This window comes from Halogranum roseipondis, assembly GCF_059695585.1.
Genome location: NZ_JBUEED010000008.1, coordinates 398,284 through 455,301 on the forward strand (window position 1 = coordinate 398,284; position 57,018 = coordinate 455,301).

General features: G+C 56.4%; 52 protein-coding genes and 4 pseudogenes (2 of these 56 cut by a window edge). 35 read left to right on the plus strand and 21 right to left on the minus strand.

Annotated features, from left to right (window positions below):
* On the plus strand, positions 1-236 hold the end of the coding sequence (locus EOHIBHHM_RS25775; protein WP_497259803.1) for a DUF262 domain-containing protein. The gene continues 1,534 nt to the left of window position 1, outside the view; 236 of the gene's 1,770 nt are visible here — the last part of the coding sequence; the start codon falls outside the window, past its left edge; the stop codon is at positions 234-236.
* 77 nt (positions 237-313) lie between these two features.
* On the opposite strand, the gene EOHIBHHM_RS25780 is transcribed toward EOHIBHHM_RS25775, so the two are convergent.
* On the minus strand, positions 314-1,474 hold the full coding sequence (locus tag EOHIBHHM_RS25780; RefSeq protein ID WP_497259046.1) for a type I restriction enzyme HsdR N-terminal domain-containing protein: 1,161 nt from the start codon (positions 1,472-1,474) through the stop codon (positions 314-316).
* Between the two features lie 463 nt (positions 1,475-1,937).
* Between EOHIBHHM_RS25780 and EOHIBHHM_RS25785 the strand changes: the two genes are divergently transcribed.
* The 4 genes from EOHIBHHM_RS25785 (at position 1,938) to EOHIBHHM_RS25800 (ending at position 3,947) form a co-directional block, all read left to right on the plus strand.
* Positions 1,938-2,252, plus strand: coding sequence for a hypothetical protein (locus tag EOHIBHHM_RS25785; RefSeq protein WP_497259048.1), 315 nt, complete (start codon positions 1,938-1,940; stop codon positions 2,250-2,252).
* A gap of 344 nt (positions 2,253-2,596) precedes the next feature.
* Entirely contained in the window at positions 2,597-2,881 is a 285-nt protein-coding gene (locus EOHIBHHM_RS25790; RefSeq protein ID WP_497259805.1) for a PadR family transcriptional regulator, read from the plus strand.
* A gap of 29 nt (positions 2,882-2,910) precedes the next feature.
* Positions 2,911-3,057, plus strand: a complete 147-nt coding sequence (locus tag EOHIBHHM_RS25795; protein WP_497259050.1) for a hypothetical protein — start codon at positions 2,911-2,913, stop codon at positions 3,055-3,057.
* Between the two features lie 437 nt (positions 3,058-3,494).
* Positions 3,495-3,947 carry a hypothetical protein gene (locus EOHIBHHM_RS25800; protein WP_497258583.1) on the plus strand — a complete coding sequence of 151 codons (453 nt, stop codon included), beginning with the start codon at positions 3,495-3,497 and terminating at the stop codon, positions 3,945-3,947.
* A gap of 62 nt (positions 3,948-4,009) precedes the next feature.
* On the opposite strand, the gene EOHIBHHM_RS25805 is transcribed toward EOHIBHHM_RS25800, so the two are convergent.
* Positions 4,010-4,303, minus strand: a complete 294-nt coding sequence (locus EOHIBHHM_RS25805) for a PadR family transcriptional regulator (protein WP_497259807.1) — start codon at positions 4,301-4,303, stop codon at positions 4,010-4,012.
* Positions 4,304-4,698: 395 nt separating this feature from the next.
* Between EOHIBHHM_RS25805 and EOHIBHHM_RS25810 the strand changes: the two genes are divergently transcribed.
* The 7 genes and pseudogenes from EOHIBHHM_RS25810 (at position 4,699) to EOHIBHHM_RS25840 (ending at position 10,964) form a co-directional block, all read left to right on the plus strand.
* Complete coding sequence (locus EOHIBHHM_RS25810) at positions 4,699-5,028, plus strand: hypothetical protein (RefSeq protein ID WP_497259052.1); 330 nt, start codon at positions 4,699-4,701, stop codon at positions 5,026-5,028.
* A 283-nt stretch (positions 5,029-5,311) separates the two neighbouring features.
* Positions 5,312-5,851 (plus strand): hypothetical protein, encoded by a 540-nt coding sequence (locus EOHIBHHM_RS25815; protein ID WP_497259054.1) that lies wholly within the window; start codon positions 5,312-5,314, stop codon positions 5,849-5,851.
* A gap of 559 nt (positions 5,852-6,410) precedes the next feature.
* Positions 6,411-6,932: pseudogene (locus EOHIBHHM_RS25820) on the plus strand (Cdc6/Cdc18 family protein); the annotation flags it as partial.
* A gap of 49 nt (positions 6,933-6,981) precedes the next feature.
* A complete protein-coding gene (locus EOHIBHHM_RS25825) occupies positions 6,982-7,980 on the plus strand; it encodes a transposase (RefSeq protein WP_497258279.1) in 999 nt (332 codons plus the stop codon).
* Between the two features lie 14 nt (positions 7,981-7,994).
* Positions 7,995-8,684 (plus strand): annotated as a pseudogene (locus EOHIBHHM_RS25830) (Cdc6/Cdc18 family protein); the annotation flags it as partial.
* Between the two features lie 282 nt (positions 8,685-8,966).
* Positions 8,967-9,659, plus strand: coding sequence for a class I SAM-dependent methyltransferase (locus EOHIBHHM_RS25835; RefSeq protein ID WP_497259056.1), 693 nt, complete (start codon positions 8,967-8,969; stop codon positions 9,657-9,659).
* A gap of 249 nt (positions 9,660-9,908) precedes the next feature.
* Positions 9,909-10,964 carry a hypothetical protein gene (locus EOHIBHHM_RS25840; RefSeq protein ID WP_497259058.1) on the plus strand — a complete coding sequence of 352 codons (1,056 nt, stop codon included), beginning with the start codon at positions 9,909-9,911 and terminating at the stop codon, positions 10,962-10,964.
* Positions 10,965-11,255: 291 nt separating this feature from the next.
* On the opposite strand, the gene EOHIBHHM_RS25845 is transcribed toward EOHIBHHM_RS25840, so the two are convergent.
* The 4 genes from EOHIBHHM_RS25845 to EOHIBHHM_RS25860 all read right to left on the minus strand — a co-directional run bounded on the left by EOHIBHHM_RS25845 (position 11,256) and on the right by EOHIBHHM_RS25860 (position 13,224).
* Positions 11,256-11,624, minus strand: a complete 369-nt coding sequence (locus tag EOHIBHHM_RS25845; RefSeq protein WP_497259060.1) for a DUF4326 domain-containing protein — start codon at positions 11,622-11,624, stop codon at positions 11,256-11,258.
* Positions 11,625-11,742: 118 nt separating this feature from the next.
* Positions 11,743-12,135: a DoxX family protein gene (locus EOHIBHHM_RS25850; RefSeq protein WP_497259062.1), complete on the minus strand. Its 393-nt coding sequence runs from the start codon at positions 12,133-12,135 to the stop codon at positions 11,743-11,745.
* A gap of 386 nt (positions 12,136-12,521) precedes the next feature.
* On the minus strand, positions 12,522-12,866 hold the full coding sequence (locus EOHIBHHM_RS25855; RefSeq protein ID WP_497259064.1) for a helix-turn-helix transcriptional regulator: 345 nt from the start codon (positions 12,864-12,866) through the stop codon (positions 12,522-12,524).
* A gap of 127 nt (positions 12,867-12,993) precedes the next feature.
* Positions 12,994-13,224: a hypothetical protein gene (locus EOHIBHHM_RS25860; RefSeq protein WP_497259066.1), complete on the minus strand. Its 231-nt coding sequence runs from the start codon at positions 13,222-13,224 to the stop codon at positions 12,994-12,996.
* Positions 13,225-13,238: 14 nt separating this feature from the next.
* On the opposite strand from EOHIBHHM_RS25860, the gene EOHIBHHM_RS25865 reads away from it, so the two are divergent.
* Entirely contained in the window at positions 13,239-14,906 is a 1,668-nt protein-coding gene (locus EOHIBHHM_RS25865) for a hydroxysqualene dehydroxylase (protein WP_497259068.1), read from the plus strand.
* Between the two features lie 17 nt (positions 14,907-14,923).
* Here EOHIBHHM_RS25865 and EOHIBHHM_RS25870 read toward each other — a convergent pair whose 3' ends face one another.
* Entirely contained in the window at positions 14,924-15,583 is a 660-nt protein-coding gene (locus EOHIBHHM_RS25870; RefSeq protein WP_497259070.1) for a hypothetical protein, read from the minus strand.
* A gap of 88 nt (positions 15,584-15,671) precedes the next feature.
* On the minus strand, positions 15,672-16,808 hold the full coding sequence (locus EOHIBHHM_RS25875) for a helix-turn-helix transcriptional regulator (RefSeq protein WP_497259072.1): 1,137 nt from the start codon (positions 16,806-16,808) through the stop codon (positions 15,672-15,674).
* 817 nt (positions 16,809-17,625) lie between these two features.
* Between EOHIBHHM_RS25875 and EOHIBHHM_RS25880 the strand changes: the two genes are divergently transcribed.
* The 6 genes and pseudogenes from EOHIBHHM_RS25880 to EOHIBHHM_RS25905 form a co-directional block, all read left to right on the plus strand.
* Positions 17,626-19,371 carry a TrbL/VirB6 family protein gene (locus tag EOHIBHHM_RS25880; protein WP_497259074.1) on the plus strand — a complete coding sequence of 582 codons (1,746 nt, stop codon included), beginning with the start codon at positions 17,626-17,628 and terminating at the stop codon, positions 19,369-19,371.
* The gene (locus EOHIBHHM_RS25885) at positions 19,368-20,417 is read left to right on the plus strand and encodes a TraC-like domain-containing protein (protein ID WP_497259076.1); all 1,050 of its coding nucleotides are present in this window, start codon (positions 19,368-19,370) and stop codon (positions 20,415-20,417) included. The genes EOHIBHHM_RS25880 and EOHIBHHM_RS25885 overlap by 4 nt, the downstream gene beginning before the upstream one ends.
* A 2-nt stretch (positions 20,418-20,419) precedes the next feature.
* Positions 20,420-22,324, plus strand: coding sequence for a VirB4 family type IV secretion system protein (locus tag EOHIBHHM_RS25890; protein ID WP_497259078.1), 1,905 nt, complete (start codon positions 20,420-20,422; stop codon positions 22,322-22,324).
* Positions 22,325-22,326: 2 nt separating this feature from the next.
* Positions 22,327-23,379 carry a hypothetical protein gene (locus tag EOHIBHHM_RS25895; RefSeq protein WP_497259080.1) on the plus strand — a complete coding sequence of 351 codons (1,053 nt, stop codon included), beginning with the start codon at positions 22,327-22,329 and terminating at the stop codon, positions 23,377-23,379.
* Between the two features lie 57 nt (positions 23,380-23,436).
* Positions 23,437-27,438: an ATP-binding protein gene (locus EOHIBHHM_RS25900; protein ID WP_497259082.1), complete on the plus strand. Its 4,002-nt coding sequence runs from the start codon at positions 23,437-23,439 to the stop codon at positions 27,436-27,438.
* 340 nt (positions 27,439-27,778) lie between these two features.
* A pseudogene (locus EOHIBHHM_RS25905) lies at positions 27,779-28,405 on the plus strand (phage NrS-1 polymerase family protein); the annotation flags it as partial.
* A gap of 19 nt (positions 28,406-28,424) precedes the next feature.
* Here the strand turns inward: EOHIBHHM_RS25905 and EOHIBHHM_RS25910 are convergent.
* The gene (locus EOHIBHHM_RS25910) at positions 28,425-29,249 is read right to left on the minus strand and encodes an IS5 family transposase (RefSeq protein WP_497256876.1); all 825 of its coding nucleotides are present in this window, start codon (positions 29,247-29,249) and stop codon (positions 28,425-28,427) included.
* Positions 29,250-29,324: 75 nt separating this feature from the next.
* Between EOHIBHHM_RS25910 and EOHIBHHM_RS25915 the strand changes: the two are divergent.
* The 6 genes and pseudogenes from EOHIBHHM_RS25915 to EOHIBHHM_RS25940 form a co-directional block, all read left to right on the plus strand.
* Positions 29,325-29,963, plus strand: a pseudogene (locus tag EOHIBHHM_RS25915) (phage NrS-1 polymerase family protein); the annotation flags it as partial.
* 218 nt (positions 29,964-30,181) lie between these two features.
* Positions 30,182-30,784 (plus strand): hypothetical protein, encoded by a 603-nt coding sequence (locus EOHIBHHM_RS25920; RefSeq protein ID WP_497259084.1) that lies wholly within the window; start codon positions 30,182-30,184, stop codon positions 30,782-30,784.
* Positions 30,762-30,992 carry a DUF8150 family protein gene (locus EOHIBHHM_RS25925; RefSeq protein WP_497259086.1) on the plus strand — a complete coding sequence of 77 codons (231 nt, stop codon included), beginning with the start codon at positions 30,762-30,764 and terminating at the stop codon, positions 30,990-30,992. The genes EOHIBHHM_RS25920 and EOHIBHHM_RS25925 overlap by 23 nt, the downstream gene beginning before the upstream one ends.
* 139 nt (positions 30,993-31,131) lie before the next feature.
* A complete protein-coding gene (locus EOHIBHHM_RS25930) occupies positions 31,132-31,656 on the plus strand; it encodes a DUF7342 family protein (protein WP_497259088.1) in 525 nt (174 codons plus the stop codon).
* Positions 31,653-32,135, plus strand: coding sequence for a type VII toxin-antitoxin system MntA family adenylyltransferase antitoxin (gene mntA, locus EOHIBHHM_RS25935; protein WP_497259090.1), 483 nt, complete (start codon positions 31,653-31,655; stop codon positions 32,133-32,135). Before EOHIBHHM_RS25930 ends, mntA begins: the two co-directional genes overlap by 4 nt.
* Before the next feature lie 61 nt (positions 32,136-32,196).
* Positions 32,197-32,670: a hypothetical protein gene (locus tag EOHIBHHM_RS25940; protein ID WP_497259092.1), complete on the plus strand. Its 474-nt coding sequence runs from the start codon at positions 32,197-32,199 to the stop codon at positions 32,668-32,670.
* A 32-nt stretch (positions 32,671-32,702) separates the two neighbouring features.
* On the opposite strand, the gene EOHIBHHM_RS25945 is transcribed toward EOHIBHHM_RS25940, so the two are convergent.
* The gene (locus EOHIBHHM_RS25945; RefSeq protein ID WP_497259094.1) at positions 32,703-33,680 is read right to left on the minus strand and encodes a DUF7983 family protein; all 978 of its coding nucleotides are present in this window, start codon (positions 33,678-33,680) and stop codon (positions 32,703-32,705) included.
* 260 nt (positions 33,681-33,940) lie between these two features.
* The gene (locus EOHIBHHM_RS25950) at positions 33,941-34,159 is read right to left on the minus strand and encodes a hypothetical protein (RefSeq protein ID WP_058571186.1); all 219 of its coding nucleotides are present in this window, start codon (positions 34,157-34,159) and stop codon (positions 33,941-33,943) included.
* A gap of 187 nt (positions 34,160-34,346) precedes the next feature.
* On the opposite strand from EOHIBHHM_RS25950, the gene EOHIBHHM_RS25955 reads away from it, so the two are divergent.
* The 3 genes from EOHIBHHM_RS25955 (at position 34,347) to EOHIBHHM_RS25965 (ending at position 38,395) form a co-directional block, all read left to right on the plus strand.
* Positions 34,347-35,522: an outer membrane protein assembly factor BamB family protein gene (locus tag EOHIBHHM_RS25955; protein WP_497259096.1), complete on the plus strand. Its 1,176-nt coding sequence runs from the start codon at positions 34,347-34,349 to the stop codon at positions 35,520-35,522.
* Positions 35,515-36,804, plus strand: coding sequence for an outer membrane protein assembly factor BamB family protein (locus EOHIBHHM_RS25960; protein WP_497259098.1), 1,290 nt, complete (start codon positions 35,515-35,517; stop codon positions 36,802-36,804). Before EOHIBHHM_RS25955 ends, EOHIBHHM_RS25960 begins: the two co-directional genes overlap by 8 nt.
* Before the next feature lie 694 nt (positions 36,805-37,498).
* Positions 37,499-38,395, plus strand: coding sequence for an SOSS complex subunit B family protein (locus EOHIBHHM_RS25965; protein WP_497259100.1), 897 nt, complete (start codon positions 37,499-37,501; stop codon positions 38,393-38,395).
* A gap of 970 nt (positions 38,396-39,365) precedes the next feature.
* Here the strand turns inward: EOHIBHHM_RS25965 and EOHIBHHM_RS25970 are convergent.
* Both EOHIBHHM_RS25970 and EOHIBHHM_RS25975 read right to left on the minus strand, forming a co-directional pair.
* On the minus strand, positions 39,366-40,181 hold the full coding sequence (locus EOHIBHHM_RS25970; RefSeq protein WP_497259102.1) for an IclR family transcriptional regulator: 816 nt from the start codon (positions 40,179-40,181) through the stop codon (positions 39,366-39,368).
* A 95-nt stretch (positions 40,182-40,276) separates the two neighbouring features.
* On the minus strand, positions 40,277-41,158 hold the full coding sequence (locus tag EOHIBHHM_RS25975) for an alpha/beta fold hydrolase (RefSeq protein WP_497259104.1): 882 nt from the start codon (positions 41,156-41,158) through the stop codon (positions 40,277-40,279).
* Between the two features lie 248 nt (positions 41,159-41,406).
* Between EOHIBHHM_RS25975 and EOHIBHHM_RS25980 the strand changes: the two genes are divergently transcribed.
* Positions 41,407-42,498 carry a substrate-binding domain-containing protein gene (locus EOHIBHHM_RS25980; RefSeq protein ID WP_497259106.1) on the plus strand — a complete coding sequence of 364 codons (1,092 nt, stop codon included), beginning with the start codon at positions 41,407-41,409 and terminating at the stop codon, positions 42,496-42,498.
* A 103-nt stretch (positions 42,499-42,601) separates the two neighbouring features.
* Here the strand turns inward: EOHIBHHM_RS25980 and EOHIBHHM_RS25985 are convergent, their stop codons facing one another.
* From EOHIBHHM_RS25985 to EOHIBHHM_RS26000, 4 genes are all read right to left on the minus strand, one after another.
* A complete protein-coding gene (locus EOHIBHHM_RS25985) occupies positions 42,602-43,636 on the minus strand; it encodes a zinc-dependent alcohol dehydrogenase (protein ID WP_497259108.1) in 1,035 nt (344 codons plus the stop codon).
* 104 nt (positions 43,637-43,740) lie between these two features.
* Positions 43,741-44,496, minus strand: coding sequence for an ATP-binding cassette domain-containing protein (locus tag EOHIBHHM_RS25990; protein ID WP_497259110.1), 756 nt, complete (start codon positions 44,494-44,496; stop codon positions 43,741-43,743).
* Positions 44,493-45,470 carry an ABC transporter permease gene (locus EOHIBHHM_RS25995; RefSeq protein ID WP_497259112.1) on the minus strand — a complete coding sequence of 326 codons (978 nt, stop codon included), beginning with the start codon at positions 45,468-45,470 and terminating at the stop codon, positions 44,493-44,495. Before EOHIBHHM_RS25995 ends, EOHIBHHM_RS25990 begins: the two co-directional genes overlap by 4 nt.
* Before the next feature lie 23 nt (positions 45,471-45,493).
* Positions 45,494-46,657: a substrate-binding domain-containing protein gene (locus EOHIBHHM_RS26000; protein ID WP_497259114.1), complete on the minus strand. Its 1,164-nt coding sequence runs from the start codon at positions 46,655-46,657 to the stop codon at positions 45,494-45,496.
* A gap of 387 nt (positions 46,658-47,044) precedes the next feature.
* On the opposite strand from EOHIBHHM_RS26000, the gene EOHIBHHM_RS26005 reads away from it, so the two are divergent.
* Both EOHIBHHM_RS26005 and EOHIBHHM_RS26010 read left to right on the plus strand, forming a co-directional pair.
* A complete protein-coding gene (locus EOHIBHHM_RS26005) occupies positions 47,045-47,869 on the plus strand; it encodes a sugar phosphate isomerase/epimerase family protein (RefSeq protein WP_497259116.1) in 825 nt (274 codons plus the stop codon).
* Positions 47,866-48,996, plus strand: coding sequence for an ABC transporter ATP-binding protein (locus tag EOHIBHHM_RS26010; protein ID WP_497259118.1), 1,131 nt, complete (start codon positions 47,866-47,868; stop codon positions 48,994-48,996). The genes EOHIBHHM_RS26005 and EOHIBHHM_RS26010 overlap by 4 nt, the downstream gene beginning before the upstream one ends.
* A gap of 56 nt (positions 48,997-49,052) precedes the next feature.
* Here EOHIBHHM_RS26010 and EOHIBHHM_RS26015 read toward each other — a convergent pair whose 3' ends face one another.
* From EOHIBHHM_RS26015 to EOHIBHHM_RS26025, 3 genes are all read right to left on the minus strand, one after another.
* Positions 49,053-49,826 (minus strand): carbohydrate ABC transporter permease, encoded by a 774-nt coding sequence (locus EOHIBHHM_RS26015; RefSeq protein ID WP_497259120.1) that lies wholly within the window; start codon positions 49,824-49,826, stop codon positions 49,053-49,055.
* Between the two features lie 82 nt (positions 49,827-49,908).
* A complete protein-coding gene (locus tag EOHIBHHM_RS26020) occupies positions 49,909-50,844 on the minus strand; it encodes a carbohydrate ABC transporter permease (protein WP_497259122.1) in 936 nt (311 codons plus the stop codon).
* Positions 50,844-52,313: an ABC transporter substrate-binding protein gene (locus EOHIBHHM_RS26025; protein WP_497259124.1), complete on the minus strand. Its 1,470-nt coding sequence runs from the start codon at positions 52,311-52,313 to the stop codon at positions 50,844-50,846. The genes EOHIBHHM_RS26020 and EOHIBHHM_RS26025 overlap by 1 nt, the downstream gene beginning before the upstream one ends.
* 905 nt (positions 52,314-53,218) lie before the next feature.
* Between EOHIBHHM_RS26025 and EOHIBHHM_RS26030 the strand changes: the two genes are divergently transcribed.
* The 3 genes from EOHIBHHM_RS26030 (at position 53,219) to EOHIBHHM_RS26040 (ending at position 55,649) form a co-directional block, all read left to right on the plus strand.
* Positions 53,219-54,175: a transcription initiation factor IIB gene (locus EOHIBHHM_RS26030; protein WP_497259126.1), complete on the plus strand. Its 957-nt coding sequence runs from the start codon at positions 53,219-53,221 to the stop codon at positions 54,173-54,175.
* Between the two features lie 128 nt (positions 54,176-54,303).
* The gene (locus EOHIBHHM_RS26035; RefSeq protein WP_497259128.1) at positions 54,304-55,176 is read left to right on the plus strand and encodes a biosurfactant protein 1; all 873 of its coding nucleotides are present in this window, start codon (positions 54,304-54,306) and stop codon (positions 55,174-55,176) included.
* A gap of 68 nt (positions 55,177-55,244) precedes the next feature.
* Complete coding sequence (locus tag EOHIBHHM_RS26040) at positions 55,245-55,649, plus strand: SWIM zinc finger family protein (protein WP_497259130.1); 405 nt, start codon at positions 55,245-55,247, stop codon at positions 55,647-55,649.
* A 150-nt stretch (positions 55,650-55,799) separates the two neighbouring features.
* On the opposite strand, the gene EOHIBHHM_RS26045 is transcribed toward EOHIBHHM_RS26040, so the two are convergent.
* Complete coding sequence (locus tag EOHIBHHM_RS26045) at positions 55,800-56,558, minus strand: potassium channel family protein (RefSeq protein WP_497257639.1); 759 nt, start codon at positions 56,556-56,558, stop codon at positions 55,800-55,802.
* 265 nt (positions 56,559-56,823) lie between these two features.
* On the opposite strand from EOHIBHHM_RS26045, the gene EOHIBHHM_RS26050 reads away from it, so the two are divergent.
* Positions 56,824-57,018, plus strand: the start of a protein-coding gene (locus EOHIBHHM_RS26050; protein WP_497259132.1) for a DUF7995 family protein. It continues 297 nt past the right edge of the window; 195 of the gene's 492 nt are visible here — the first part of the coding sequence; the start codon lies at positions 56,824-56,826; its stop codon lies off the right edge, out of view.

Consider the following 57,018-nt stretch of genomic DNA (forward strand, 5'->3'; position numbering starts at 1 on the left):
ATCGCTGGCGTGATACGTGGACCGACCGAATGGGGAATCTTGTCCCACTTGATGGACGGAAAAATTACAAAGTGAGCAACAAGCCGTTCCACGCAAAGTACGAGGAGTACTTCCAGAAGAAGAGTGACTTCCCGCTCGTCAATGAACTCGATGAGTACGATGAGTGGACACCAGAACATCTGCAGGAACGTCATGAACGGCTGAAAGAGGAAGCAAAGGAAATCTGGCTCTCCTGACTCCAACGGTGTTCTTATGATTTCTACTCTTGTACCGTACTTCGGCAGATTACTGTCGTAAAACCCCAGACACCCACCTATTCTTCCCACGCCCCACGGAACGCACAGTCCAACCCAACGTGCGCCGGCAGCTCTGAGACATACCGTCTCTTATCCTTCGCACTCAACGACGTCAACAGATAGCAGCCATTCGAGATCGACTCATACCCGCGCATCTCGTCGCCGTTCGTATGGACGGGCTCGTCGTTGAGCAAGGCGCTGCTCCCTCGTCCAGTCCCCGGTACGTACGGCACTTCGATCACGTCCAACAAGCCTTCTTCCGTAATGAGATAGTCAACGAGTGCTGCCATCGACGCCGACTGATTGCTGCCGGACACCTGGGTAACGGTCGAGCCGTTCTGCGTCACCTCAATCACGTACTCGCCGTCAGGGATCGACGAGTCAGATGGGCTACTTGTGGACGCATTCGACACGGGTTCCGATGGCTGCGTCTGGCCCTCCAACGACGCAATCAACGCATCCACAAACCGCTTGGCTTCGTCCTCGACCTGTTGGGAGACAGCCTCCCCAGCGACGTCCGTCACCACCTGAGTCACGTCCGCAGCAACATCCTCTTTCTCAGTTCGCAGTGTATTGATGGCGGCCTGCACCGACTCGATGCGTGCCGCAATCTGTTGGGACTCACCACTCTGAATCGAGTCTCGCGTAAGCGCTGTGAGCGGCCGCGTCTGATCGCTGATCTCGTCCAACGAGAACGCGGCAAGCGCAATCTCGTTCGGGCGGCGCGTGGAGTCGTCGCGGCGGAACAACTCGAACGTCCGGCCGTTCGACAGCAGCCCCCACTCGACACCCACTTGTCGCATGTAGCTCCGCAGTTGATCCTCGTGGCTGTCAGTGAGCGACGTGTCACAGCCCTTCGCTTCGACGAAGACAACCGGTGTTTCTTCGAGTTGCAATGCATAGTCGACCTTCTTCGTCCCAGACCCCATCGGCACCGAGTACTCGAGTTCGACGTCCGACGAGAGCATCTCCCACCCGAGCACCTCGAGAAGTGGTTCGATGAGTTTCCGCTTCGTGTTCTGTTCGTCCATCTGCGGTGACTCGTCGATAAGCCGTTGCGAGCGGTCGACGTAGGCAGATAATTCAGACGAAAGCGACATGGATGATGAGGGGTCCACCCGGCTTTGTGAAAAAGGTTCAAACACTGCTCTCAAGGGATAATTCGCTCCCGGACACATTCACAATGCCATTGAACCCTCTACAGCTCTCTAGAAACAATCTAACCCCCTCTCAACGCCCTGATGGCCATTCACAATGCCCCGAAATCCCCGAAAGGAGACCCCGAAAACACCATTGTGAAATGCGAACGTTGTCCTGAACCCCACCTCCCTCACTATCAGCACACCCGACAGTCCCAAGAGCAACACTTAGCAGGGATAGGACGAGACCATGCAGACATGTCGAGCAGTGATACACTCCGCGGTCGGCTCACACAACTGCTGTCGACAGACACCGTCATCCACGAATGCCGACAGTGTGGGACGGCGTGCACGGCCACGGACGCGACGTGTCCAGCCTGTGGGGCGCCCGAGATCGTTACCTTCCGCTTCTAATCGCTCGCCGACGCCGACGCACGCCTTGCACCCACCATCCATCACAACACGTATCACTCCCACCGCACGACTCACCAGCAACCCACTGATGGCGTCGTCGCTCACCACCCGACTCGAGGCGCTTGAAGCACGCTCCCCGCAACACTACAGCACCCTCCGACGGCACCTCCCACTGCTCCAGACAGCGCTCGACGACGCCACGCGCCCCTACCCAACGGGGCGCCAACTGTACGCCCATCTCGAGGACCCACCCATTCCGGCACGGACCTTCGGCCGCCTGCTCGCCTTGCTGGTCGATCTCGAGATTATCGACATCTATGCCGAGCGTTCGAGCGCCAATCGCTACGACATCCGTGGATACGACGCGGCTGACCTCGAGGAACTCGAAGCGTTGCTCGTGTAAGCACTCCCACTGAGTAGTCATACGCCATCACTGTCGGCGCTATAGCGACGGTGTTCAGTCGGGTGTCAGGCAGGTCGCCCTAACCGGGATCTCTTCAGTTGGACACACAGGAACGACGTCGTCGCCGCCTTCGAAGACCGAGGCCTGTCTGTCACAGATACCTCTCACAGTCGTCGCGAAGACGGGACAACACGACTGTCCGAAGAGAGTATGTGTCTGTATAGTCTGGAGATTGATTTACACGCAGTTACCGGAACTATGCACAATCTGTTTTGTAATGCAGTGTAGAAATGCACAAGTGTGCAGAAACTAATCTAGGTGGAGAGGTGATGGGAATGAACGAAATGTTCGGGTTGACGGGGTTCCAGCGAGACCTCCTTGTGGTGGCGAGTGGCTTAGAGAAGCCATCGGGACAGGAGATCAAAGACCAGATTCAAGAGACAATCGGGACCGAAGTGAAACACGGGCGGCTGTACCCAAATCTCGATACTCTCGTTGAGCGGGGCCTCCTCGAGAAAGGCCAGCATGACCGCCGCACAAACTACTACCAAATCACCGAAAAGGGATCGTTGACCATCCAAGAGCAACTGGAGTGGATGCAATCGCAATCCAAGGCACTGCCAGCCTAATACTCGATTGGAGATGCGGTGGGAAGCAGATGCTCGACCCAGGCTCGCTTCTGCACACCCAGCTACTCTTCTGGCGGACAGAGCATATGCGGCGTGCGGCGATGGACGGGCTCTGCAAGAAAGGCACGAATGCGCTTGCGGTCGTCGTCTGTGATACCTTCGACAGCAGCTGTTGAATCATCGTGTGTAGCCATTGGTTGCTTCCTGCTATGTCCTATCTACAAACAAGACAATAAATAATCGCGAATTTTCTGAGATATATGATGCTCCTAAATCGTAGTCCGACTTCGCGAGTAGTCTCAGCTACTGCTGGCCAGCACGGTACAGTGCCCGCATCGTCGCACAGGATCGACCACTGAACGTTCCAAGAGGCACCTGTGCAGGATGAGGATGGGAAGGGGGAGAGGGTGCCTCTGAACGTGCGACGTCTCACATCCGAGCAGCGGATGGGGTCGCACGCACTGCTTTCGAGTCGCCCTATAACACAACGTCGATATTTTTGTTCAGCAGAAATTCTTAATTAGACCAGTGTCCAGACCGCTGGTAGCAACCTGTCCCCACACGGAATACCCGTCGGAGGGTTTATTCCTGCAACACAAACACGTCCGAAACGATGACGTTGGGGAACATCATTTACCTCGAGGAACATGGCCCAGTCCCGGTCGCTGAACTGCCTCACGAGATCACCACATCCCAACGTGCCGAAGGACTCAGTTGCTTAACCCTGTATGCCGGTCGTGGACCAGCCGAGCGAGTCGGTGGCCGCCTCTCGCCTATCGCGTATCTCGACGCCGAACACGAGCCTGTGGCAGTCGTCCGCGCACTGATCGAAGCGAATCCGAAGCTCACAGAACACAAGTCTCGCCGTGGGCTCCGACGGGTGCTCGGAAACCAAGGCCAGCAGTGGGGCGAGGCTGCTACCAGTGTCCTTGATGAGTACTATGAATCAACCGCTCATCACCCCGACCACCAGGAGGCCGCCGAAACACGTGATTGTCCGTTCTGTGGAGAAACGGTGACGAAGGGTGGGCTGCCCGATCATCTCACTGGCTGTCCAGGTACGTAGGCGGTATTTTACAGAAGGTCGCACGACACAGCGTCTCACATTCGAACGGGGGCGAGACACATCTAAGAGGATGTGTTTACAGACTCACCGAGGAGTGTCGTTTCCCACTGTCGTCGGTCGACCAACTGTTGGTGACCGAGCGCCGTCAGCTGATAGAAGTTCGTTCGCCGGTCACGTTGCCCCTTTTCGACGTACCCACTGTCAACGAGAACATCCAGGTTCGGGTACAGTCGTCCAGCATTGATTTCCGCACTGAAATCTCGCTCGAATCGTTGTTTAATCGCTTGTCCTGATGGCTTCCCTAATCCACTGATGACATACAGGAGGTCGCGTTGGAACCCAGTGAGCTCGATCAACATGTCAAACCAATATATCCTCATCCCTGATAAGAGTTATTGGGATATTTATGTTTAAAGAAATGTTACACTAATAGAATACATTATTTGCAATTATATACAGGAGTGATGTGAACTAGTGAGTTGGTTCATTCCGTACAAAATCGGCAAGTGCACCGAGGTAGCCAGTTGGAGTCGCCCCGCTCCCACCGTGATCCGAAACGGTTCGAGTTGGGAGACAAGTCCAACACGAACGGAGAGTGAGAGTGAATACAGCAGCTCCCGTATGGACGATTCACGGAGTTCCTCGCTCCCCCGTCAGTACTCGTTCGAGACACTGAGCACCCGCAGAAGGCCACTACGTCTATTTAGAGGGGGAGTGTTCAGTCGACCAGTGACACAGAGGGACAGAACCCATGCCACGAAACGAACTCCAGTCTCACGTTGAGGCGCTTCGAGACTGTGCGCCCCGCCGGATTCGGCTCCTCGAGGAATATTACCCCGAATTCAAAACAGCGCTCGACAGGACGACGCGGTCCTATCCGACGAGCAGTCAACTCTACGCAGAACTCGAAGACCCAGCCATCTCCGCACACACGTTCGGACGGGTGCTTCCCCTGCTGGTCGAGTGTGCCATTATCGACACCTACACTGAACGAAGTAATTCCACCCGCTACGATCTCCGTGAGTACGACCCACAGCAACTCGAAGCATTGGGAGACGTCCTTACGAAAACCCACGAGTAGCTCTGCGTCTCTCTCATCGACGATCCTGAAACCTCATTGATTATTCCCTAGATTTATGCACGAATAGAATAAAGCAATGAGTGGCGTCGCAAGACGCGCACTGTCATCCAACCATCGGAGAAGTCGTCTGACAGGTATCCATGAACCCCACGACCGACGCTTTTCTCGTCGGTCGTTGGTCTCTCGAAGAGCCTTGGCTCGATGTCTCACAAGCGCTCGCTGTAACCCACAACGACTGTTCTCCGGGGGTATCTACTTATGCATGTGATGACATACCACACATATGTCTGTGCGGCAAGATAATCTCGACCGTGTTCACGCCGGGAACCCAACATCACTCAGCCAGCATGTATCCGACGTCGTCGAGCGGATTCCAGACGATCATTACCGCGAACTCACAGACGTTCACCCGCTCCAGGCAAACCACAACCTCGGCACCGTGCTTGCCGAGTGCGCTCCATTTGCCGACTGGACCGGGCGCACCGATGCCGTCTACGTCCTCGAGGGTACGAACAGCTCCGGGGCAGACCACGCTGCCCGAGCCCAGCTCGGGCTCCAGCACTCGGTTACGTGGCCGCGAGAAGCGAGCACCGCAGAGCGGCGCCTCTACGTCGGTGTCTCAAATCGGGTTGCCATCAGCATCTGGCAGCACGTCGCCGGCGTCGGCGCAGACTTCTGTGCGATCTTCCCACCCGCTCGGATTCTGGATCTCTCCTTCTACGATTGTCCCTCTGAAGCTCGGCGTGCAGCAGAACTGACCGCCGAGATGGTACGCGAGCGGTTCTCTGAAGACTACGTGGCTCACCCTGAACGACGGGACTGAAACGCGACCACGGGAAGTGGGACTAACTCCACAACGGACCGCTACGGGGCCGGGAATCCGCTGTCTGGAGCAGCAGTGGCCAGCCAGTCTTTCTCGCTCGACGGTGCGGTTGCAGTACGCCGTCGTCGACAACACGAATCGATCGAAAGAGCGGGCGACATTACGGAGCCAGTGACCGCAGGATTCCGACGTCGAGTTATTCGGACGTTCGAGCAGCGGAGAGCGTCGTCCCCGATCCGGTAGCGCTGGTCACAGACAGTACATCTCGTATGTCCACAGCAGTCGAATGGAGCCAAGTCCATGGAGAGTGAGACAGTACATTTCGTATGTTCAACCCCGACTGCCGCTTCTCTCACAGAGAAAGAGAGTACATTTCGTATGTCCACAGCGAGCGAATAGAGCCAAGTCTGCGCACACAGAGAGAGTACATTTCGTATGTCTACTCACAATAGATACGCCGAGAACCCCAAAGACAGCATGTTAGCAAAGTTAAGTCGAACATACGAATCTAACGAACCGTGGTTTTAAGTATTACCCAAGAAGTGTGTGTACCAATTGCATGTCAACGGACCCGTTCGAGGATATGGAGGACAATATTCTTCTCAACCAGCACGTTCTCACCGAGGATTATCAACCCGAGGTGATTCTTGAGCGGGACGAAGAAATCGACGACTACCGCTTTTCGCTTCGTCATGTGTTGAACGGCCGGCAACCCGAGAACATTATGCTCTACGGGAAAGCCGGCCTTGGGAAAACGGCGGTCACGAAGTACATGATGGACGCGCTCCAGGCGAAGGTCGCAGAAAACGACGACATCGACGACCTCCACGTCCATCAAAAGAACTGCAATGGACAGTCGCTGTTCATGGTTGTTCGGAGTCTCGTCAACGATCTCCTCCCTGACCATGCAAGTGCGTTCCCGAAACGTGGATTGGGTACGGGCGATGCATTCGAGGAACTCTACACGCAACTCGACCGCATTGGCGGCACTCACTACCTCATCTTCGACGAAATAGACCATCTCGATAAGGTCAACACGCTGCTCTATGAGCTGCCTCGTGCCCGATCGAATAACCGAATTGAGCGTGTCATAGAAAGCGTCACGTACGAGGTGGCAGGGCGAGGGAAATGTGTCCAACAAAACCCAAGCCCTGCAAAACGTAGCTTCGGTCGACGACTTCTTGAATGCCGCGGCGACCAAGACCGTCCCGCTGTTTGAACATCTTGAGTTCGAATTTCTGCGTGAGTACGACGTGTTCGCCCCCTGCAAGCGGGGGCGAACACGAGTACACAAGCCACCAGAACTCTTCCGAGGCTTTCTGCACTGTTACTACGAGAACGTCTACGGTACTCGTCCAATCACGCGCGAACTGCAGAATCCACTCGTCTGGCGCTGTTGTGGCTTCGATCGACCGCCGTCGCGAGACGCGGTCGATCGCTTCCTCACTGACCTCGAACACGTCGTTGACGAAGTCTTCGACCACCTCGTCGAGCAGGCCGCCCTCCGGGGCCTGCTCGACTCTACGTATCGAATCGATTCAACTCACGTCGAGGCGATTCAGTGGAATGATGAAGCATCATGGAACTACGATTCGACGGCTGAAGAGCACTACTACGGCTTCGGCTGTACGATCGTCTCGACAGGAGCGAAGATTCCTATCGCAGCGGAGTTCACACAGGCGAAACAAGCCTCAGAAGAGACGGCGATGCGCGTCACGCGTGACGCGCTCGCCGTCGACACTCCGATCTGGATGATTGGCGACAGTGCCTACGACACACTCCAGTGGCACGACTTCCTGCTGGACGCAGGAGTCGTGCCCGTTGCGCCGTACAATCCGCGAAACACCGATGAGCCGCTCGATATCGAGTACAGGGTTGAAGATCAAATAGAGGAACACAGCGAGGATCTTCAGCTGAAGCAATCGGTGTTAGAGGAGACGTACAACCGCCGGACACAGGTTGAGCGAACGAACGATGCGGTCAAGGACTGCGGCCTCGGGCACGTCCGCGCCCGAGGCCGCGTTCACGCACGAGCGCAAGTGTTTCTGGCGCTGTGCCTGCGACTCGTCGTCGCAATCACCAACGACGAACGAGGAGACAATCCGGGACGGGAGATGCTCAGGGTATGAGAAGAATTCTATGACACGCTCGAATTACCAACTGCCGCATCGGAATCATCGGCATCTCGAACAAGTACACGTTCAGAAAATCGCTGTCGGCGAAGGTCAAGGACACGTTGATGGAGACTGAGATATCCTTCTCACCGTACGACGCCCACGAACTCCGGACCATTCTTCGGGACCGGGCTGACCGAGCGTTCGTCGAGGGCGGGTGCGACGATTCGGCAATCAAAATGGCCGCTGCTGTATCGGCCTCGGATATGGGGAACGCCCGCCAAGCGATCGACCTTTTGCGGATGGGGGCGGAGGTCGCCGAACGTAATGGAGACCCGTGCATCACTGATGACCATATTGACGAAGCGCGTGAACTTGTCCAACGCGGCCGGCTCAAGAATCGCATTCGCGACCAAACTCAACACGCACAACTCATCCTCGAAGCGATCGCCCGACTCCAAACCCATGGCAAAGCCCCCGTTCGCTCGAAAGTCATCAAGCGACAGTACGAGTCGGTCGCCAACTCGTGGAACCATGACCCGTTGACGACACTGAAGAGTATTCAAGACCACTTGTCTGAGCTTCACATGCTCGGGTTTCTCTCCCGTCGCGACAACAATCAGGGCGTGAGCGGTGGCCAGTACTACGAGTACGAACTCGACATGGATCCTGAGATAATCATCAACACGCGCACGGAAGTCGAGGCGAACGGAAAGTAGCCGGAGAGTGGCTCTCTCGTCGCTTGAACATACGAAATGTACTCTCTCACTGCTGGCACCTACGAGCCTCAATCTCGGAGTTGAACATACGAAATGTACTCACTATCTTGACGACGTCGACAACAAACGCAGCGTTACTCACACAGCGATGGTCCACCGTCACCACCCACTCTGTCAACTCCTGCACCGGCCTCATGATCACTATTGCTTTGCGGAACATCATAGTCGTTGGTCTCACCCTCGAAATACCCAATTTCGTAGGCTGGAACTGGTGATCTCTCAATGACGAATTCAGAACAGCACCCCTCACATCCAGTATTTGCAGCAGTGTACGACAGAGTCAACAAAGGAGCGGAAGAAAATTTCGTCAAAGAACATCGTGAGTATCTCGCTGCGGACTTACAGGGGATGGTGCTCGATCTCGGCGCCGGAACCGGCGCCATGTTTCCGTATTTCAAGTCGGCAATTGAATCCGATCCATCGCTCGACCTTCACGCAATTGAGCCAGACCCGCACATGCGGCGCCGCGCTATACAGAAGGCGCACGATTTCGACCTCGACATCGAAATTCAACCGAATGGGGCACAGACACTCCCCTATGCCGATGCATCGTTTGACGTCGTCATCGCCTCACTCGTGTTCTGTACGATTCCAGATCTGCAGGCGGCACTCGACGAAGTAGCCCGTGTCCTCAAATCAGGCGGCGAGTTCCGCTTCCTTGAACACGTCCACGCCGATGGTGTGGTCGGACGAGTGCAGGACCTCGTGAATCCGATTTGGCGTCGCACAATCGCTGGCTGTAATCTCAACCGCGATACCGTAGCGACGCTCAGTTCGGATGACCGCTTCATGCTGGTAGAACTTGATGAGCTTGCGTTCGGTATCCCACCAGTGAAGCCCTTCATGCGCGGCACGCTCATTCGAAAGGGAGACGCAATTGACTCTGACGCTGACACATGTCGTCAGCAGCGATGAACGGGTTCATTCTATGTGATATTTTATATAAAATATGAATATGTCAAGAAACACATATTTGATAGACACTGCCTGTCGAAGTTGAGACAAGCGGTTCCAAACCATGTTGGCGGTAAGCTAGTTGCGAGTCGATGACCCAACCATCGTTCATTCTTCACATCATTTGGAGTCCTTGAGCGGAGCGTTCCATAAATTGTCCTCACACAGTAGTGGAGAAAACTTATCTCACTCCTCCGATGAGTCCTCTCTATGCCTCGCTCACGACGCGCCCTCCTCAAAGCGGCTGGGCTGACACTTACTGGTGGAACACTCACCGCGAGTGCCGGCTGTCTCAGCAACGCATCGACCAGTAGTGATACGACGCAAACTGAGACGCCCACTCCTGAAGAGCCGACGCAGACTCCCCAATCAACTGGAACTGCCGCGATTGATTTTAGACAGTGGTTACCCGACCCGGCGACGACCGCCCTGCGAGATGGCTACGGGTTCCAGTATTTCGATGTGGCAACCATTCGTGCCAACCGAGATGCGTTCCACGACAGTGCCTACAGGCGACTCGAAGCGGAGATGCTGAGTTCTGTCCCCGATCGATTCGTCGATGTCGCTGATGTGGACGCCACGTTGCGCATCGATTTTACCATGAATCTGGCCCTCGGATCGTTCGACCCCGACGCGGTTAGTGAAAAGATTACCAGTGAGCGTCGGTCCCAGCAAACGGCATCGACAGCAACGACACCCACGCCGGAGCCGACGCCCGAACCGGAGTTGACCCACTATCGCGGGTTCGATCTCTACGGCACGCGACGCATTTTTGCCGTGTCCGAGAACGCCGTGATGGTCGTCACACCGATGGGCAGAGACAGAGACCCGCTCGCACTCACGAAAGCGTTCCTCGACTCCCAAGCCGGGGAAACGGGACAGTACGTGGCGAGCAACGAGTATGCGAAGGCGATGCTCGGACTCATCGACGATCCCCACGCGGTGTGGTGCTACCCAGAAGCGATGGATGGGTCGACGTCACGCGGCTTCCGAAAGGACAGCATCACTGGTGGGCTCAAAGCGTGGCGATTCGACTCTAAGACGACACACCTCACGTTTGCAAACACCTACCCTGACGCACAGGCTGCGGAGACCGCTACGTTGGCGGACTATATCGACGCCGAGTCTTCCCGATTCGGGTCCTACGACGGCCTCGATGTCAAGACAGAGGGCCGGGTAGTCTGGACCGACGGTACGATCCCGACAAACGAGTTCGATCATCTGTCAGCCGGTGGGCCGGGTGACAGTGTTAATACACCAAACTAGTCATACAAGGGGAAGATCGATTCATCGACGAGAAAGAATTGAGCCATCGCTCATCTGTCGGAGATTGTTGCTAGCAATCTCTCCAGCCGAGTCGGAACAGAGATTGACCGGTTGATCTCCCAACGACCCGGTTCTCGTTTCATCGACTGCACTACAGAATCACAAGACGGCTCTCTATCAACAATGTGCTACACAAGAGCGTTGAGCCATACCACTGGTTGACTCGAACTGTCATCTTGGATGGAGTGCCCCATCTTCATCCAGTCGAGATAGTCTGAGCTGTTCTCTTGGTTAGTCGAGAACGTCTGCTTTGTAGTGTAAATACGCGAGAATCACATCACCGTGGCACTCCTGCGGATAGCACCAGCAGGCCAGCGTCTTACCCTGTAGTGACTCCACAGCCTCGCGAAATGCGTCCTCTTGTAATCTGCTCCGAAACGCCTCACGATATTTTTCGACTGCCTCTTCCCGTGTGTGGTTCGCCATGGTAAACGGATTTCCAAGCCAGCCATCATCTCCAACCGGAGTGTTCAACAGATGCGAGTTTCCACCATTGGCCCGTCCGATATCGACATCGTATTCATCGGCATGCCGCTGATTGACAAGGGTCGTCTGAGGCTTACCTAACAGCGTTGTCTGTACAGTGTGTTCGTGGGCCATGCTGAGACAAAGTCACGCAAACCATTTTAATTCAGTAGTTCCCGGTATGGCTATTTATATTCAAATAGACACAGTGTCAAAAATCGCCCACCTGGAAAGGACGTACGACTGGGAGTCGCTATTCTTGGGTTGCGCGCTTGAAGAATGCGATAGCAGCACCAAGGAGCGTCATGTTCTGGAGGAACGACATCAGCTCCTCGTCACGGGATTCCTCGTCAACTGCCCAGAAGTCGTGCATGACTGGCGTAACCCCAGCAAAGAACGTCGCAACGCTTGCTGCTGCGAGCTTCGGAAGCTTCCAGACGCCAATGCCAAGACTCCCACCGAGAAGAAGGCCACTTGCAGCAGGCACTAGCTTCTCGGCGAGTGGAACACCCTTGGCATCGGCATAGGCGATACGTCCCTCGAGGTTCCTGAGATTCAGGAATGCGAGGACTGCGAGTCCGCCGCCAAAGAGAAGGCGGCCAAGACGTGACGGTGGTTCGGTATCCGTCGAATTCGATGAAGACATCAGATAAAATTGGCTGAGGAGATGGATAAGGCCGTTCTTCACCAACCGGCTTGCCGCTACTCAGTCGCCAGACAAAATCCCAAAGTTGTGAAATACTCCTTAGTTACTTGAGCTCTAGATCGTGACGCCCAACGACCGACGCTTTTCTCGTCGGTCGTTAGTCTGTCCAACGGCCCTCTCGTGATCTCTTATAGAGAACGCCCGCTGGTCCAACGCGGCCGGCTCATCAACACGCGCACGGAAGCCGAGGCGAGAGAAAAGTAGCCGGAGAGCGGTTCTCTCGTCGCTTGAACAGACGAAATGTACTCTCTCTCCTGACGACGTCGACAACAAACGCAGCGGTGCTCACACAGCGATGACCTCCCGTCGCAACTCAATCCGCCGACTCAAGGAACCACCATCTCTTCGACGAACCGCGCGTACTCATCGACAACCCACTCACCACGTCCGGTGAGCGTGTATTCCTTGTATCGCTTGTCCGTAGCTTTCGTTTGCTTGCTGACCAATCCCGCATCGACCAACCGATCAAGACTTGGATAGAGTCGGCCGTGGTTGATTGGTTCGGGGTAGAGCGCCTCAAGCGCCGATTGCAAAACCGCCCCATCTGTAACATCGAAGCGATAGATCAGACACAAGAGATACGCTTGAAAAGCCGTCAGATCAGTCGGAAGATTGTAAGCCTCGAAGTCGATCTCGTGGCTACCGTCTTTCCGTGCGTCCGAATCAGCCATATTTCAGTCTTCCAGCGTCGGCGCGTATAATCACATAGGTTCAGGAGACACCCATATTGAGTCGAGAGACCGTCGAGCGTGCTCTGCCAGCGGAGGCGTGTCGAGCGCGCTGTCCACTCTCCCGTCGCTATCGGTTCGCGTGCTTCTCAAGAAACGTCTCAACAAGGTCGCCGTCCGGAGCATACTCGATCTCCGACTCAAGGTTCAACAGCACTTTCGCAGCGAGAATGTAGGCCTCCTCCGTCGAAATCCCGTACATCTTCCCCAGCTCTTTCATGCTCCCGTGAACCCCCTCAGGAATATCTGCATTGGGTCTCTCAAGAAAAGAGTCCCTCTTACGAGTGACAGACTCTGCCATCCAACGGTTCAAGTATGTACAAACCAAGGGAAGTTGTGACACAAACTGTTGCAATCCTTGGAGGAGGGATTGGTGGCCTAAGCGCCGCTCACGAACTTATTGAGCGAGGGTTCGAGGTGACCGTCTACGAAGCAAAGAGTCGCTTCGGTGGGAAAGCACGAAGTATTCCCATATCGGACGAGACTCAGGTTCTCGGTGAACACGGCTTTCGATTCTTCCCGGGCTTTTACAGGCACGTCACGGACACGATGAGCCGTATCCCGTACGGAGACCACCACACAGTTGCCGACAATCTTGTGCCAACCTCCCAGTCGCTCATGGCACGAATGACTGGAGAGGAAGCAGTCGCCTCTACGAAAACACCAGAGACGCTCGACGAATGGGCAGAGACGCTTCGGCCTGGCAACTCTTCGAATTCGCTCTCGGGAACTGAAGCACGGTTCTTCGCAGAACGGATGTTGACGCTTCTCACGAGTTGTGACAAACGACGTGAGAGCGAACTTGAGAACATCTCATGGTGGGACTACATCGAGGCAGAGCGGATGTCCGAACCGTACCAGCAACTTGCAGCGGTAACGCAGTTGCTTGTCGCGCTTCGTCCCCAAGATGGGAGTGCTCGAACCTTCGGGCAGATTTACCTTCAGCTCATCCGAGGACAACTAGACCCCTCAATGGAGGCCGAGAAAATACTCAACGGTCCGACGAGCAAAGCATGGATTGAACCGTGGGTCACGTACCTCCAAGACAGGGGTGTCGAATTCGTCCACGATGCTCAAGTCACTGCCATCAACTGTACACGAGAGCGTGTCACTAGTGTCACCGTCGACAAAGTGGGCTCCACGGAAGAAGTGCAGACTGATTACTACGTGGCTGCGCTGCCAGTCGAAGTGATGGTTGAGTTGTTAACTGAAAAGCTCCGTCGTGGAGCGCCATCGCTCGCGCGTCTCGATCGAATCGACACCGGTTGGATGAGCGGGATTCAGTTCTACCTCTCTGAAGACACCCCACTTGTCCACGGCCACCAACTCTACTTGGACTCTCCATGGGCACTCACATCGATTTCACAGCAACAGTTCTGGGAGGAGTACACCCTCTCCGGGGAGAGCGATGGAACCATTGAGGGCGTCCTCTCAGTCATCATCTCTGACTGGGACAAGCCTGGAATGCTCTACGATAAGCCAGCGCGTGACTGCACTCCTGACGAAATCAAAGCCGAAACGTGGGCACAACTGAAAGCCCATCTCAATCGGAACGGGACTGAGCGCCTCTCGGACGACGTCCTTGTCGAGTCGTTCCTCAACCCAGCTATCGAAGAGACGGATACAGGTGTCGTCAATCGCGAGCCGCTTCTCGTGAACACCGCTGGGTCGCTTCGCTACCGACCGAGTGCAGCCACCAAGTTAGAGAACTTCGTCTTGGCGTCTGATTACGTTCGAACCAATACCGATCTCGCGAGCATGGAAAGTGCAAACGAGGCCGCCCGTCGTGCGGTCAATGCAATTCTGAAGCGCAGCGGTGCACAAGCACCGTACTGCAAAATCTGGGAGTTAGAAGAGCCACGAATCTTCAAGCCGCTCAAAGCACAGGACGCAATCCGCTACCAACTTGGTCTTCCTCATCCCGGTGAGACGTTCAAGGGGATCTCGACACCGAGTCGAATGTTGAGCCTCCGTAGTCGGTGACTCTTCGGGTTGTAACACTACGAAATCTCTTCTAACTCGAGTTGATCAATGAGCTCTTCTGGCGACCCGCTTGCTCCTGTGATGTGGTGCTTTCGCCAAGTGAGCGTTCCTCGTTCAATCTGATAGGGTCGCGGTGACGTCACTGCTTCTTGATCCCACTCTGTTGATCCAGGCTTCGGGTAGTTCGTGAGTCGATACCACATAATCTGGTCGTCGGGATTCCATCCAACGCGTGACCACGTCGCTGGTTCGAGTGGGAGACCCGGATCTGTTATCGCTGGCGGGAATGCATGGGGGTCGTCCGAGATTGTCTCTCGCTGGGCTGGACTCCCAAGAGCTTCTAGCTCGTCACGAATCGTCGACCCAATTCGCTGTGGAAGTGTAAGCGAGTCCCGAGGCATATCGAATATCGTTGGCGTACTCTTCTCGAACCGACCGAAGACCAATGTCGGTTCGGAGACTTCCATCGTCATGTACGGCGTGTGGGTCGACCGTGAGCGGTCTTCCGGGAATTTGAGAGTCCCCCATTTACCAGCGACCGACCCGTCTTCGGTTCGCCATCTGATTCGCGGTTCACCTATGTTGTTCCTGCAATGAGCTTCGAGTTCGAAGACGTGGGTGTGCCCCGTTGGATCCTCGAACTGGAATTGATAGTCGTACGAAGATTCAGTATCCATGAGTGGGTGGCGTTAGATTAGTCGCGGATTTGGCGTCGAATCGGAAATGGTTTGCTTAACTCTCGGCGGCGAAATTGCAATCAAGTCGTCACTGTGGCATTTGCATTGGCATGACTTTCTCCAAAAGGGTGCTACTCGCCGATCGAAACGAGTGAACCAATTGCTCCAAGGGTTTCTTCGAGTCCCTCATGTAGGCTTCGTGGAGATCAATCGCCCACTCGACGATTTCGGGGTCTGAGCAGTAGACGGTGCCAGAAACCTCGGTGGCATCACTAACACTCTTGGGACCAGCAACAACCCAATCCTCGTCGACAATTAGCAACCCAACCGGCAGCTCTCCCGGGTAGAGTTGCCAATGAACGTTCTCTGCACCAAGCCCTTGTTTGACGTGTTCTGCTCCTTCTGCGACGGTCGGCATCTCATCGAGCGCAGTTGCAGGGCTGATCACATCCATTCGAGTCTCGGAGCGCATGAGCGGGTTGAATGCTTTCGAGATTTCGAGATCGAAGTACGAGGAGAACGTCCGTATATGATCAACCTCTGTCTCATCGAGTGAGTCGAGGAACGTGACCAACTTATTGCGCTGTGTGAACGGGTTCTTTGGGTTCCCAGTGACCATCTCTTCACCATCGAGAGCACTCACAGGAAGCTCAGCGCACTCCACACCAAGGTTCTGCAAGCAGGAAGTCTTGTCCAGTATCTGTTCGAAGGCGTGGAGTAGGCCGTCGTACGTTTCGAGGACTGTCTCCCCATGTGAGGTCACGGTATAGTCCCCACATGTGGTTCGGGTAACGAGTCCGTATGTCTCCGCGGTACCAATCGTCCGACCAACGGTCGACCGAGAGGGGAGGTTCTGGCGAGACGCAAGCTCTCCTTTTCGGGCGGGGTGTTCACGTAGAGAACGCAGTATCGTCACTCGATTCTGTGACGTCACAAGGAACTGAAGTCTCTCTTCTCCAATCGTACCTGCTGCGTTGGTGTACTGCTGCAGTGCGATTGCACCAGCGCCAGTCAGGCGATAGCCATCCTCGGTGGAGGTGATGAAACCGAGCTCAGTAAACTCGCTAATCAGCTGATTGATTGTCTTTCGAGTGGTGTCGAACTCCACTGCAAGATCCACCTGTGATTCGCTGTCCTCACGAAGCGTTCGAAAGACAGCTGCTACCGGGACCGTGTCCGGATTCTGGGCAGCTGTAAAACATGTCACAAGTTCCCGAGCGTTCATTATTCGTTCGTACTCCGTACTCCCTTTAGTATTTCCTTGTAATTTAAGCAACAAATTCTGTCACGGGGCGTAACAGGTGTGTACGGCGGTGGCTACAAACTCATTCTCCTGTTTGTGGAACGTATGCAGGAGAGGCTGAATCGAGGTGTCTTGCAAGTCCTCTTGAGTCCCACAAGAGACCTGAGAGGATACCAAGCACCCGTCAGCGACCGCCTTCGCCTGCATATGGGTCGTGTCCCCCTGACCGCTCCCCTCCTTCGAGAAGCAGACCCCAAAACAGCATGACCCGAAATACCGATTCAACCACTTCCGATTCCGCAGACGAGACAGTACTCACAGCCAATTTGCAGACCGGTTCAGACCCTTCGCCTTTCAATCGCGTTCGGCGACGACTCTCCAACTGTGTCGCACGCGTGAAATCGCATCGGAGCGACGTCCTCATCGGGTTGACCAGTTCGGTTATCCTTCTGACCCTTCCCGCACCTGCCGCTGCACAATCACAGGTGGGCAGTGGAATCTGTGGAACGCCTCTCGCAGAGACAATCAATCAGGCAGCCCCACTCGTCGTGGGAACGCTCATGATTGGAGCGGCGATTCTGTCGTACATCCTCCATACTGCAGCTGGCTTCCCAAAGGACCCTCAAACAGTCCAAGCGCTCAAAGATTGGCGTAATCGGGCTGGCATGAGTTCCATCACGACGCCACTGTTCGCCGTCGTCATCGAGATGTTCATCGGGTTTACTGGAACGTCCGTCGCGAACTGTGTCAGTATCGTCCCCTTCTTCTGAGGAGACACTACGCTGACGTTCTTCCTTCCATGACACACAACTCACGTCTCTTAGTGGTGATTGCACTGATACTCGTCACGAGCGCCGGGTTCGTTCCCGTTCTCGCCGTCGCGGATGCCCCGACGAGTCCAAGCCAACTCGAGACACCAGGCGAACCAACGCCCAGTGGTGACGGACAAAGCGGCGACAGCAACGAAGAAGCAGGCTACTGTAGCGGTATCGACCCCGTGAGTGGGCAGGTCTGTAACGGCGTCGTTGATGCAGCTCGCGCTATCGCACACGGGTATCTTGAATTCGCTCGCGACGTCGCCGAGTGGTCGGTCGAGTTCCTCGTCTCTCGGCCTGTTCCGCTCGACGATGGCAAGATGGAGCTCGTCGATCGACCGACGAACGCGCCGATGGGGACCGCCTACGATATGTGGTTCACTAAGGGCCTTCCAATCGGCCTCGCCCTGTGGGGTTTCGCGATGGTCGTACTTCGACTCACGACGATTCTCCCAGGTGGCTCCGCTGCAGCGCACCAAAGGAAGACGCTGCGACAAAAGGGGTGGTTTGGCTTGTTCTTCATCCTCGCATCGTGGATCTGGGCCGCCGTCATCTTGCATCTCTCACAGGGGATGATTCTCGCCGTCGCCCCCGATGGGGCCGACCTCGTTGCTGACCTCGGATCGATTGGCGGGAACAACGCCGCCGCCGGACTGGGCATCATCCTCGTGTGGTTGTCCTCGGGCGTGCTGTTCCTCTTGATTGCGCTCGTCTTTGGCCTCTCGTGGGTGTCTGTGTTCATCTTCGCCCCGGCACTCCCGATCTTCATTGCCCTCTCCTTGGTCGATTTCGGTCCACTCAGTATCGTCTCGAAGGTTGGCCAAATTGGGCGGGATCTGTTCGTCACCGTCTCGTTCTTGCCCTTCCCGACAGCACTCGTCTTGGGCTTCGGCTATCCAATTATCAACGCCGCTCGAAGTGCCATGCCCGGCCCGACATCCATCGTCCCGGGACTCGGTGTCTATGCACTGTTGACGCTGTGTCTGTGGGTGATTGCGCTGTTGTCGCCGATCATGTTGTTCATCGGGATGCGTTCGATGCGGCCGTTCTCGTCGATGGCAGCCGGTTTTCTCGGTGCGGTGTCGGCGACGAGTCTCGCAAGTGCGTCGAACAAGGTCGGAAAAGCCGGACGTGCGGCGACGAACGCAGCCAGTTCAGCTGCCTCCAGTTCACGTGTGGACCCAGTGCAGGGCTCGCCGTTCTCCAGCGACAATACGGGTTCGACCGGTGCTGTTGGAGCGACCGGAACGAGTGCGGCTGGCGCACTGGGGAGTCCCTCAGGTGGGCTTGCTCGGAGTGGTAACTCGGCGACGACGAGTCTTGGAGCATCGAGTACCTCAAGTTCGTCTGGTACGTCAAAGAACTCGAAGCACTCTACCACATCTGAAGACCCGATTCACGCACGCAGTGACATCGAAGAAATCAGCAGTAGTCAGCAACTCTCTACAAGTCAAAACTATCTAGCTGGTTACTTCGACAGCAGGGGAGAATTCACTGATGTTGGACGCGGTGCAACCTTCACCCGTGATTGGAGTTTAAACCGAGGCTACGACCGGTTTGACGATGCTTACGCAGACCAAACGATCGTTCTGAGAGGTGCCGACGACGAACAGTTCTACGATGTGAGAGAGGCTGTCAAGAGCGAGCGATACGGTGGCCCGTACTCGTACGCACAGCAGACGGCTGAGAGTCGAGAAACAGTCTTCAACACGCGGGGGCAGAACGAATGAGCCATCGCGACCCATCACGACGAATCCTCGATGAATTTGGGGCGAGTGACGAAATTTTCGGCATCGAGATCGACTACAGCCTCAATGACCTGAAGTTGTTCATCCCTGCTGGGATTGTCTGTGGGTTTATCCTCCTTGCAACACCGCAATGGTTGAACATTGGTGCCCTCCTCGCAACGATTGGCATCCTGCTGTTGACCGCGGCCTTCGTTTTCGTTACGCCATCTCACAAATCGCCACAGCAGTGGTTAGCGGACATGATTATGTTTTCACGAGCAGCACACACCAAAACCGCAGTCGCTGAAACGCCCGCCAAACAGACCGACTCGCTCACACAGGTCGAGCGATTTCTGCCCATTTCGGGTCTTGTTGAACGCACCGATGGCGATCTCGTCGCCGCGCTTCGAGTGAGTCCAGCGAACCTCTCACTCGCGACCGACGAAGAGTGGGAATCGATGGCCAACTCCTTCGGCAGTGTGCTGAACGCACTGGACTTCGACCTACAGATCCATTCGACGGCCCGCCCCGTTGAGCCTGAGCGCATTGCGTCCGGGTATCGCGAACGGCTGGACGATCCCGACGTCGTCGAGAATCCTGCTCTCGGCGACATCATCCGTGTCTACCAAGAGAAGTTCCCCGCAGAGTTCGAGAGCCGTGGAACCTGTGTTCGTGAGTATCACATCCTCATCCCGGTCAGTATCCGCGAAGTACAGCTCGCTGACCGGGGTGCACTCGCGAAGCTCTGTGACCTCCCGATGATTGGCGGATGCATTCGAGTCCTTGGGGCTGAGAGTACCCAGCTCACGTACGAGGAGATCCGCGAGCGACAGAAAGAGGAACTGGAGCGTCGCCTTCGGGCAGTTGAGAGCGGGATTCGTGACCTCGAAGGCTGTGACGCAGAGCGTGTCTCAGCCGACGAGCTCTCCGCACTGCTCGAAGAGTACTGGAGTGGCGAACGAACACACTACGGGCCGAGTGCCGGACAACGCAACGAGCGCGTTCGCTCGGTTCCCGTGGTGACCGGTGACGACTCTGGGAGGTTCTGAAGATGCTCAAGACACTCATCGAGCGGTTCACCAATCTCGAATCGAACGACACTGGTACGGACAACCACAACCAAGTGCACGCACAGAACGTCGCACCGTCGAGTATCAAGCTCGAATCCGATATCACACAGACGGGTGAGCGCTGGGCGAAGACACTGTTCTTTGCCGATTTCCCGGCAGCGGCGACGCCCGGCCTGCTCGATATGCTGACCACACACCCGAGTGCCGACATTGACATTTCGATTCATGCGAATCCACGTGAGTCAGAGCAAGCCATCAAGCAGTTCGAACGCGCGATTACAGATCTCGATGCAACCAGACGAGAGAAAGAACAGCGTGGTGGGGCCTCTCTCGGTGCAACCCAACGCCGACTCCAGGACCACAAAGAGGTCCTTGCCCAACTCACAGACGGCTCACAGCGGGTCTTCGAAGTCGCCGTCTATCTCACGATCCGCGGCAACACGAAGAAAGCGGTCCAAGAGACGACGAACCGTCTGCAATCGGAGTTGATGAAAAAGCGGCTCGTCACAAAGTCCGTCGACTACACACAGGACGAGGGGCTCGTGAGTAACAGTCCGATTGCGAAGGACACGCTCGAACAGACGACGCCGATGTTGGGGAAAGCCGCGGGCGCACTCTTTCCGTTCTCTGCGAGTACCCTCATCGAAGAGAGTGGCGTGCTTGTCGGGTATCACGCGACGACCGATGCCCCGGTCGTCATGGACCGCTTCGACCGAGAGAACGGCTACAACATCCTCACCGCCGCGAAGATTGGCTCGGGGAAATCGTTCGGGACGAAGCTATTGAACCTGCGGCAACTCGCAAAGGACCCCGATACGATCCTCATCATGATCGACCCGCTGGAGGGCTTCCGCAGTCTCTCTGATGCCCTCGATGGTGAGCACATCGTGGTTGGCGGGACCCGAGGATTGAACCCACTCGAAATCAAGCAGACACCAACACACGTGCTGCGAGACGCTCCCGACATCGACCCCTTCAGCCAGCGTTTCAGCAGCGTCATGGGCTTCTTTGACACGTTCTTTGCCCACGTCGGCAACGGCCTCGACAAGAAAGAGCGTGCTGTCCTCGGCACGACTGTTCGAGAAGCCTACCGCCGCAACGGAATCACAGCAGACCCCTCGACACACGGCAATGCGAGTCCGACGATTCGCGATGTGATCGGCATCCTCGCCGAGATTGCAGACGACGCTGCAGGGTTCCTCGATTCGGTCGATACCGAGGCGGACGACCCAACCGAACTGGAAGTCGAGAAGTGGCAAGAACGCGCTGCCGACCTCCGGATGGCGATGCGCCCATTCATGGGCAACGGCGAGTTCTCGAATCTCGCTGGTGAGACAGAGGTCAACATCTCCGATGAGAAGGTCGTCTACCTGGACCTCCAGCAAGGCGAGGCCGACCGTGAGATCGCGTTGATGATGCAGTTACTTTTCGACAACGTCTACCAGCGAGCCAAAGAGACGGACAAGCGCGTCATTCTCGCCGTCGACGAGGCACATTACCTCATGGAACACGAGGGAAGTCTCCAGTGGCTCGACCGTGCCACACGGCACTCTCGGCACTACGACTTGAGCATCCATCTCGTGACGCAGGAGCTCAAGGACTTCTTCATTCACCCCCGAGCGGAGACCATCGCGAACAACTGCTCGATGAAGATTCTCTATCGACTTCCTGGGCTCTCCGAGGAGAATCGGGCGAAGCTCGGGTTAACCTCTCGCGAGGCAGAGTTCATTCGCAATGCGAAGCCGGGTGATCGAGACCGAGGGTACAGCCATGCACTTGTCTCAGTTGAGGATGAGGGAACGTACCCAGTCAAAGTGACCGCACTCGAGGAAGAAGCACAGCTAATCGAGACGTCTGCAGAGCAGGGTTCGTCGAACGAATACTAGCTATGAGAGACGCCACTCCCCAGCCGGACTATGATCCAGCCGATGCCCATCACAAGGCTCTCGGTCGTGAGAGTAGCCATTGTGAGGCTTGTGGGAGTGAAGTGGATGGGAACAACTCTGAATCGTATTTGATTGCTCTACTCAACGAGAACGTCTTCACCCCCGAGAATCACGTCGTGCTCTGTCGCCGCTGTGAAAAACGCGATGAGTGGCGTGAGGCCGTCCGAAAGAAGCGTGCAGCAGAGCAACCACAACCCCCCACTTCACTACGCGGAAAGATCCGAAACCTGCTCAACGCAATCAAAGACTACGTAACCGACTCGACGGCACGCTTCCTCTTTGCGCGTCGCCTCGGCGTCCTTGGAGTACTTCTCGTCGGCGTACTCCTGTTCATCCCGCTGATCGCGGCCATCGCCGGCGCGTTATTTGTCTCTCCAGACACGGGCATGCAGTGGTTCAGCCAGTCGATTACAACGATTACCGCCGTAAGCAACACGCCGCTAAACACACTCGCCTGGATATTCACCGGTCTGTTCGGAGTCATATACTTCGCCCACGTCGCCGAGAGAGAACGCAACGACCCCACAGGCTGGGCTGGCGAGTGGAACCCCCCGAAGTGGTACGCACTTGCCGTCTACTCTGCCATCGGCCTGTACGGGGCGGTTATGCTCATCCTCGTCGCCGTCGAGAGCGCTCCAGTCGGTCGACGCTTCGGCGCTCGAATTTTCTGGCTTGTCGGCTCACTGGGCATCGCCTACCAGATCAAAGACGCACTGCGCTTGGACCTCGTTCGAATGGTCTGGAAGCCCCGACGTGAACTCTGGGAGTTCCCCACTCGATACGGGTTCGTCCTTGCGCTGACCTCGTTCGCCGTCGGGCCCCCCGCCTCGCTTCCGACGTTTCTCACACCACTCCTTGCGACGCTGACGCCGACCGTGAGTACCGCCTACATCATCGCTCGACTCCCCCACGATCGGGTGTTTCGAGACAAGTGTATCGCCGCCCAAGACCGCCTGCTCGAACTCCTTCGCATTCGCGACAATGACGACAACTAATCCACTCCGACAGCCGCATCGCTCCACAAACGACACCACCCAGCGAGGTATCCTCGAATGACCCGCGAGTATATCCGGGTCACGCCCACGTCGGAAACACTCCCAACCGCTCGGATTCCAACCGCCCTTGAGAGTCTGCACAAACTCACTGCCGAAGAGTCCTCGTTCACACAACGCCTGAACCCGCTGCACTCGACGACGCCGCCGACGTTCGAGTTCCTCGTCGTGAGCGAGGGTGCCGACGAACCAGTCGAGTTCTACTACGGCGCCGACACTCACCTCGACACACTCGAAGAACGCCTCACGCGGATCTACCCGTCGTCGTTCGACCTCTCACGAGAGTCGTTCGACGTCGAATCGAAACTCGTCGACGACGACACACCGCGCGACGATCTCTCACCACGCGGCGTGCGATGGCAGGGATCGAGTATGCGGAAAGACGACTGGATGATGCTGCTCACGCGGAACGACGCCGAACCGTTCGCAGACGACGACCTGTCACTCCCACTCGTTTCACTCGTCGACGAACTCGCCGACGTCGAGGCACCCACCGTCTTCCAAGTGTTATTCCAGCGGAAACCCGACTGGTCACCGACAGCCGAGAACCGCAAGCTCAACCTCCGAAACCAGACGGATACGTTGATGGACAAGGCCGTCGACGCCGTCTTCACCGACACACGAACGCTCGCCGAGAAAGAACAACATCTGAGCGACGGGGCCACCCAACGACTCGAGGAACTCAGTGCCAAGAACCCCCGCCGAACGTTCACGGTCAATCTCCGGGCGGTTGCTGTGCCCACAACCGACGTCGACGAGGAACCAGTCGACGCCCAACTCGACGACCTCATGACGGTCTTCGATTCGATTGGTGGGGAGTTCTACGAAGTCGAGCGCGAACGCCTGCGAGCGAATCGACACCGGGCGTCGTCGAAACGGAAGCACGCCCTCGCTGTGTTCGACCAACTTCTCGATCGAGAGCTCGTGACTGGTCGGGGGCGAACCACACCGGATTTCGTTTGTAATTCCCGCGAACTCGCGCAGTTCACCACCATTCCGTCGGGAAGCGAGTTGAGTGTTGAAGGCTCACGACGAACGCGCTCCGAACAAGAGAGTCGAAGCTCGCTACCACTCCCGCACCACGACCACATGGACAGTCTGCGCGAGGGAATGGCGATCGGTCACGCCGTCGACGAGAACGGCACGCCTCAAGACGACCCGGTGTGCATCCCGACGTCGTCGCTAGTCACACATTATCTCCGGGCGGCGACGACGGGCGGCGGGAAGTCGAAAGCACTGCTCAACGACATCCTCTCGGCGTCCGCCAACACCGATGGGCCGGTCATCGTGCTTGACCACAAGGGCGACGGACTCGCGGAGAACTACATGCGTGCCCACGGCCGGCGTTTCGGGATGGAGGACCTCGAGGAAAACGTCCTGCACTTCACCGTCCCGGATATCCTGCCCGGCTTCTCGTTTTTCGACCTCCGAGCAGACCTCTCGCGTGGCGTCCAACGGACGGACGCAATCAAGCGCAAAGCCGACCAGTACAAGCAGATTCTCGAACTCGTGATGGGGAAGGACTTGTTCAGACGCGCTGCGACCTCCCCAATCCTCATCGAGTCGCTCATCAAGGCGCTGTTCGACGAGGAGTACGGTCGTGAGAACGGCAGCTACCGCGAGAGTGAGGACTACTTCGGCCACGAACAACTCGAAAATGCCTCGGATCAACTCGCGGCTGCTGGCCCACCTGAACCGAACGAGGAGGCGCTCCCAAAGACGACCGACGTCGCCGCCCGCCGCGAGCTTCGACGGAAGGCCAACACCGATGCGAACACGTTCTCGACGATCCTCACGGGGCTGAACAATCGTCTCGCCTACGTCTCTCAGGACGCCAATCTCCGGCGCATCTTCAACAACACCGCTCGGCAGCTCGATTTCAATGACATCCTCGACAGTAACCAGGTCATCCTGTTCGACCTCGGGGGCCTGAGTGACGAGGCGGCGAAACTGCTGACCGGCCTCATCCTCGCGATGCTCGAAGACGCGCTCCGGACGCACGAGGACGACCTGACGCAACGCCCCGACGATTACGTAGTTAACCTCATGATTGACGAGGCTGCCTCTATGGCCGCCTCTGACGTTCTCAACAATATGCTCGAGAAAGGGCGGAGTTTCCGACTCTCGGTAGGACTAGCGATGCAGTTCCCCGAGCAGATGCAAGCCGAGGGTGGCCGACGCTTGTATCTCAACCTGCTCAACAACATCGGGACCTTGCTCGTCGGGAAGATCAACGTTGACCGCGAACTCGCGAACGCGATGGCCCACGAAGAGTTGGACCCTGAAGCGTTCGCCAATCGAATTCGGTCGTTGCCACGTGGTGAATGGATTGCTCAACTCCCGAGTCCGACGTTCGGCGAGACCGGGCCCTATCCGTTCAACGTCAAACCACTCCCGATTCCGGAGGGCCACCCAGAGAGTGAGTCGCCGCTCTCAGCACAGGAAGAACAGCGGTTCCAAGATGCGCTTGAGCATGTTCACGAGCGGACACAGCAGGAGTTCGGCGTCCCTCGAGACACCAGCCAGCCGACGGCGACGACGCCCGACGAACTTGGAGACCTACTCGATGTGCACACCGACGATCTGGACGTCGCCATCGCGAAGACCGTTCGGAGTGTGCAACTCCGTGAGGGCGTTCGTGACGACAACGAGTGGGTGAGTGTCGAGACAGTCGATGAGACACTTCGAGAGCTGTACGAGCGGGTTGAGGCCGAGCCACCGGCCTATGAGGAACTCACGGAGATTCGCAAACGGTCGCGACTACTCGACACCACGGTCGATATCGACGCCGACGAACTCATCGTCCGACTTACAGACGCCGGAGAAACAGCAGCCGAACCCGACACTGGTGACGTGCGATCTGCCGGTGGAAGTGACCACGACGATGCGCTCTTGGAGATCGAACAGGCGTTGTCGCCGCTGGGGTTCACCGTCTCGATTCTCACGCAAGATGGGAGTGAGCAACCGGACGCAAGAGCGACGCATCCGGACCTCGAAACACCGTTCGCGATCGAGGTCGAGACGACGACGCCAGAGTACCCAACGAAGGTGCTCACGAATCTCAAGAAGGCACAAGCAGAGAGCGCAGTTCCGCTGTTTGTCGTCCGAACAGGAGAGACAGAGGCTTACTGGGCTGAACGAATCGAGACTATCCTCTCACCGCCAGTTCGTGAACTTGCAAACGGTGAGACGCGGTTCTATACGCACGATGCACCGTTGACGTTCAACGGCGGTGCGACCGAACAGGGTGGCGTGACGGCCATCCGACCAGTGAACGGGAGCGACGACTCGAAGCGTTCTGTGTGGGTGAAGGATGGAGACGAAATTGTCCTTCAGGATGGAAGTAGCACAGAGCATCTGCGTGCCGCTGGATGGGACGAAGTCACCAAAGATCGCGTACCTGCAACCTACAGCTATGACCACCCAGTAGAGGAATATCTCGTCTTTGAGCGAGGGGAGATTCACACCTATGAGTCGAAAGCGGCGCTGGAGACTGACTGGGTGACAATCAAACAGCCGTTCATCCCAGCAGCGGAGTTGGCGAATCCGACATACGGCACAGACAGCTATGCAATCGTCATTCTGCGTGAGGACGATGAGCCGGTCGCCTATAGGGATGGTTCCACGAAGCCACTCGAAACACTCCTCAACACATCGTTTGGCTCCAGTAATGACCCACAGACAACTGCCTCTGGGGGAAGCGATGATGTAGCTTACCCGGATCTCGAGGCGGGTTGGAGAGACGATCCGAACATCGTCGCCGGGCAGTTTGCCAAGGAATGTCTGGTGGTCGATGAGGGGAACGAAGTCAAGTCAGCAGCTGTCTATGAGCGGTACAAAACGTGGGCTGAGAATCATAGTGCAACTGTCGATTCGAGGAGTTGGTTTGGCCGTCGTCTCAGTAATCAGATAGAATTTGAACGGGAGACGAAGCACCCAGATGGGGAGTCCACAGTCTACTATCTGGGCATTGCACTCCAAGATTCGGAGGGAACCCGATGAATCGCGATATCGTACGGTATAGCGCTTCTACATCGCTTGCACCGCATTCGGAGAGTGCATTACGGCAAACGCAATTTGCGATGCGGAGAAATCAGCAAAATCGCAAGACGTGGCGGTGTTCCACCCAATACCGCTATGCGGTATCAGAGACACCCGTTCAGGAAAATGCGGTATATGCGGTAGGACTGCGATATGGCGCTTCTATTTGCGGATTTGGCAATTCCGCATCGCAAAAACCAACTAGTATAGAGGGGGGTGAGGGCGTTGGAAGTGAGCGAAGCGAACAGCGGGGGATTTTTTCTGGCGCCAAAAGGGGCGCGGCTTCCAGAGGAGACACCCAATGACTGAGAAACCTACCGAGATGCTGACACAGGAATCGATACCCGAAGAATTAGTCGAACGATCCCAGTGGGTGTGTTGGCGACGGGAGCAACGCGACGGGAAAGCGACGAAGATTCCGGTGGTCCCAGGGGTGGGGTCGTTCGCCTCGTCGACGGACCCAGAAACGTGGGCTGAGTTCGAGACTGCCTGTGACTATCTCGAACGTGGCCGGGCCGATGGAATCGGCTTTGTGTTCACCGAGGAGGACCCGATCGTCGGCGTCGACCTCGACGACTGTCGTGATCCCGAAACGGGCGACGTCGACGACGATGCACAGGACATCATCACCCGACTGGATTCCTACACTGAAGTGTCGCCGTCGGGAACGGGGTATCACGTGCTGATCCAAGGGAGCTTGCCGGAGGGACGCAATCGACGTGGCAAAATGGAGTGTTACGACACAGCGCGATTCTTCACCGTCACCGGCGACCGAGTGACAGGGACACCAACAGCGGTGTCGCAGAGACAAGACGCCCTGGAAGCGATCCATCGTGAGTACATCGCCGAGGAGACGCCCGCACAAGCGACGGACACTCCTACGGATGTCACACAGCGAGATGAGACCACATCTAGCTGCTGTGTTGAATAGGGGTACGGCGTAGGGATCAGAGCGGATCACAGAGTTGTTCGATGTTGATGATGGCGAACATCAGGACGATTTCACGGAACTCTCGATACCAGGTTTGCGCTCGCACGGCATCGCCGAGCGAGCGCTTCACGGACGAATACGACGTTTCAGCCATCCAACGCTGGGTGTAGCCACGCTCTCGAATGAGCGCGTTGTTGCTGAGCGCGTTCGCAGACGATCCACGGTAGTGAATCAACGGTTCCACGCTGAGGCTGTAGAACTCGTATTCAGAGTGCCAATCCTGGAAGCCGTTATCAGCAGCGACTGTATGCAGGTCGTCCGCGTTCCGGCGGACGACCTGCGGCCCTGATTTCGTATCATGTGGCCACTGCGCGTGGCACTGCACGTCAAGAACAGCGAGTGACGCTGTATCGGTCAATGTCGTCACTTTCATCGTCTCAACCGTCTGGTTCGACCGATCGAGATAATGCGCAGAGGCGTGGCCTCGATCAAAAAACGTGCTGTCGAGAGCGGCGAATCCAGACTGCGGGTGTTGCTGCGCTGAAACGCGCAGCAACGCCCGCCACACCCACATCTTGAACCGATCGAACGACTTGTTCAGCGTCGTGTAATCTGGGACGTCGCTCCTGTTCAACTCAAGGACGTCCCGTATGTCACCCATGTACTTCAGCCGATTTGCGGTTTCTCGGAAGCTGTGCTCCTCTTCGAGCCGAAACCCGTGAATAACGACGTGCTTCCAGCGGGCGAACCCGCCGGTGGCGGGCTCGCCCGCGTGCTTTCCCAAGGCTTGTTTGGCTAGACGCTTGAACCACTCAACGAAGTCGAGGAGATCGACTTCCACCATACCCGACCTCCTCGGCTTCATCCTTACTGATTTGACGGTCTATCCCGACGCCGTCTGTCTATTCAACACAGCACATCTAGCACGTCACTCGACGACGACACCCTCCTCGAGAAAGCGAGCAACGCTTCGAACGGGGCGAAGTTCGACCGCCTGTGGAACGGCTCAACCAGTGGCTACGACAGTAACTCGGAAGCGGACATGGCGCTGTGTTGCATGCTGGCCTTTTGGAGCGGCGGCGACACGACCCAAATGGACCAGTTGTTCCGCCAGTCAGGGTTGATCCGCGAGAAGTGGGACGAAGTGCACTACGCCGACGGATCGACGTACGGCGAGAAGACCATCGAGCGTGCCATCGAACGGACCGCAGAGTTCTACGAGCCACGGGCGAGAGTAGAGGCCGAGAGAGACGTATCTGCCACCAGCGATGGCAATGACGCCGACAACACGCGTAGTCGAGCATACCTCGTGGAGAAAAATCGGTTGCTGCGAGAGCGTGTGAACAGCCTCGAAGCAACGCTCGACAAGCGAGAGGAGCGTATCGAGGAACTTGAAGCAAAGGTCAAGCGTCTCGGTAATGCCGAGAGGACACAGACTAACCAGTCTGACGTCGGCGACGACGGTCATCCAGAAGCGACTGGTGACGAGGGAGAGTCAGAGACGACGTCGCTGTGGGGACGGACAAAACGATTACTCGGGACAGACGCCGAGTAACTCTATGGTTGACTGAATGGCTAAGTAGTACTGATTGTTGCTCTCTGGGGGCTGTGAGAAGAGTTTGTCTCCCCCAGAAGGGCGTAGGAGTCTTCAAACAAGCCCATGAGTGATGAATACGAATTAGCTGCCCAGACCCAACGACAAATCGTAACACAAGATCCACAGAACCGAGGTTCCGACGCATCTAACCACCTCGAACCAGAGTATCAAAGTACATGACTGGAATCGAGCTTCGTGACGGGAGGTTAGTCGTCGAACGACCCCCAAACGAACTAGACGAGTTGGCGATCTCCTTCTCTCGACTCCTTGCTGACCTCGACATCGACCACGTCTTCATTTCCGGCTACGTTGCGATTTTAGCGGGACGCTCCCGTGCCACCCAAGACATTGATGTTCTCCTTGAGCGTCTCGATGAGTCAACTATCGAACGTCTCGTCGATCGATTGAAAGCCGAGGATTTCTGGGGTGCTTCGATGCCCCTTGATGACATGTACACGATGCTCTCCAATGACGACAACATCTGGGTTGCACCCGAGGGCGAGGTGATTCCCCATCTGGAGGTGAAGTTCGTCGACGACGAGTTCGACCGTGCATCACTCGACAATTCAATCACTGCAGAGATTGGCACTGCAGCACTTCCAATTGGACCGTTGGAACTGCAAATCGCCTATAAACTGTATCTGAGCGATAAAACGTCATTCGAAGATGCGGTGCATCTGTACACCCTTTTCGGAGAAAGCCTTAGGCAGTCGGAACTCGAACACTGGGTTGAACGACTTGCTGTGGAGGATAAATATGAGCGACTCAAACGTGCGTGACAGACTCGATGCGAAACATGAACGGAACGATAAGCAGCGCATTGAGTCGATCAAACGGTGGGCGTCGTATGTCGAGTCAGCACCGCCTGAGGAGTGGGGTCCACAGCTCAACAAACTGGTGAACGCACAAGTTCAATCAGCACGTGACTCCCAACTCCCAGCCGAACACTATCGGCGCGTCTCTGAGGCAGCGCAGACAGACGAGTAACTGACGACACTCAGCGTAAAACCGGATTGGGTGTGTCATCATTCTTGAGATGCCCTTTGCAGAGAGCAAGCGAGACAAGAACATATGACTCTGAGAGACAACTCCATTAGTCTGTGAGGCAAACAGACTCGCGTATCTCATGAGTGACCCGCCGTCAGTGGACTTCGTTGCTGAGTGGGAGGCCGCACTCGAGCGCCGGACGACGGTCGAAAAGATATACGACGTCGCCCTCCAGCTCAGAGAACCACTGCGTGTCGCTGACATCGCAGACCGAGCAGGCGTCACGCCCGATACCGCTCGAAAGTACCTCCGCTTCCTCACAGAACTTGGCGTGGTGAAGAACCCGAGCGACGACCCAACCACCTACGAGCGTAACGATGCCTATTTCGAGTGGCGACGAATCGAGCGGCTCCGAACCGAACACACAGTCGAGGAACTCCAAGCACGCGCCCGTGAATTGACTGGCCGAATCGCAGACTACGAAGCAGCATACGACGCGTCGACACCGGCAGCCGTTGACGCTGTCACTGTTGCAGAGGCGAGTGGTGACCGGACAATCGACGACGTGTACAGTGACCTCCGTGATTGGGCGAGTGCTCGAGAGGAGCGGAAGCTTACTGAACGGGCTCGCCTGCAACGCAGTCGCGCCGAAAATCAACAATGAGATCCGTTGAGTCAGCTGCCATCGACGACTCCCTCCCAGTTGAGACGCTTCGAGGGGTTCTTCGAGAGCACTCGGTGCAGTGTGCACTTTGCTTCGGTTCCTACGCGACAGCAACAACCCATCCAACGAGCGACATCGACATTGCGGTCGAGTTAGAAACGACTCAGCGTGAGAACCCGGCGTACAATGACGCGTTCTTCAGTCTGAGCGCAGACCTCAGCGAGGCACTCGAAAGGGATGACGTAGACCTCGTCGATATCCACAGCCTCTCACCAGGCGTTGCTGCATCGGTCTTCGGGGAGGGAATTCTCCTTGTTGGCGACCTGGAGCACGCCGAAGAGCTTCGGCGGCGTGTGACCGACAGATCATCCGATACACGGTCGCCACGCGAACGCTTCGACGACACACTCGCGAAGATTGATGCGCATCTCAGCGGGTCCAGTGGTCCAGCATCCGAGGAACACGACCGACAGCGATGACGATGGGGTGTCGTCCCCGCCACGGGATGTCGTTAAGATTTGTTTCACCGTCTAGTTCACTATGAATCTCCCCAAGCCCTCTCTGCTCGGTGTTGCTCGTGGCGCCGGTGTGCTCGCGTGGCTCAGCGGCGGGTACGGGTTCTTGTTCATGCTGGGCGCATTCGGCCCCGTCTCATGCTGGACGACGCAGACGGCTACCGAGAGCGCCGGCGGAGAGTCCACCACTGTGGTTACTCGGGGTTGTGAAGCAGGGATCGACTATCTCTTCGGGAGCACAGGCGGCAATGCCCCGGTCCTGTTCGGCTGGGCTATGGTGCTCATCGGACTCGTCGCCGTTGGCGGAGCTGCTGCGTGGCTCGGCTATCGACACATCATCTGGGCGACCGTAGCCATCGGGACGAGTATCTCAATTCTCGGTATGCTGAGCATCGGATGGTTCTTCGTGCTTCCAACGCTGTGCTTGCTAGTTGCCGCGATTGCGCTCACCGTCCAGGCCCGCCGAGAGCGAGCTGGGAGACGCCCAACGGTGGTCTGAAGATCCAAGACGGTAAGGCTGCAAATTCTACATCAGGAACGTGAGCCGACTTCGGTTCCCGGTGTGAACTCGGTCAACTCCTCGATTCGGCGTTCGAGTGCCTCCACTTCCTCGCGTAACTGCTCGGCTTCTGGGTCATCACTTGCGGTGAGGCGGTCTTTCAGCCCTTGCAGTCGCGTTTGCTTGTGTTCGTCGTCGACGTCGGCTTTCCGGACGTACGCACGCTCTTCGATATCGTACACCGCCGACTCCGAAAGGTCGGTCACGTCGAGTGCGTCGTCGACTTTCCCGCGGTCGACACCCAACACCTGTTCGCGAGGGACACCCGCATTTTCGAGGGCACGCAACACGTCCTCGTCATCCTTGAGAGTCCGATTACGTCGCGTTGTTCGTTGGACGGACCCGTACTGACCGTGGACGGGTTGATCGTGATGGAGTCGGTCAAGGAGGAGTTCCCGGACCGACTGACGGAGATCACCAGCGTTGCGCTGGACGTCTGAACACAGCGTGTAGAGATTGATGAGCACCGGCGTCTCACACTCGGCGAGTGCTGTTGGGTCGTGCCGTTCGAGCGCGTCGATGAGAAGCAGCATATCCGCATAGACGTCGAGATCGGGTTCGACGCGCTCGCTGTTGTCGGTTGCAGCAGGGCGACTTTCGACCAACTGTGAACTCGTCGGGTCGTCGGTTTCAGTAATCGTCCCCGCTCGCTCGTCGCACTCGTAGCGTGGATGGAGACTCAATACTGCCGCGTACGGTTCGGCATCGGGTGGAAGTCGGCTCAAGTCGAACGTGCCACCGACCTCCTCGATTCGCTCGGCAAGTGTCGCGAACTGGTCGCGCTGCAGCGGCTGTGAGTCACCGGAGTCGACGAACTCGATAACGACACGGTGTGCTTGGCTGTCGGTAATGCGGAATCGCTTCTCCGTGAGCGGCGTCACGAGTGTCGACCCAGCGGGAAGTGCGTCGCACTCCTCGAGGAGCGTGTGCCAACTCCCAGTGAATGGCATACGTGACACTTGCCGTCCGGCGATAAAACGTCTCGGCTCGCTTTCGACGACGAGGAGAATTCTGGTGCTCTGGGAGCGTTTCCCCGTGTGAAGATCGATCGACTACGACGTCTCATGCTCGCCCGAAAGCTTCGGAAACGGTGGAGTCTGTCGTCGGTGTTGCAGAGCAGTGTTAACCAACAAAAACTCGTGTAGGTCCGGGTCTGTTGGTTAATAGGACGACGACTTCTCAGCGTCTCAGTTTCGAGCGCTCGAGTGGGTCAACCAGTGAGTCGAAGCCCATCCGTCGCTTCGTAGAGATAGCCTTTCAGCAACAGCTGTTCGAGGAGGTCGTGTGCCTCGGGCCGCTCGAAGCCACCTGCAGTGAGAATATCGACAGCTGCGTCGTGTGTAATCGTCTCCTCGTCATCGACACCCTGCATGATGAGTCCAAGTGCAGCTTCTTGTGATGGCGTCAGCGGAGTCGACGAGTTCTGCATTATCTCAGATACTGTCAGCGACCACCGAGACTGTTGGGGTTGTGTTGGCTTCTCCTTCTCACAGTGTCAATCCCATGCCTTTTCTGAGTCCAAGCGAGCAAACCGAGGCATCAACCGTCTCGCGCAGTTCAAACCCTTTGTACTCTAAGAACAAGACTGATATAATGGCTATTGTAACGTTCGGTACATGCCCTCCATGACACGCCGTGGTGCCCTCGGCGTCTTAGCCGGCGCCGTCGGCGGCATCGCTGGCTGTGCCGGTCTCCGTGGTGAGGGGTCGTCCCCAATTCAGCGGTCGTGGCATACGGGGATTCGAGAACCCTCGTCCGTCGCCATGACCGACGCTGGTCACCTCATTGCCGGCTCGCACAGTCCGTTCCGCGATCGACCGATCGTTGCCGGCCTAGATATCCAGACCGGAGAAACCACCTGGGCTGTGACGGTCGTGAAAGGCGAAAAATCACCCATCGGTGTCGGTGATGGGCGGGCCTACGCCATCTCGAAAGCCGAAACGATGGTCGCCGTCGATGCTGCCACGGGTGACACCGTCTGGCAGCGCCGGCTCGCGCCAATCGACGATGCCGACCCTGGCGTCGTCGAGTTTGCCCCAATTCCACTCGGTGACCGCATCGTGGTCCCCATCTCCGGTACTGAGGATGACGTGCCAGACCGGTTAGTCGGCGTCGCTCGTGCAGACGGGAAGACGCTTTTTACCCACCCCTTGCCCGCGTCGCTGTCGGGTGCTCCCGGCGCGACGTCTGATGGTGTGGTTGCACCCCTGGTCGACGGCCGTGTGCTCTTCGTCGACCGGACCGGGGCAGTCGAATGGACTCGGGAGATCGGTGCTGCGCTGTCAGCCGTTGGGGCCGCTGATGGGACCGCATACCTCGGTGCTGCCACAGAGGAACTGCTGGCACTGGACACTGCGACCGGAAGCGTCGACTGGCGCGGTTCGCTGGCCAACACCGTGTTCGCACGACCGTTGGTGACCGACAACCGAGTGTACGTCGGCGGCGCTGACTACACCCTCCGGGCGTTCGACACGGTCTCGGGCCAGCAGTTGTGGCGCGATGACCTCGGGAACGCCGTAACCCATGGGCCGATGCAGGTCGGCGACCGACTAGTAACGCTAGTTGGTGGGAACCACCACATTCGTGGTCCAAGCGGCACCATCCCGTTCAGCCCAACCGTGCTCTACGTCCACGAGCAGGACGGCACGCGTGTCCGGGAAGTCCCGCTTGATGGCAGACCCTTCGATGATGGCGGCAGCGTCGAGTGGGCACAGGCGGCTGGCGGGACCGTCTATCTGGGACAAGCGTACGGTCTGACACGGGTCGCCCCGGAGGCGATCACCGATGCGTGAACCCGACACCGCTGGCGATGCGGACGACTCCCCACAGGACGCGAGCAGGCGACAAGACAGCCGGAACTGGTCGCGCCGTCGGGCACTCGCGTCACTCGCATCAGCAGGGACGCTCGCGCTGGCGGGGTGTAGCCTGCAGTCGGTGACGCCCGGTGTGCAACCGCTCTGGGAGCGCGAGTTCTCGACCGCCGTGGCCGCGGGCCCACCAGCCGCGACTGACGAGCACGTCGTCGTCGGTGGACAGGATAAGCGACTCCACGCGTTCACGGCTGACGGGGACCGGGCCTTTACCGTCGAAACCGGTGGTCCAATCGAGGCACGACCAGCTGTTCCGGCATCCGGCGGACCAGTCCACGTCCACAGCACCGACGGAGACCTCTACACGGTTGGGCTGTCGGGGACAGAATTATGGCACGTGGAGGGACAGGCCCGGAACAGATGGCTCGGTCGGCAGGGCTCGCTACTGGTCGGCATCGACCCGGTCAGAGAGACGGTCACCGGCTACGATGCACGCGACGGCTCATCTCGCTTCCAGCAGTCGGGCCGGACGTATCCGTACCCCACACTCAGTAAGTCGGCCTGTATCGTTCCTGTGACGAACTCAAACGGGGACAGAAAGCTGGTTACGCTCGCTCCGACGACCGGCGAGGTGCTGTGGGAGTCGCCCGCTCGCGACGGCTATCCCTACGTCGTGGCTACCGGTGACCGGGCCGTGACGGTCCACAATTCCACCGTCCGGATGCGCCGGGCCCGCGATGGGCATGTCCTGTGGGAGACATCGGTGGCCGGCGAGGTGACCAGCCACTTTGGGCCACCGCTCTGGCTTGGTGAGCATGTCTACGTGCGGGCTGGCCGTGACGATCGCTCAGACGAACTCGTCGCTATTGATCGCGATGATGGATCCATTCTGTGGCGTCGGAGCGTCGGGTACGAACTCGAGACCGTGACGACGACCCCAGAGAGTGTGTTCGTTGCGAGCTCAGTCGATGACCCCGACGGTGGCATCCTCGTTCGGCTGGATGCCTTCGCCCTTGATGGCACCCGGCGATGGCAGACGACGACCGACATCGCGATCGGCGGGACGGTCGAGACGCTGGAGCGTGTCGGTGACATCCTCGTGGTGGCCAGCGACAACGAACTCGCCGCCTACAATCCTGCCAGCGGGTCGCGTCGGTGGCAACACGATCCAGATTCTTACCGGATCGGCGTATCAGCGACCGAGGACGAGTTGTACGTTTCCTACCGTGACACCGGTGGCCTGGCGCGGCTCCCAACTGGGTGACTAGGCGGTATCGGCTCTCGTCGTTTCTCGGTCGGAGTGGGAGTTGTCCTGCCAGGCTTCGGCATCGACTCCCCTGTGAGAGTGGATAACGATGGAGTAAATGGCTGCTAGAGGGTCATCCAGCTGGAAGATGCAGTGAATACTACCACGAAAGCCCCCAAACGCTCGCCGACCGCGATTCGCTGCGCGCCTCGTTCCTGCGGTGCTTGCGTCGCCGGGGCACGCCGATCGTCCGACCCCTTTCAGTCCCACCCGGTGTAGAGTGGTCAGCGTCGCTGCCTCACTGTCTGTCAGATGTGACGATTCGGTACGCCCGCTCGCCGTCCGTTCGGCCGGCCGCCTGCGCTCGGCTCACGCTGTTCGCCTCGGCACGCCGCGGGACTCCCGGTGGTCGTCCCGCGCGTCGTTCGCTTCTCCCGAAGCGCCAGCGGGTTAGTCAGTCGACGCCTGCGCTCCAGTCGGTGCTCGTCGTCGACAAGACTAACTCCGCTGGCCACTCGGACCGGCCTCCCCGGCGCGCGTGCTTGACTGTGGAGCCTTCCGTGAGCGCTCTCGCTCGCGCCCCAGGGGGCGCTCACGAAGGCGCGAGCGAGAGCGCAGAGACGGGTCTGTCGGGTGACGGTGTGAGAAGTCCGCGATGTAGAGGCATCGCGGTGTCGGGCGCGTGAGCGCCTTCAGGAACGTGTGAGTTCCAATGTCAAGTAACAACGCAACCAGTAATGTAGTTTCGGTCGATGAACAGGCGTTCGAGAAACAAAACGAAGCAGCGGTCGACGAGGACGGCTTCGAGGTCGTCGATGAGACGCCGGAGTTCAGAGCGACGGTGCAGATGGAAGTGCAAGCGAAGGTGGACGCAAACCACCCGGATGGAATCGTCGATACCGATGACGAACGGATCTACGGGGCAACCCTCGAACAGGAAGAGCGCATTCGGGGCCGTGAGGAAGAACTGGAGCGCATCAGTGCCAGAGCGACGTTCGGAACGCAGGACGGGCGGGAAGAGCGGTCGCGAGACGTGGCGGCAAAGCGAAGTGTGGAGCGACGGACGGCGTTCCAGAAGCGAGCGGCGAGCGTGGATGAGTGGGCCGACCCCGAGCGAGCTGATCCGCGTGAAGAGCTGACTCAGGAGCAGTTGGCGGCGGTGAACACCCAGGCAGTCCGATTGAGCGAGAAACTCGATGGCTGGTCGCGAGCGGCGATTGGGCGGCGACTCGGTGAGGCTGTGGTCGGTGGCAAGGACATGATGAGCGCGGTCGTCAGCGTGTTTGAGGAGTTGCAGACGGCGCCGGGACAGGTGGTTCCCCTCGGGAAGCTCGAGGACGTCAATCGCAAAGAGGTGCGTATTGCGGGGCGTGTCGAGACACTGTGGGTTCCCTCGCATCCCAGCATCGCTCAGGTCGGACTCATCGCGGACGACAGTGGAAAAACCAGAGTGACGGTCTGGAAGGCGTCGAACGCTCCATTGATGGACGAGGGCGAGCAGGTGCGCATCGATGGCGCGGCGCGAAACTGGTACGAGGGTCGTGTCTCCCTAGCCGTCACTGGGTGGTCGAGTCTCACCTTCCCCGAGCGCGGTCGGTGGTGGGAATAGCCAGTCATCGGGGCCTTCTTTTTTGCTACGTGCCCGTTCGCCCACTTCCCGCCGCCCCACCCAACCTCCACGTTCCGGGCGGCTCACCAGCCGCCGGGCTTTCGCTATCGTTTCGAACTTGGGGCCTCCGTGTGCAGCCGACAACCGAGTCCGACCATAAAATTCAAGTATATTTGTTGATTATATTCATAGAACAAACCAAACCCATCCCAAGAGCAACAGACCATCTCGAATAATCTCTGTAATAAGAATAATTTCCGATTATAGCGGGTAGAGGAACCCCGTATGGAATAGATATCAGGACGAATACTAAGAAAGAAAAATGTCGGTGAATAATCAGGGAGATTAATCATATTAGGAATACCTACACTAAGCCGCTGTAGACAGATTAAATTGGATATTGATGCCTTGGAATAGGTAGTTGAGAGTAGATTAGATATTGTGATTGAATTGACCACCGAAGGTGAGACATTACAGTACTACATATGTAATTGACGCATATGGACCCCAAAGTAGTCTGGGGGCCGACACATCAGCTCACGTTCGCTGGGAGCGAACGGTGAGAATTCGGTTTGGTGATGAAGTCTAATTCGTAGGACGGGAAGGTGATGAAGGTGGAACAGAGTCGCGGGAGAATTAGGATCATTCAGTCCGCGTTCGCGAGACGTGGACAGTGGTTATATCAGCGCTTACTCCGAAGCAGAAAAGATGTCCTTCGTATAATGCCCAAAAATGAGTTTGAAGCACAGTCACCGGAGGGCCAATTTGTTTTACACAACAAGAAAGTAGGAAAACCAAATTAGAACTCGAATAAGGCTATTTTTCGCCGCATTGAGTCAGAGGCACTAATAAGATCGGAGACGGGCTGCTCGAATAGCCACCTGATAGCTTGTTCGCTCCTCGGAAATCGAGCACGATATTGAGTTCACAGCACTTTCGTAGTTGGGAATTCGCAAATCGACGAAAACAGTCAATAAAACCCTTCGGGGACGTGTGAGCCGTCCTGATGGGGATCCCTCGAGTTGAGCGAGAATTTGACCTCAATGAAGTTCTTCGTCTGGCGGATTAGTTCAGGCAGTTCTTCTTCGAAGCGGTCGTCAGTCAGTAGAGACTTCGGTCCCGAAATGGCGACTGCTCCGAGGACGTCGTCTTCTGGAGAGAGAATCGGTGAACCGACGCCGCGGACACCCTGAACGTTTTCTTCATCTTCAAACGCGATTCCTCGTTCACGGATCGTAGCTAGTTCGGACTCGAGTTGATCGAGATCCGTCAGAGTCTGCTCTGTCTTCTTCTCTAACCCACTTTGGAGTGCCCGGTATCGGTTTGCCTCGGGAAGTTCCGCAAGAATCGCCTTTCCAGCCGCAGTACTGTGAATTGAGACGCGCTGGCCGAACTTCACGTCAGCAGCCACTGAGTTGTCTCCTTCCGCAGTGTAGATGCAGTATGCGCCATCGTTCTCCATTGCCGCGAGATACACACAGTCTTTGCACTTCTGTGCGAGTTTGTCGATTTCCGGGGCACCAACGTTGTAGAAGAGACTACTATTCTTGACGAACTCGCCGTCAGAAATGAATTTAAATCCGAGTCGGTACTCACCCCGAAGCTTCGTGATGTAGCCCGCTTTGACTAAAGTGGTCAGTTGCTTGTGAACGCCACTCTTCGACATCCCGAGATAGTTCGCGAGTTCTGTGACGCCTGCACCGTTTAGTTCTCGCAGCGCCCGAATGATACTGAACGCCCGCTCAACCGCTTCGACGGTGTTGACGGGGTCAGATTCGCTTTTCATCCTTCTTTGTAATCTATTATCGACTTACTTAGCTATTTGGGAGGCAGTTCCCTAGTGAGATTCGACGAGAGTGCCCGCGAGACGACAGCTGTCTGTTATCCCATGAACTCAAGAAGTACTTCTGCCAACTCGTCGGGACACTCCTCAGCCAGTTGATGACCCCACTCGAGAGTCTCTCCGGTCACATCGTTCGCTACATAATTCATCTGCCGCTCGACTTCCTCGCCAATGAAATGCGTGCTTCCGACGGCCAAGACAGGCATCTCCAACTTGTCTTCCGTCATCGTCTCAAAGAAGGCCGCGTTTTCGAAGGGATGCCGATAGACTTCGAGCATGTTCTGCAGCCCTCCTGGCTGGGAGAACGAGCGGACGTACTCCTCGATGGCATGATCCGGTACGGCAGCCGGGTCATGACATTCGATTTTGAAGAAATGCTCGAAGTAACGCCGTTCTTTGCCACTGATAAGCATCTCGGGGAAATCGGGGACTGCGTAGAAGTTGATGTGCCAGAGCCAACGCTGATTTCCAACGTTCTCCTCTGTGAGGAACGACCAGTCTTGCAAGCCGAAGCCATCCATTATCATCTCGAGAAACGCCAGTTTCTCCACCTGGTCGGGATACTGTGCCGCCAAGGCAAGTCCGGTCGTCGCACCCCAGTCTTCTCCGACAACTCGGTACGTTTCATGCCCAAGTTCATTCATAAGCTTTGCCACATCATCTCCCATCGTTTTCATATCGTGGCCGTTACGGGCAATCTCAGAATCTCCGAAACCACGTAGGTCAGGAACAACGACGGTATACTCGTGACTCAGAAGAGGGACGACCTTGCGCCAGTAGTAGGATGTCTTCGGGACGCCGTGAAGAAGTACCAGCGGATCGCCAGAGCCCGCTGTGTAGTAATGAAGTCGAACTCCGTTAATGCGCTCTTTTCCGTGGGTGACTCTCTCTCCGTTGTGATCGGTGATTTCCTGTCTCATGGGTTGGTTACGCTCATGTACCGTCTGGCTGGTCCACTCTCATATTCCACTTAGTCGAGACGTCAGGGGGTCGACTTCAAGTGTTCCAGTAGTTCTGTACGGTACTATGCTACAGTGAACCATACTATATAATAAAAGTGTCGGTGAGAACAGTGTCGGACATGCATACCTAGCTTGGAGACGTTCGCCAAACCAAGGTTAGAGATAGAATCACTTGGAAGCTGAATAAAAAAGGAACAATTAACGAGGTGAGCTCACCACAACAACTAATAGACGAACCGACTATCGGTAAACGTAAGAACATGGATCATATCAGAGTGGATAGTCCTGTGGGGAGGGGGCCGAACGGTGAATCCCCCGCGCTCCCCGAAGTTGTCTCCTTGTCGGAGTCACAGATCACCGAGTTGAAAAACGGGGACTACTCGGTCGCCATCGTCTTTCACTATCTGAAGACAGCCTGGACGCGACTGCAGTTGAAGGGGTTGGAGACCCGATTCGACGAATTGGGAATCACGCTCGACAGCGTCAGCGGGGCGGAATTCGACGCGAGCGTCCAATCTGACATCCTCAACTCTGTCGCTCTATCCGATGCGGATGCACTCGTTTCGATTCCAGTGGATACAGTTGCGACCTCCAAAGCGTACCGAGAAGTCGCAGATGCAGGCATCGACATCGTCTTCATGGACAACGTTCCCGCCGGATTCGCTCCAGGCGACGATTACGCAGGGATGGTTTCATCGGACAACGAGGGTGTTGGCATCGTCGCTGGACGATTCCTGAAGGAGTTCGTCAAGGAGGGAACCGTCGGTCTCGTTGAGCACAATGCTCCCTTCTACGTTACCGAACAGCGAGAGGTCGGTGCACGGTCCGTACTCGAAGACACAGCCGACATCTCAGTTGTCGCAGAGACCGGGTTCACTCACCCTGATGAAGTCTACGACCGCGCACACGATATTCTGACGTCATACCCCGACCTCGACGGGTTGTTCGTGAGCTGGGACGACCCACCGGGGATGCAAGCAGCAGCAGCTGCAACAGACCTCGGACGCGACGACTTGATCATTACTGCAACCGACTTTACGACGAAGACGGCAGAGATGATTGCACAGGATGGAATCATCAAGGCTGTAGGCGCACAGTTCCCCTACCAACAGGGCCGCATCGAAGCGGACATGGTTGGGCAGGCACTCCTCGGCAACGAGACACCGCCGTACATCGCGTCGGGCTCACTGCCGGTCTATCGCGGCAACCTCCTCGAACAGTATTTGGAACATTATCAGGAAACCCCACCAGAATCGGTAACGGCGTTCTTCGAGGAAACTGAACTAACGCAAAAGTAGAGCGTACGTCAGTCGCATTTTACTTTATTCTCTAAAGACGAATTTTTCGAGATGGTTCCATCGCTCGTCAAAAATCGGCTACTTCGGAGGTTGAAAGTCGAGGTTACGGCGTGAAGATAACCTTCTGCGTCTCGTGGTTGTCGAATTTTTTGAACGCCTCTTGTACACTCTCCTCTTCAAGTGGGTATTCGTGGGAGATGATTTTCTCAGCCTGCTCGTTGCCAATCTTCTCAACGATGAACTCCGCGATCTCCGGCCACTCGTGCGTCCGGAAATACCACGATCCCATGTAGTTGACCTTCTTGTGAATGAGGTCCTCACTGGGATTGAGTGTGACCTCGTCCGTCTCACCGATTTGGGCGAACGTGCCGTGCTTCTTAACGAGGTTGAAGCCCATCTCGATTCCGGGTTGAGCGCCAGAGCAATCGACGACGACATCGAGACCGCGTCCGTTGGTGATTTCGTCGACACGTGCTTCAGGGTTCTCCTCACTCGGATCGACCGCGTACTTTGCGCCGAGTTCGAGTCCTTTCTCGCGGCGGTGATCGACGAGCTCGAACGCAACGACATCGGCACCCATCGCGTCGGCGTTGAGGACACCTGCAAGCCCCATCGGACCAAGGCCGATGATACCAACAGTGTCGGTACCACTAACATTACACTCGTTGAGCGTGCTATAGAGATTTCCGAGTGCATCCGTCGCAACGGCTCCGACCCCCATACTCATCTCGTCGGGCATCAGGTGGCAGGTTGACGCCGGGGTAACCAGCTCTTCGGCATCGCCTCCGTGCCGATCGAAACCGAGAATTTCTACGTCGGGACAGAGGTTCGGCTCACCTTGCTGGCAGTACTCGCAGTGACCACAGCCCGCAAAGCAGTTAATAGCGACACGGTCGCCCACTGATAGGTGGTCGACATTGTCACCAACCTCGGAGATGGTTCCGGCCGGTTCGTGGCCGGGAACGACCTCACCAGCAGGCTTACTTCCGACGAGTGGGTTTCCGTTATAGAGACTCATATCGCTACGACAGAGGGCTGCAGCGCCAATCTCGACACGAACTTCGTTTGTTCCCAGGGACGCGCGGTCCCAGTTCTGTACGTACGCTTCCTTATCTCCGGGGAGTACTACGCCTTTCATAGACGTTCACACTTAGCTATAGTCGCCACTAATATAAAACTATTGACATATTCATTACCATTCGAAAAACAATCACCCGACGATGGAAGCGAAAGAGAGGTAAGTCAGTCAGCGGTTTTCGCGCGACCCATCATCATTCCCACAAGTTCGTCCTCAGTCACGTCGGTGAGGTCTTCAACGCCGACGAGTCGGCCCGACGCCAGGATTGCGGCTCGGTCGGCGACGTCAAACACTGCCTCGAGGTTGTGACTGATCAGAATAATAGTGACGTCCTGGTCATTGAGGCGCTTAATGAGGTCAAGTACACGCTGAGTTGCATCCAACGAGAGAGCGCTGGTTGGCTCATCGAGAATGACGATGTCTGGGTTGGATTGAAGCGCACGTGCGATGGCGACACTCTGCTGTTCACCTCCGGAGAAGTTCCTGACCTCGCTACGTGAATCCAGGTCTAGCTCCAATCGTGAGAGCAGTTCTGTGGCCTCCTCAGCCATCCGGTCGTCGTCGACAAAGCGGAACAGTTGGCCAAGCAGTCCCGAATCCAGTAGCTCGTTGCCAAGGAAGATGTTCTCCGCAATCGTACGATGTGGTGCGATGGCGAGGTCCTGATAGACGGTTTCAATACCGCGCTCCTCGGCATCGTTGTAATCGTTCAATTCGGCCGGTTCGCCCCGAACGTAGACGGTACCGCTTGTCTGTTTGAGGACGCCACTGATGATTTTGATAAGCGTCGACTTGCCAGCACCGTTGTCGCCGACCAGTGCCAATACCTCGTTCTCCTCGATACCGAACGATACGTCCTCTAGAGCCTGTATCTGCCCAAACTGCTTGGAGATGTTTTCCAAGCGAATCACCTCACTCATAACCAATCACCGTCCTCGTCTTTGGTGCGAAGCGCGACAGCAGCGATGATGACAAGTCCGCGGATGAGTTGTTGCCAACTCGATCCGTAGCCAAGCAGGACGAGTCCGTTGTCAATAACGCTGATGAGGAGCGCACCGAGCAACGTTCCGACGATCGTCCCCCGGCCGCCAAACAACGACGTTCCACCGATGATAACGGCGGCGATGACGGCGAGTTCGATGCCGCTTCCCATCCCCGGGCGGGCGACACCGAGGCGACCAATGAATAACAATCCAGCAACAGCTGCAGCGACGCCAGCGATGGATAGCGTCAGTATCTTCACTCGGTCGGTATCGATACCAGAGTATCGTGCCGCCTGCTCGGAGTCGCCGGTGGCGTACACGTGCCGGCCGACACGAGTCTTCCAGAGCGCGATACCAGCGATAATTGAGAGCACAAGCGCCCAGAGGATGAGAGTCGGGATCGGACCGACACTCCCGCCGAACGTTGACGCGAATGCCTCGCTTCTGACGATGATGGGCTCCTGTTGCGAGACAATGAACGCACTGCCGCGGGCGATGCCTAACGTACCGATGGTGACGATGAACGACGGAATGCCAAAGCGAACAGTAGCCAAGCCGTTGAAGAATCCGAACATGAGTCCCACCGCCAATCCGGCTAGTACACCGGCGACCGGCCCAACAGCATTGATCGTGAGGGCTGCCACGACGCCGCTTATCGCCATTACGCCTCCGATGGAGACATCGATTTCGGCACTGATAATGACGTAGGTCATACCCAGTCCGAGTACGATAACGATTGCCGTTTGCCGGATGATGTTGACAAAGTTTCCTACGGAGAGGAACACTGGACTCGTGACGGCGAAGAAGGCTGCGAGGAGAACGATCGCCCCGGACAATAGGACGAGTTCACTGACGCTATCTAACGTGTCGCTGATGGCGTGTTGGATGTCTGTAGTTGATTTCGTAGACATATTTATCAGGTTTAATCACCGAATCATTCGAAGTGCTTCGTGACTTCCTCAGGCGGTTGCTTGCGGAGTATCTTGGGATACATCTCGAGAAGATTCTGTTCTGCAACGGCTGGCGAGGGAACCCCAACGTACGGAGATGTCTCGTTGCCGATTAAGGCGTGGGCCATCATGTTCACCTCCGTAATCCCTTGCTGGAAGGGCTGTTGAGACCCAACGCCCTTGAGTGGAGTGTCTTCAGCAAGGAGTACCGCACTCCGTGTTCCCAAATCACAAGACGTGACTGGAATATCCATATTCTGTTCGTTAAGCGCTTGGATAGCCTGCGCTCCAGGTGGGCTGACCCACGGAGCCCAGAGTCCAGCCGCGTCGGGGTTCGCCGTCAGTGCATTCTGGGCGAGTGAGAGTACCTTTCCTGAGTCGGTGAATCCGTACTCCTTAAGCTCGTAATTATCGTTGGATTTGAGGACGTTCGTGAACCCTTTCTCTCGTTCGTCGACGACGTAGAAGGGTACGTCGAATTTGATGACGATGATTTTTCCCGAGTCGGCAAGTGCCTCCATCATTCGACCACTGATAGTTCCCATAGCTCGGTTGTCAGCAGCGACAAGCCCTGCGTAATCACTGGGATGCTTGAATCCCTCCGGGATGTTATCCATGAAAACGAGCTTCTTCCCTGCCTCACTGACCTCGCGATAGGCATCAACTGTCGCTGCAGTGTCGACCGGAATGGAAAACACACCGTCGACATTGTCTTTCTGTGCCACAGTTTGGAGGACATTACTCTGTTTCTCTGGATCGAAGTCTGGGTAGTGAATCCCAGTGATGTTCATCCCCAGTTCCTTGGTTCGTTTCTTGATAGCTTCGCGTTGAAGCTTCACCCAGGTGTCCCCTTTGTAGTGGAAGACAACTTCGACGTTGAAATTACCATCCTTGACCTTCGCGATCTGATCGTCACTGAGTGACATCGTTTCCATCGGCTCCGGATCAGCACCGTTAGGCCCCTTACCGACGAGGCTATCGGGTTCAATGGTGTCGAGGTCAAACTGTACGTCGTTTGTACTGTTTCCACCGCTACTGCCGCTGCTTCCATTACCCTGGCCTCCAGAAGTACAGCCCGCAAGTCCGGCCCCAATACCGGTTGTACTGATCGCTTTCAGGAACGTCCGACGGCTCTGATTACACCTCATGCTAACACTCTACAAAGCTATCGTTACTGCCACTATTTATAATTATCGCGATCGACAATCCTACCTGAGAAGTTCCGTCATCAGTCAGAGCACCAATTTCCCATAATTCTAGTTATACACCGGGGTGGAGACGCTGTAGGTCTCCGAGATGGTTACCGAGGATTTATTTCAGTGGTGACTGTGACTCTATCACAGGCTGGGCTCCGAGTCACTCAACCAATTACCAATCCTTTCGCCCAGCCTGTCAATCCCACAGAGTGATTTCGTTCAACAGTCTGGGCGGGGCCACCGACCAGTCTGGAAGATGGGAAAGCAATAGGACCAGACACGACGAATGCGACTTCCTCCCAAGGACTTATCATAGATGACGTTACATAGTGAACTGCTATGCCTAGCATAGGCCTTAATACGTGGTTGTACGCTAGTTTCCCGGCATGGACTCCGAGTTACACGCTCGAAGACACCATCCGGAAGATCGACCAGAACGGCTTCGACTCTATCGAATTTGGTGCCGCCTCGCCGCACGCATGGCCGCCATACATGGACGACGAACGTGCAGAAAGCGTTCAGAAAGCGCTCGATGAAACAGGACTAGCTGTCTCATCTATCTGTCCGGCACTCGGTGGAGGCCCTGGACCGAATCCGGCGAGCCCGCTCGAAGTCGAACGAGAAGCCGCACGTGAGCATTATCTTGGCTGCTTGGACGTTGCAGAAATGTTCGACAGCGACATCGTCATCTGGGTTGGTGGATGGCGACTCGCAACCCAGTCATACGACGACGCCTGGGAGAACATGCAGTCAGTGCTCGCAGACGTCGCTGAAGAAGCAGAGCGTCGTGACAAGACCATCGCCGTTGAGGCAACGCCTGCAGACTCGAACCTCATCAACACTCCACAGGACCAGCTACGAGTACTTAATGAAGTCAGTTCGGACAGTCTCGGTGTGATGTTCGACACGTTCCATGCCCACGCCGAGGGTGATTCGCCGACCAGCTACGTCGATGAACTCGCCGACGACCTTGTCCACATTCACCTGTCGGACACCAACCGTCTCCCGCCGGGAAAGGGAGATCTCTCGTTCGAGCCGATGCTCTCTCGGCTGAACGACATCGGCTACGACGGTCACTACACCGTCGAAATCTTCGGTGGGCATCTGGATCCGGACGAGGCAGCTTGGGCCGCACGCGAAAATCTCGAAGCAATGATTGAATGATGGCCACGAACACGCTTTCACTCTCGAACGTTACCAAGATCTACGACGGCGGCGGGGGAATCCTCGCCGTTGACGACCTCTCGCTGACGATTGAAGAAGGGGAGTTTCTCGTCTTCGTCGGCCCGTCCGGCTGTGGCAAATCAACGACGCTTCGGATGATTGCAGGGTTGGAAACCGCCACCGACGGCGAGATTCAACTCGCCGAGACCGATATCACTGACCGCCGTCCGAACGACCGTAACATCGCGATGGTGTTCCAGAACTACGCGCTGTATCCCCACATGACGGTCCGAGAGAACATCTCGTTCGGATTGAAGATGTCGACAACGCTCTCGAACGATGAGATCGATCGACAAGTGACCTCGACTGCCGAACTAATGGGGATCAGCGACCTCCTCGATAAGAAACCAGGGGAGCTCTCGGGGGGTCAACAGCAGCGCGTAGCGCTCGGGCGCGCAATCGTCCGGAAGCCGGCGGTCTTCCTGATGGACGAGCCACTCTCAAACCTCGACGCGAAACTCCGGACAGAGATGCGTATCGAACTTCAGAACCTCCAAGAGAATCTCAACGTTACCACTGTCTACGTGACCCACGACCAGACCGAAGCGATGACGATGGGTGACCGTATCGCCATCCTGAACGATGGCCAGCTTCAGCAGGTCGGCACGCCACTAGAGTGCTACCACCAGCCGGCGAACCAGTTCGTCGCTGGCTTCATCGGCTCACCCTCAATGAACTTCTTCGAGGTGACTCACAGAGACGACGAACTTATCCACGATGGGTTCCGGTATACGCTGCCGGCGGCAGCAGCGAATGCGGTTGCCGACGAATCGGCGACCGTTCTCGGCATCCGTCCGGAAGACATCAAGGTAGTCGACGCCGGTAACGACAACGCAATCAGTGCGACCGTCTCTGTCGTCGAACCGACTGGAGATGCGAACCACGTCTACCTCGACATTGGCGGCCAGCGTGTCGTCGCGAGTCTGCCCGGCGATCAGGTGATTCATTCCGGTGAGACGCTCCACGTTGATTTCCCCGGACGCAAGATTCATTTGTTCGACAGAGAGAACGGGCGGGCGCTTCACACACGCGAAGCACCGACTGACGAAGCCGACCTGCGGGTCTGAGCAGGTCTTTCACTGTCTCTTCTACAAAAAATCTCGATCAGCGAAAGCAGCCGTCGTTACTCCTTGACAGCGCCTTTCGTCAGTCCCGAGATGATGTACTGTTGAGTGGCAAAGAGAAAGACGACCACAGGCAACAGCGTGATGACAAGCCCCGCCGATAGCTCGTTCCACGAGATGTTGTACTGGCCGACGAACTCTGTCGTCGCCACGGGGAGCGTCTTCGCCTCGGTCCGCGTGAGAACCAACGCGAAGAGATACTCGTTCCACGTGAGGATGAAGCTAATAATCGCCGCTGCGGCCATACCAGGCCGGATGAGTGGTAGATAGATATGATAGAATACCTCAATCTCGTTAGCCCCATCGACGAGCGCCGCTTCACCAAGACTGCTGGGGATGTCCTCGATGAAGCCCCGAGTGAACCAGACGATGAGTGGGAGGTTGAACACGGCGTAGATGAGTCCGAGCCAAACGTTGTTGTCGATACCACCGAGCTGCTGGAGCAGGTCGAAGTACGGAATCGTCACGACGATCGGTGGGAGCATGAACAGCGAGAGGAAAAAGAAGCCCAGATGCTCGTCAAGGCCGTAAGGGAAGTCGTACCGAACGAGTCCGTACGTCGCCGGGACGCCGAGTACTAGTGCCAGTGCTACACCGATAACTGTCGAGATGGTACTGTTGAGCAGATAGTCGAAGTAGGCTCCTTCCACCAGGATTGTCTCGTACGCAGCGAGCGTCGGCTGCTGTGGGAACCATACCGGCGGGAGCTGAAACGCCGCCCGCCCGGTCATGAACGACCGGGTGATAATCCAGTAGAGGGGGAAGGCAGCCACGAGTGCAGCGACGACGACGACAGCAATCCCACCGGCACGACCCAGTCGTCTCTGAACCTCCGTCGATTGACTCGTCGCCATATTAGGTCTCCCCCCGAATCCGCGAAAGCACGAGGACGAACAGGTTCCCGATAACGATGATGGCCACGAGGAACAGAACTGACATCGCGGCCGCCTTCGACGAGTTGAGGAACGAGAACGCGTTCTCGTAAATGAGCATGGTCAGGGTTTTGGTTGTCGAACCGGGACCACCACCGGTCATCGCGAATATCTTGTCCCCACCTTTGAAGCTCATGATTAGCAGGATGAGCGTGGAGATTGTGAGCACCGAATACAGTTGGGGTAACACGATGTACCGGAAGCGCTGGAACCAGTTTGCACCGTCCATCATTGCTGCCTCGATCAGGTCCCGAGGAACGCTCTGCAACGCAGCGTAGAGCATGACGAAGGCGAACGGTGTCCACTGCCAGACGTCGGCAATGATCACCGACGCCATAGCGACCCCGGGTGTGCTCAGCCAGACCGGGCCGCTAACGCCGGTGGCTCCGAGCAGATAGTTGATAATCCCGAGCTCCGAATCGAAGAACCAGCGGAACATCAACCCGACGGCGAAGGGTGTCAACACCATCGGCATCAGGAGCAACGTCTGGACGAGGTCACGGTCGCGTGTGAGCTCATCGAACGCAACGGCGACCCCGAGACCGAGAACTATTTTAAGTGTAACAGCTGGAACTGCAAATAAGAGCGTGTTCTTTACCGCGTTCGTGAACGTCACACTATCCAAGACGCTGGCGAAGTTCTGCAGCCCAACAAACGTCCCGCCGACGTCGCTGAAGACGCTCAACCGGAAGAGAAACACCATCGGATAGAGCACCCAGGCGACGGCATAGAGGAAAGCTGGAAGGACGAATAGCCACTTCACCGACCTGTCTTCAAGGATCCACACCCGAAAGCGAGCAAGTCGCTGCCGGATCTGATGGGTGAGGGAGTCACGACTGATCTCGTGCGTAGTCGACATTAGTATCCCTGCTCCTCTAGGAGAGTCCGTGTCTCCTCAGCTGCGTTTTTGAGTGCTGTCTGCTCATCTACGTTCTGCGTCACCGATCGAGTGAGCCATTTCTGCATGATACTCGACCACTCGAAGTAGCCTTTGATTTTCGGCCGGCCGATCCCGTATTGTGTCAGCCCTTCGTACAGTGCTTCGAAGAACTCGGGCGACGTCGGGAACACGTCGTTCTCTGCCTGCGTAAGATGATCGTACGCCGACTGACGGCTTGGCTGTGCGCCGTACTTCGCACGTTCGATCTGTACGTCGGTCTGTGAAAGCCACTTAATGAACTCCCATGCTGCCCGTTTCTTTTTCGAGTTCTTCGGGATGGCGAGCGACCACGTCCCGTAATGAGGTCGGCGGAGTAGTTGGCCTGAGGCCTTCGAACCGGGATACGGCGCGTACCCGACCTTGCCGACGATCTGAGAGCTCTCCGGATCATTTGCCACTCTAGCGGTGCTCGAGAACGCCTGTGCTGTCGCGAGTCGTCCCTGAATGAAGTTCCGCGTTACATTCGTCCAATCCCAGCTGGTCACGCCTTTGGGCGTGTATGGGGCATCAATGAGAGAGTTGTAGTACTTCAGTGAATCGACCCCACCCTCTCCATCGAATACAGGATTCCAACTCTCACTAATACCGAACGGAGCACTTTCGACGTTTTCGCCTTCGAAGAATCGTCCCCCTTGTGCGTAATACATACTTTTCCATTCGACGAAGAGCGACTCGTGTTGCTTCGCCATCATCGCCATTCCGTAGATGTCCTCCTTGGGATTTGTCAGCGTCTGTGCAGCCTCCTCATACTGGCTCAGTGTCTCCGGTGCGTTGAGTCCTGCCTCCTCGTAGAGATCCTTTCGGTAGTAGAGTGTGAGAACGTTCGGCTGGTAGGGAATACCCATGATGTTCTCTGCGTCGAGGTTTAGGTAGTCGTCTGGGGTACCCCAGACGACGGTATCGGTCCAGACACGCTGGAGGAAGTCGTTCGTCTTGAATCCGGAATCAGCGATGACGTCGTTCAGCGGCTGAATCCAATCGTTACTCACGAATGTCGGCCAATATGGGACGTCCACGTCGATAACGTCATAACTGCCCGAACTGCCTTTCAGTGATGTAAACTGCTTCGAGATTAGATCTGAGTACGGCGCTGTCTCGATGTTGACAGAGATACCAGTCTCTTCTTCGAACTGTGGAAGAACCTCCTGTGTCGCAGCCGCCTGTGCGGCTGCATACTCAAGCATATTGATTGTTGTCCCTCTTAGCGAGTTGCTGTCTCGCGCAGTTCCCGTGACATTCTCACCGCTACTTCCATCACTGCCGCTGAGGCATCCTGCTGCGAGGATACTGCCACTCACTGCTGCGGTCTTGAGGAATCGGCGCCGGTTCGCTGTGCTATACGTGGTGGATACAGACTCCGCTGTCTTACTGCCGCTACGGATGGGCATGACCCTACAATACTGGTCTGCATATTTATATCCCCATGTTGGATGAGATCATAGCTTGTGCTCTGTCGTAACACTATGAATGAAGAAAGAATAGGCTGAGGGGGTGATAAGAGCAGCTCGGCTCTGTTCGCACCCGGCGAACAGTATCCATGATCCACCAATAGGTGAGACATTGCTTTCTCAGTTGAATTCCTCTCGCTTGGACCGAGATCTCTGGCGGAAACACGAACAGAAAGCACCGAACACAACGTACAAACAATCATTAGGATTTTGAAAATGAGGTAGTAGAATCAGAACCACAACTATGATTACTGAGGATAATTCACCAGGGGCGAATTCTGTTATTATTGTTGGTTGATGTTTAGCCTTTGGTCGGTATTCTTGGTTCCCATTACACAGCTACGGTTGTAACGATACGTTTGGTTCTAGAAGACTGCCCAATTGTCCTATTAGAGAACGACTTATCCAAGTACCTATATTTATTCGTTACTATATTCTTGGATTTATACGTTAATTTAAGAATAGAGAAGTTACTCGGTGCGGTCTCCCTTTAGCCACGTGCATATTTTTGAAAAGTATACTATGATTTTAAACGGGAGAGTTAGTCAAGTTGTGGAGAGTTTATTATTAATAAGGTTTCGTCTGAAGTACATTGTTAAAGTATAATTGGAAATGTTCATCAGTGAGATAGCGCAACATCTTGTTTCAATATTATTTGTAGTGTAGTAGAAATTATCGAATGATGGAAGACAGTATTGTTTGGAGGCGAGAGCAACTTGTAAATGTGCATTCAGCGAAATTTTGATCTCTCTTCCCAGTATATTCGGATATGGGTATTTTTCTGCCCCTGAGGGGTGAGGGGCGCAGAGAGATTCACAACTTGTCTGGTGTCCCTCGTGAGTACCATGGCAACGAGAGATATCTACGAGACGACCTTCGACGAAGACGTCCAGCATGAGTCCAGTTCGAACACCTGTGCCGAATGCAACGGCCACGTAGCGACCAACGCGGTGGAAACAATGTGTGAAGATTGTGGACTCGTCATCGCAGACCAGCAGATCGACCACGGCCCCGAGTGGCGCTCGTTCGAAGACGACGACAGCAACCGCGAACGGACAGGTGCTCCTCTCACGGCGGCCCGTCATGACCGGGGCTTGTCAACCGAAATCGGGCGTAGAACCGATGGGAAGGGGAGCACACTCTCGGAGTCGAAACGACGTCGGCTCGCCCGACTGCGACGTGAACATAGTCGTGGCCGGTTCCAGTCGAAAGCCGAGCGCAATCTCGCACACGGCTTGGGTGAGATTCAACGAGTTGCGAGCGCTCTCGGACTCGGAGGTTCAGTTCGCAACCAAGCGTGTCAGCTCTTCCGGAGTGCCCAACGCGAGGACCTCTTGTTGGGTCGGTCGATTGAAGCGATAGCCGCCGCCAGCGTCTACGGAGTTTGTCGGTGTCACGGACGGCCAATCACGCGCGATGACCTCGTCGACGTTGCTCGTGTCGACCACTCCGGTGTCACGAACGCGTACAAAACGTTGAACAGAGAACTGGGACTCCCGACACAGCCCGTCGCCCCACAATCGCTACTTCCCAAACTCGCTTCGGAACTCGATGTCGATACACGGGTTCGTCGTCAAGCGCAGAGATTGGCCGAGCGTGCGCATGAGACGTCCATTACGAACGGCTATCAGCCGTCTGGGGTTGCTGCAGCCTGTCTGTATCTCGTCAGTCGTGAACACGGAGAGTCGCTGACACAGACACAGGTTGCTGAAGTCGCTGGAACGACGCCGGCGACACTTCGAGCACGACGTGCAGAGCTCACCGAGCTGATCGGCGGGGAGGTTCAAGTCGCATCGGCGTAGGGGTTCTTCGGGTGAGGACAGCGTCGACAGACAAGACGAGTGCTTTTGTGGCCGAACGCAACCCGAGTGCGATTCGTCGGGTAGTCTCGAGATTGAAATACTAAGGCGGACGAAATCGAGACAAGCCGATGACTGACCACTATTCTGACTACGAAGCACTCCGTCCGATGGGTGAAGCAACCCGGACGCCGGATCACGAACTCAATGCTTGTTTCGACACGCAGGACAACGGGCGTTCCATCGCAGGATACCCAGCCGAGGGTCACCAGCGAGAGACAACGTGTGCTTCCTGTAGGACGTCGATTCCGCCCGGCCAGCCACAGTGCCGATTCTGTCTCGCCCACCATCTCGATCCATCAGACGAGCAGCGTCATTCGGACACCGAGCTGTCGCTGCTGCACGTCGTACACCTGTTCGTCGAGTCGTCGACGTACTACGGCGCCGTTGCGAAGGGAGCTGCTGCAGCGAGACTGCTTGTGACGAATGCGTCCGATCGCGTCGTCGACGAGTGCCAGCTCATCTACGACTTCGACGAGGAGCCTGCCGCTCAGGTGACCGACGCGTGGCCAGCGCTCTCTCCTGCGGTTCGAGTCGCTTCGAAGTATGGTGAGGAGGTGCTTGCAGTTGCCCGTGAGCGAACGACCTGGGGAAGCTCAGCTCACTCACCGACTGAACACGGGACGTACCTCTACGACGAGAGTGGGAGCACTATTGAGGATGAAGCGAAACTCTCGACATTCCTCGAGAGCGCCGGCGACGACGGCTGGCTCGTGCCAGCGATTGCACTGCAGCACTCTTCTGTGGAGACGCGTTCGGAGTCTCAGGAACGTCGGGTACCGACGAAGAGGTCACTACAGTGTTGGGAATGTGACCGAGAGACAACACATCGGTTCTCGGCAATCGAGGAACGTTCCGACAATGGGCGGAGTGGACAGCCAATCTGGGACTGTACTATGTGTGGAGCACCGTGCTTTGGGCCTGACCCAAGAGCGAGTCAGTAAGCTCACGCAGAGAAGTTTTATTTGCCCCCTGACGGGTGCGGGGCACTCGAGAGGTGCCTCGTCGACCCATGACGAATGCATTTGCACACCTTGATACAACCCGGAGAGTCGTCAAACGAACCCAACACGAGGCATTCGAGTTCGAATGCTTCGATGGCGGTATTCGCGTCAGAAACTGCAGTCACGCCGAGCCAGCAGAGCACGAGTACCACGTCACCGTCGACGATAGAATTCCGGTGGCTTGTGAGTGTCCAGCCGACGCAAAATATTCCTCAGCCTGTAAACACCGTGTGGCGGTTGCGATTCGAACCCCACTCCTGGATGCCGCTGCAACGCAGCCGGTCGCCGACGGCGGAACCGTCGTCAGTGATGGCGACGCTGGGGAGACAGACGAGTGCGACTGTGCAGAGCTTGGCGACGGGTTTCCCTGCTGGGATTGCTATCGAACCGGGAAGCGAACGCTCCCGGAGTAGCACCGGCTCACGGCTCACGAAGCGAGCAGCTATCGGTCTATTTCTCCAATGGTGACAGAAAGTGCGTGCTGAACTTAGAGCGTGAGTTCAGCACGGCGAGTCTATTTATTTCATCACACTCTACTAAACCAGCTGTTAGAAAGAGAGTGCTTATTGTTCAATGAGCTGTTCTTGCTCTTCGAGCGTTTCTTCGTGGTCTTCAACAGCATCTCCCCGAGCCTTTGTATCTCCACTGAGACGTCCTGATAATTCTTTTAGACGATCTTGTTTCCCATAGAGGACAAGCGTGTCACCCGGTTTCGCCTCCACATCTGGTTGCGGCGCACCAATGTATGAGTTATCCCGGCGGATGCCGAGTATCAACACACCCTCGCTTGGTAAATCCAATTCAGTGATCGTCTTCTCTGCCAGCCAATCGCCCGCGTTGATTTCCACCTCTGCCACACGATACTCGCGTTGCAACCCGAGTAATTGGGCATAGTCTGTGACCTCCAACTCTGTCGTCTTACTAAGCGTCCACTCAATGAGTGGCGTAACGAGGCGGTTGAACCATTGACTCCGTGCGAACAGAATGATTACACCGGCACCACCGAGAATGTACAGTAAGTTCAACAGGTTTTCTCCACCAGTTCGAGTGAATGAAAGGACAAGCGACGAAATTGCACCGAGAAGTCCAATACTGCCGAGTCGAATGAGCGCCTTCACGGTTTTGCGGCGGCCTGCCGTAGTAACAGCCTGTTCAGCCTCTTCGGTGGTATATCCTGCTCCAGAGAATGCTGAGGTGGCTTGGAAGGAGGCCACATCTGGTGAGAGGCCCGTCATCTCCAGCGCAATTGAGCCAATCCGCACAATCAACAATGAGAGCGCGAAGATGACCAGTAGCGACAGTATTGGATATGTGGCAACCATACCGAGATGTAAGTCCCCGTCTCTGTAAACATCACTACCCACACGAACAGTACACGCTCTGAATCCAGCGATTCAATTCTTCACCAGTTGGTGGGATCTGTCGTGACCAACTTGCGCCCTCTCTTCAGCATGCCCACAGAAACCTATCACTGATTGAAGAGTAAACGAGAGCATCGAAACACAAGCGAACTGGAGCGCGCCGGAGAGCGTTTTTCTGCCCCCCAAGGGTGCGGGGCGTCACACACATCGCGTCCCGAGAGCCACAATGCACCAACTCATCTACGCGCTCGTTGAAGCACCGAATAGAGACGATGCCCTCGTCAGCGGTAACGCAGCGTTCGACCGACTCGTCGGCGTCGGGCCCGACACCGCCGCTGTCTTCGATTACTATGTGACGTTTGACGACGAGACAACGTCTGTCGCCGGAAAGGCACGGTGGGGCGAACTACCTGTCGTAGCA

What these genes read in the sequence shown, in the direction of transcription:
- EOHIBHHM_RS25780 (WP_497259046.1), bottom strand. Translation starts at nt 1,474, where the DNA reads ATGTGTCCGGGAGCGAATTATCCCTTGAGAGCAGTGTTTGAACCTTTT.
- EOHIBHHM_RS25785 (WP_497259048.1), top strand. Translation starts at nt 1,938, where the DNA reads ATGGCGTCGTCGCTCACCACCCGACTCGAGGCGCTTGAAGCACGCTCC.
- EOHIBHHM_RS25790 (WP_497259805.1), top strand. Translation starts at nt 2,597, where the DNA reads ATGTTCGGGTTGACGGGGTTCCAGCGAGACCTCCTTGTGGTGGCGAGT.
- EOHIBHHM_RS25795 (WP_497259050.1), top strand. Translation starts at nt 2,911, where the DNA reads ATGCTCGACCCAGGCTCGCTTCTGCACACCCAGCTACTCTTCTGGCGG.
- EOHIBHHM_RS25800 (WP_497258583.1), top strand. Translation starts at nt 3,495, where the DNA reads ATGACGTTGGGGAACATCATTTACCTCGAGGAACATGGCCCAGTCCCG.
- EOHIBHHM_RS25810 (WP_497259052.1), top strand. Translation starts at nt 4,699, where the DNA reads ATGCCACGAAACGAACTCCAGTCTCACGTTGAGGCGCTTCGAGACTGT.
- EOHIBHHM_RS25815 (WP_497259054.1), top strand. Translation starts at nt 5,312, where the DNA reads ATGTCTGTGCGGCAAGATAATCTCGACCGTGTTCACGCCGGGAACCCA.
- EOHIBHHM_RS25835 (WP_497259056.1), top strand. Translation starts at nt 8,967, where the DNA reads ATGACGAATTCAGAACAGCACCCCTCACATCCAGTATTTGCAGCAGTG.
- EOHIBHHM_RS25840 (WP_497259058.1), top strand. Translation starts at nt 9,909, where the DNA reads ATGCCTCGCTCACGACGCGCCCTCCTCAAAGCGGCTGGGCTGACACTT.
- EOHIBHHM_RS25845 (WP_497259060.1), bottom strand. Translation starts at nt 11,624, where the DNA reads ATGGCCCACGAACACACTGTACAGACAACGCTGTTAGGTAAGCCTCAG.
- EOHIBHHM_RS25850 (WP_497259062.1), bottom strand. Translation starts at nt 12,135, where the DNA reads ATGTCTTCATCGAATTCGACGGATACCGAACCACCGTCACGTCTTGGC.
- EOHIBHHM_RS25855 (WP_497259064.1), bottom strand. Translation starts at nt 12,866, where the DNA reads ATGGCTGATTCGGACGCACGGAAAGACGGTAGCCACGAGATCGACTTC.
- EOHIBHHM_RS25860 (WP_497259066.1), bottom strand. Translation starts at nt 13,224, where the DNA reads ATGGCAGAGTCTGTCACTCGTAAGAGGGACTCTTTTCTTGAGAGACCC.
- EOHIBHHM_RS25865 (WP_497259068.1), top strand. Translation starts at nt 13,239, where the DNA reads ATGTACAAACCAAGGGAAGTTGTGACACAAACTGTTGCAATCCTTGGA.
- EOHIBHHM_RS25870 (WP_497259070.1), bottom strand. Translation starts at nt 15,583, where the DNA reads ATGGATACTGAATCTTCGTACGACTATCAATTCCAGTTCGAGGATCCA.
- EOHIBHHM_RS25875 (WP_497259072.1), bottom strand. Translation starts at nt 16,808, where the DNA reads ATGAACGCTCGGGAACTTGTGACATGTTTTACAGCTGCCCAGAATCCG.
- EOHIBHHM_RS25880 (WP_497259074.1), top strand. Translation starts at nt 17,626, where the DNA reads ATGACACACAACTCACGTCTCTTAGTGGTGATTGCACTGATACTCGTC.
- EOHIBHHM_RS25885 (WP_497259076.1), top strand. Translation starts at nt 19,368, where the DNA reads ATGAGCCATCGCGACCCATCACGACGAATCCTCGATGAATTTGGGGCG.
- EOHIBHHM_RS25890 (WP_497259078.1), top strand. Translation starts at nt 20,420, where the DNA reads ATGCTCAAGACACTCATCGAGCGGTTCACCAATCTCGAATCGAACGAC.
- EOHIBHHM_RS25895 (WP_497259080.1), top strand. Translation starts at nt 22,327, where the DNA reads ATGAGAGACGCCACTCCCCAGCCGGACTATGATCCAGCCGATGCCCAT.
- EOHIBHHM_RS25900 (WP_497259082.1), top strand. Translation starts at nt 23,437, where the DNA reads ATGACCCGCGAGTATATCCGGGTCACGCCCACGTCGGAAACACTCCCA.
- EOHIBHHM_RS25920 (WP_497259084.1), top strand. Translation starts at nt 30,182, where the DNA reads ATGACTGGAATCGAGCTTCGTGACGGGAGGTTAGTCGTCGAACGACCC.
- EOHIBHHM_RS25925 (WP_497259086.1), top strand. Translation starts at nt 30,762, where the DNA reads ATGAGCGACTCAAACGTGCGTGACAGACTCGATGCGAAACATGAACGG.
- EOHIBHHM_RS25930 (WP_497259088.1), top strand. Translation starts at nt 31,132, where the DNA reads ATGAGTGACCCGCCGTCAGTGGACTTCGTTGCTGAGTGGGAGGCCGCA.
- mntA (WP_497259090.1), top strand. Translation starts at nt 31,653, where the DNA reads ATGAGATCCGTTGAGTCAGCTGCCATCGACGACTCCCTCCCAGTTGAG.
- EOHIBHHM_RS25940 (WP_497259092.1), top strand. Translation starts at nt 32,197, where the DNA reads ATGAATCTCCCCAAGCCCTCTCTGCTCGGTGTTGCTCGTGGCGCCGGT.
- EOHIBHHM_RS25945 (WP_497259094.1), bottom strand. Translation starts at nt 33,680, where the DNA reads ATGCCATTCACTGGGAGTTGGCACACGCTCCTCGAGGAGTGCGACGCA.
- EOHIBHHM_RS25950 (WP_058571186.1), bottom strand. Translation starts at nt 34,159, where the DNA reads ATGCAGAACTCGTCGACTCCGCTGACGCCATCACAAGAAGCTGCACTT.
- EOHIBHHM_RS25955 (WP_497259096.1), top strand. Translation starts at nt 34,347, where the DNA reads ATGCCCTCCATGACACGCCGTGGTGCCCTCGGCGTCTTAGCCGGCGCC.
- EOHIBHHM_RS25960 (WP_497259098.1), top strand. Translation starts at nt 35,515, where the DNA reads ATGCGTGAACCCGACACCGCTGGCGATGCGGACGACTCCCCACAGGAC.
- EOHIBHHM_RS25965 (WP_497259100.1), top strand. Translation starts at nt 37,499, where the DNA reads ATGTCAAGTAACAACGCAACCAGTAATGTAGTTTCGGTCGATGAACAG.
- EOHIBHHM_RS25970 (WP_497259102.1), bottom strand. Translation starts at nt 40,181, where the DNA reads ATGAAAAGCGAATCTGACCCCGTCAACACCGTCGAAGCGGTTGAGCGG.
- EOHIBHHM_RS25975 (WP_497259104.1), bottom strand. Translation starts at nt 41,158, where the DNA reads ATGAGACAGGAAATCACCGATCACAACGGAGAGAGAGTCACCCACGGA.
- EOHIBHHM_RS25985 (WP_497259108.1), bottom strand. Translation starts at nt 43,636, where the DNA reads ATGAAAGGCGTAGTACTCCCCGGAGATAAGGAAGCGTACGTACAGAAC.
- EOHIBHHM_RS25990 (WP_497259110.1), bottom strand. Translation starts at nt 44,496, where the DNA reads ATGAGTGAGGTGATTCGCTTGGAAAACATCTCCAAGCAGTTTGGGCAG.
- EOHIBHHM_RS25995 (WP_497259112.1), bottom strand. Translation starts at nt 45,470, where the DNA reads ATGTCTACGAAATCAACTACAGACATCCAACACGCCATCAGCGACACG.
- EOHIBHHM_RS26000 (WP_497259114.1), bottom strand. Translation starts at nt 46,657, where the DNA reads ATGAGGTGTAATCAGAGCCGTCGGACGTTCCTGAAAGCGATCAGTACA.
- EOHIBHHM_RS26005 (WP_497259116.1), top strand. Translation starts at nt 47,045, where the DNA reads ATGCCTAGCATAGGCCTTAATACGTGGTTGTACGCTAGTTTCCCGGCA.
- EOHIBHHM_RS26010 (WP_497259118.1), top strand. Translation starts at nt 47,866, where the DNA reads ATGATGGCCACGAACACGCTTTCACTCTCGAACGTTACCAAGATCTAC.
- EOHIBHHM_RS26020 (WP_497259122.1), bottom strand. Translation starts at nt 50,844, where the DNA reads ATGTCGACTACGCACGAGATCAGTCGTGACTCCCTCACCCATCAGATC.
- EOHIBHHM_RS26025 (WP_497259124.1), bottom strand. Translation starts at nt 52,313, where the DNA reads ATGCCCATCCGTAGCGGCAGTAAGACAGCGGAGTCTGTATCCACCACG.
- EOHIBHHM_RS26030 (WP_497259126.1), top strand. Translation starts at nt 53,219, where the DNA reads ATGGCAACGAGAGATATCTACGAGACGACCTTCGACGAAGACGTCCAG.
- EOHIBHHM_RS26035 (WP_497259128.1), top strand. Translation starts at nt 54,304, where the DNA reads ATGACTGACCACTATTCTGACTACGAAGCACTCCGTCCGATGGGTGAA.
- EOHIBHHM_RS26040 (WP_497259130.1), top strand. Translation starts at nt 55,245, where the DNA reads ATGACGAATGCATTTGCACACCTTGATACAACCCGGAGAGTCGTCAAA.
- EOHIBHHM_RS26045 (WP_497257639.1), bottom strand. Translation starts at nt 56,558, where the DNA reads ATGGTTGCCACATATCCAATACTGTCGCTACTGGTCATCTTCGCGCTC.